General features: G+C 67.8%; 58 protein-coding genes and 3 tRNA genes (1 of these 61 cut by a window edge). 36 read left to right on the top strand and 25 right to left on the bottom strand.

Annotated features, from left to right (window positions below):
* Together CF15_RS01540 and CF15_RS01535 are read left to right on the top strand one after the other, a co-directional pair.
* Window positions 1-761 carry the 3' portion of a metallophosphoesterase gene (locus CF15_RS01540; protein ID WP_058370221.1) on the top strand. Its footprint begins 139 nt before the window's first position, so only the last 761 of its 900 coding nucleotides appear in the window; the start codon falls outside the window, past its left edge; the stop codon is at window positions 759-761.
* A gap of 65 nt (window positions 762-826) precedes the next feature.
* Window positions 827-1,921 (top strand): hypothetical protein, encoded by a 1,095-nt coding sequence (locus CF15_RS01535; RefSeq protein ID WP_058370220.1) that lies wholly within the window; start codon window positions 827-829, stop codon window positions 1,919-1,921.
* Here the strand turns inward: CF15_RS01535 and CF15_RS01530 are convergent.
* Window positions 1,918-3,036 carry an NAD(P)/FAD-dependent oxidoreductase gene (locus CF15_RS01530; RefSeq protein WP_058370219.1) on the bottom strand — a complete coding sequence of 373 codons (1,119 nt, stop codon included), beginning with the start codon at window positions 3,034-3,036 and terminating at the stop codon, window positions 1,918-1,920. The two genes, CF15_RS01535 and CF15_RS01530, sit on opposite strands and share 4 nt — an antisense overlap.
* Before the next feature lie 101 nt (window positions 3,037-3,137).
* Between CF15_RS01530 and CF15_RS09250 the strand changes: the two genes are divergently transcribed.
* From CF15_RS09250 to CF15_RS01510, 4 genes are all read left to right on the top strand, one after another.
* Complete coding sequence (locus CF15_RS09250) at window positions 3,138-3,992, top strand: DMT family transporter (protein WP_058370218.1); 855 nt, start codon at window positions 3,138-3,140, stop codon at window positions 3,990-3,992.
* A gap of 25 nt (window positions 3,993-4,017) precedes the next feature.
* A complete protein-coding gene (locus tag CF15_RS01520; protein WP_083494421.1) occupies window positions 4,018-5,397 on the top strand; it encodes a glycerate kinase type-2 family protein in 1,380 nt (459 codons plus the stop codon).
* Window positions 5,398-5,558: 161 nt separating this feature from the next.
* The gene (locus CF15_RS01515; protein WP_058370217.1) at window positions 5,559-6,257 is read left to right on the top strand and encodes a peroxiredoxin; all 699 of its coding nucleotides are present in this window, start codon (window positions 5,559-5,561) and stop codon (window positions 6,255-6,257) included.
* A gap of 199 nt (window positions 6,258-6,456) precedes the next feature.
* Entirely contained in the window at window positions 6,457-7,035 is a 579-nt protein-coding gene (locus CF15_RS01510; RefSeq protein WP_269082796.1) for an AAA family ATPase, read from the top strand.
* Here CF15_RS01510 and CF15_RS01505 read toward each other — a convergent pair.
* Entirely contained in the window at window positions 7,032-8,468 is a 1,437-nt protein-coding gene (locus CF15_RS01505) for an MFS transporter (protein WP_201783068.1), read from the bottom strand. The two genes, CF15_RS01510 and CF15_RS01505, sit on opposite strands and share 4 nt — an antisense overlap.
* Window positions 8,469-8,576: 108 nt before the next feature.
* Window positions 8,577-8,972: a hypothetical protein gene (locus CF15_RS08740; RefSeq protein WP_058370216.1), complete on the bottom strand. Its 396-nt coding sequence runs from the start codon at window positions 8,970-8,972 to the stop codon at window positions 8,577-8,579.
* A gap of 275 nt (window positions 8,973-9,247) precedes the next feature.
* Here CF15_RS08740 and CF15_RS01495 point away from each other — a divergent pair, with 275 nt between their 5' ends.
* Window positions 9,248-10,306, top strand: coding sequence for a hypothetical protein (locus tag CF15_RS01495; RefSeq protein ID WP_058370215.1), 1,059 nt, complete (start codon window positions 9,248-9,250; stop codon window positions 10,304-10,306).
* A gap of 238 nt (window positions 10,307-10,544) precedes the next feature.
* Here CF15_RS01495 and CF15_RS01490 read toward each other — a convergent pair whose 3' ends face one another.
* Together CF15_RS01490 and CF15_RS01485 are read right to left on the bottom strand one after the other, a co-directional pair.
* Window positions 10,545-11,402 (bottom strand): mechanosensitive ion channel family protein, encoded by an 858-nt coding sequence (locus tag CF15_RS01490; protein WP_058370214.1) that lies wholly within the window; start codon window positions 11,400-11,402, stop codon window positions 10,545-10,547.
* A gap of 16 nt (window positions 11,403-11,418) precedes the next feature.
* On the bottom strand, window positions 11,419-12,162 hold the full coding sequence (locus CF15_RS01485) for a DUF432 domain-containing protein (protein ID WP_058370213.1): 744 nt from the start codon (window positions 12,160-12,162) through the stop codon (window positions 11,419-11,421).
* Between the two features lie 132 nt (window positions 12,163-12,294).
* Here CF15_RS01485 and CF15_RS01480 point away from each other — a divergent pair, with 132 nt between their 5' ends.
* The 4 genes from CF15_RS01480 to CF15_RS01465 all read left to right on the top strand — a co-directional run bounded on the left by CF15_RS01480 (window position 12,295) and on the right by CF15_RS01465 (window position 16,310).
* On the top strand, window positions 12,295-12,873 hold the full coding sequence (locus CF15_RS01480; protein WP_058370212.1) for a hypothetical protein: 579 nt from the start codon (window positions 12,295-12,297) through the stop codon (window positions 12,871-12,873).
* Window positions 12,874-12,964: 91 nt separating this feature from the next.
* Window positions 12,965-13,810, top strand: a complete 846-nt coding sequence (locus tag CF15_RS01475) for a sulfide-dependent adenosine diphosphate thiazole synthase (protein ID WP_058370211.1) — start codon at window positions 12,965-12,967, stop codon at window positions 13,808-13,810.
* Window positions 13,803-15,182: a phosphomethylpyrimidine synthase ThiC gene (gene thiC / locus CF15_RS01470; RefSeq protein ID WP_058370210.1), complete on the top strand. Its 1,380-nt coding sequence runs from the start codon at window positions 13,803-13,805 to the stop codon at window positions 15,180-15,182. The genes CF15_RS01475 and thiC overlap by 8 nt, the downstream gene beginning before the upstream one ends.
* 60 nt (window positions 15,183-15,242) lie before the next feature.
* Entirely contained in the window at window positions 15,243-16,310 is a 1,068-nt protein-coding gene (locus tag CF15_RS01465) for a TRM11 family SAM-dependent methyltransferase (protein WP_058370209.1), read from the top strand.
* Here CF15_RS01465 and CF15_RS01460 read toward each other — a convergent pair.
* Both CF15_RS01460 and CF15_RS01455 read right to left on the bottom strand, forming a co-directional pair.
* Window positions 16,307-17,413, bottom strand: coding sequence for an ABC transporter ATP-binding protein (locus CF15_RS01460; RefSeq protein ID WP_058370208.1), 1,107 nt, complete (start codon window positions 17,411-17,413; stop codon window positions 16,307-16,309). The genes CF15_RS01465 and CF15_RS01460 overlap by 4 nt on opposite strands.
* 8 nt (window positions 17,414-17,421) lie before the next feature.
* Window positions 17,422-18,201, bottom strand: a complete 780-nt coding sequence (locus tag CF15_RS01455; RefSeq protein ID WP_058370207.1) for a molybdate ABC transporter permease subunit — start codon at window positions 18,199-18,201, stop codon at window positions 17,422-17,424.
* An 81-nt stretch (window positions 18,202-18,282) separates the two neighbouring features.
* On the opposite strand from CF15_RS01455, the gene CF15_RS01450 reads away from it, so the two are divergent.
* Window positions 18,283-18,750 (top strand): Tfx family DNA-binding protein, encoded by a 468-nt coding sequence (locus CF15_RS01450; RefSeq protein ID WP_058370206.1) that lies wholly within the window; start codon window positions 18,283-18,285, stop codon window positions 18,748-18,750.
* Here the strand turns inward: CF15_RS01450 and modA are convergent.
* Together modA and CF15_RS01440 are read right to left on the bottom strand one after the other, a co-directional pair.
* The gene (gene modA, locus CF15_RS01445) at window positions 18,747-19,628 is read right to left on the bottom strand and encodes a molybdate ABC transporter substrate-binding protein (RefSeq protein ID WP_058370205.1); all 882 of its coding nucleotides are present in this window, start codon (window positions 19,626-19,628) and stop codon (window positions 18,747-18,749) included. The two genes, CF15_RS01450 and modA, sit on opposite strands and share 4 nt — an antisense overlap.
* Window positions 19,629-19,712: 84 nt before the next feature.
* The gene (locus CF15_RS01440) at window positions 19,713-20,447 is read right to left on the bottom strand and encodes a nitroreductase family protein (RefSeq protein WP_058370204.1); all 735 of its coding nucleotides are present in this window, start codon (window positions 20,445-20,447) and stop codon (window positions 19,713-19,715) included.
* A 108-nt stretch (window positions 20,448-20,555) separates the two neighbouring features.
* Here CF15_RS01440 and CF15_RS01435 point away from each other — a divergent pair, with 108 nt between their 5' ends.
* The 4 genes from CF15_RS01435 to CF15_RS01420 all read left to right on the top strand — a co-directional run bounded on the left by CF15_RS01435 (window position 20,556) and on the right by CF15_RS01420 (window position 23,916).
* Entirely contained in the window at window positions 20,556-21,122 is a 567-nt protein-coding gene (locus CF15_RS01435) for an endonuclease dU (RefSeq protein ID WP_058370203.1), read from the top strand.
* A 130-nt stretch (window positions 21,123-21,252) separates the two neighbouring features.
* Window positions 21,253-22,452, top strand: a complete 1,200-nt coding sequence (locus tag CF15_RS01430) for an NAD(P)/FAD-dependent oxidoreductase (RefSeq protein ID WP_058370202.1) — start codon at window positions 21,253-21,255, stop codon at window positions 22,450-22,452.
* A 22-nt stretch (window positions 22,453-22,474) separates the two neighbouring features.
* Window positions 22,475-22,930, top strand: coding sequence for a helical membrane plugin domain-containing protein (locus CF15_RS01425; protein ID WP_058370201.1), 456 nt, complete (start codon window positions 22,475-22,477; stop codon window positions 22,928-22,930).
* A gap of 86 nt (window positions 22,931-23,016) precedes the next feature.
* Window positions 23,017-23,916 carry an MBL fold metallo-hydrolase gene (locus tag CF15_RS01420; protein WP_058370200.1) on the top strand — a complete coding sequence of 300 codons (900 nt, stop codon included), beginning with the start codon at window positions 23,017-23,019 and terminating at the stop codon, window positions 23,914-23,916.
* A gap of 53 nt (window positions 23,917-23,969) precedes the next feature.
* Here the strand turns inward: CF15_RS01420 and CF15_RS01415 are convergent.
* The 3 genes from CF15_RS01415 to CF15_RS01405 form a co-directional block, all read right to left on the bottom strand.
* Window positions 23,970-24,043 (bottom strand) — tRNA-Lys (locus tag CF15_RS01415).
* A gap of 11 nt (window positions 24,044-24,054) precedes the next feature.
* Window positions 24,055-25,350 carry a Cdc6/Cdc18 family protein gene (locus tag CF15_RS01410; protein ID WP_083494417.1) on the bottom strand — a complete coding sequence of 432 codons (1,296 nt, stop codon included), beginning with the start codon at window positions 25,348-25,350 and terminating at the stop codon, window positions 24,055-24,057.
* Window positions 25,351-25,533: 183 nt separating this feature from the next.
* Window positions 25,534-25,610 (bottom strand) — tRNA-Ala (locus CF15_RS01405).
* Between the two features lie 352 nt (window positions 25,611-25,962).
* Between CF15_RS01405 and CF15_RS01400 the strand changes: the two genes are divergently transcribed.
* Window positions 25,963-26,409: a transcription elongation factor gene (locus CF15_RS01400; protein WP_236698090.1), complete on the top strand. Its 447-nt coding sequence runs from the start codon at window positions 25,963-25,965 to the stop codon at window positions 26,407-26,409.
* Window positions 26,410-26,490: 81 nt separating this feature from the next.
* Here CF15_RS01400 and truD read toward each other — a convergent pair whose 3' ends face one another.
* Both truD and pth2 read right to left on the bottom strand, forming a co-directional pair.
* A complete protein-coding gene (gene truD / locus CF15_RS01395; RefSeq protein WP_083494416.1) occupies window positions 26,491-27,654 on the bottom strand; it encodes a tRNA pseudouridine(13) synthase TruD in 1,164 nt (387 codons plus the stop codon).
* Window positions 27,655-27,673: 19 nt separating this feature from the next.
* The gene (gene pth2, locus CF15_RS01390) at window positions 27,674-28,051 is read right to left on the bottom strand and encodes a peptidyl-tRNA hydrolase Pth2 (protein ID WP_083494583.1); all 378 of its coding nucleotides are present in this window, start codon (window positions 28,049-28,051) and stop codon (window positions 27,674-27,676) included.
* An 89-nt stretch (window positions 28,052-28,140) separates the two neighbouring features.
* Between pth2 and CF15_RS01385 the strand changes: the two genes are divergently transcribed.
* The 5 genes from CF15_RS01385 (at window position 28,141) to fen (ending at window position 32,572) form a co-directional block, all read left to right on the top strand.
* On the top strand, window positions 28,141-28,356 hold the full coding sequence (locus CF15_RS01385) for a zinc finger domain-containing protein (protein ID WP_083494415.1): 216 nt from the start codon (window positions 28,141-28,143) through the stop codon (window positions 28,354-28,356).
* A 59-nt stretch (window positions 28,357-28,415) separates the two neighbouring features.
* The gene (locus CF15_RS01380) at window positions 28,416-28,694 is read left to right on the top strand and encodes an elongation factor 1-beta (RefSeq protein WP_058370196.1); all 279 of its coding nucleotides are present in this window, start codon (window positions 28,416-28,418) and stop codon (window positions 28,692-28,694) included.
* Between the two features lie 222 nt (window positions 28,695-28,916).
* Window positions 28,917-31,127, top strand: a complete 2,211-nt coding sequence (locus tag CF15_RS01375) for a CDC48 family AAA ATPase (protein WP_058370195.1) — start codon at window positions 28,917-28,919, stop codon at window positions 31,125-31,127.
* Window positions 31,128-31,243: 116 nt separating this feature from the next.
* The gene (locus CF15_RS01370) at window positions 31,244-31,480 is read left to right on the top strand and encodes a hypothetical protein (RefSeq protein WP_058370194.1); all 237 of its coding nucleotides are present in this window, start codon (window positions 31,244-31,246) and stop codon (window positions 31,478-31,480) included.
* 39 nt (window positions 31,481-31,519) lie between these two features.
* Complete coding sequence (fen, locus tag CF15_RS01365) at window positions 31,520-32,572, top strand: flap endonuclease-1 (RefSeq protein WP_058370193.1); 1,053 nt, start codon at window positions 31,520-31,522, stop codon at window positions 32,570-32,572.
* Here the strand turns inward: fen and CF15_RS01360 are convergent.
* Window positions 32,569-33,267 carry a protein-L-isoaspartate O-methyltransferase gene (locus CF15_RS01360; protein WP_058370192.1) on the bottom strand — a complete coding sequence of 233 codons (699 nt, stop codon included), beginning with the start codon at window positions 33,265-33,267 and terminating at the stop codon, window positions 32,569-32,571. The genes fen and CF15_RS01360 overlap by 4 nt on opposite strands.
* Before the next feature lie 88 nt (window positions 33,268-33,355).
* Here CF15_RS01360 and CF15_RS08735 point away from each other — a divergent pair, with 88 nt between their 5' ends.
* Window positions 33,356-33,853 (top strand): DUF371 domain-containing protein, encoded by a 498-nt coding sequence (locus CF15_RS08735; RefSeq protein WP_168371200.1) that lies wholly within the window; start codon window positions 33,356-33,358, stop codon window positions 33,851-33,853.
* On the opposite strand, the gene CF15_RS01355 is transcribed toward CF15_RS08735, so the two are convergent.
* Entirely contained in the window at window positions 33,740-34,663 is a 924-nt protein-coding gene (locus tag CF15_RS01355) for a class I SAM-dependent methyltransferase (RefSeq protein WP_058370191.1), read from the bottom strand. The genes CF15_RS08735 and CF15_RS01355 overlap by 114 nt on opposite strands.
* Before the next feature lie 100 nt (window positions 34,664-34,763).
* Here CF15_RS01355 and CF15_RS01350 point away from each other — a divergent pair, with 100 nt between their 5' ends.
* The 4 genes from CF15_RS01350 to CF15_RS01335 are packed head-to-tail and all read left to right on the top strand — an operon-like array spanning window position 34,764 to window position 37,544.
* On the top strand, window positions 34,764-35,588 hold the full coding sequence (locus CF15_RS01350) for an NAD(+)/NADH kinase (protein ID WP_058370190.1): 825 nt from the start codon (window positions 34,764-34,766) through the stop codon (window positions 35,586-35,588).
* Window positions 35,567-36,082, top strand: a complete 516-nt coding sequence (locus tag CF15_RS01345; RefSeq protein WP_058370189.1) for an NOB1 family endonuclease — start codon at window positions 35,567-35,569, stop codon at window positions 36,080-36,082. Before CF15_RS01350 ends, CF15_RS01345 begins: the two co-directional genes overlap by 22 nt.
* Complete coding sequence (locus CF15_RS01340; RefSeq protein WP_058370188.1) at window positions 36,034-36,984, top strand: PUA domain-containing protein; 951 nt, start codon at window positions 36,034-36,036, stop codon at window positions 36,982-36,984. Before CF15_RS01345 ends, CF15_RS01340 begins: the two co-directional genes overlap by 49 nt.
* 2 nt (window positions 36,985-36,986) lie before the next feature.
* Window positions 36,987-37,544 (top strand): RsmB/NOP family class I SAM-dependent RNA methyltransferase, encoded by a 558-nt coding sequence (locus CF15_RS01335; protein WP_058370187.1) that lies wholly within the window; start codon window positions 36,987-36,989, stop codon window positions 37,542-37,544.
* Here the strand turns inward: CF15_RS01335 and CF15_RS01330 are convergent.
* Window positions 37,541-37,810 (bottom strand): hypothetical protein, encoded by a 270-nt coding sequence (locus tag CF15_RS01330; protein ID WP_058370186.1) that lies wholly within the window; start codon window positions 37,808-37,810, stop codon window positions 37,541-37,543. The two genes, CF15_RS01335 and CF15_RS01330, sit on opposite strands and share 4 nt — an antisense overlap.
* Before the next feature lie 808 nt (window positions 37,811-38,618).
* On the opposite strand from CF15_RS01330, the gene feoB reads away from it, so the two are divergent.
* Complete coding sequence (gene feoB / locus CF15_RS01325; protein ID WP_168371199.1) at window positions 38,619-40,781, top strand: ferrous iron transport protein B; 2,163 nt, start codon at window positions 38,619-38,621, stop codon at window positions 40,779-40,781.
* A gap of 292 nt (window positions 40,782-41,073) precedes the next feature.
* Here feoB and CF15_RS08730 read toward each other — a convergent pair whose 3' ends face one another.
* A complete protein-coding gene (locus CF15_RS08730) occupies window positions 41,074-41,214 on the bottom strand; it encodes a hypothetical protein (protein WP_168371198.1) in 141 nt (46 codons plus the stop codon).
* Between the two features lie 27 nt (window positions 41,215-41,241).
* Between CF15_RS08730 and CF15_RS01320 the strand changes: the two genes are divergently transcribed.
* On the top strand, window positions 41,242-41,865 hold the full coding sequence (locus CF15_RS01320; protein WP_168371197.1) for a hypothetical protein: 624 nt from the start codon (window positions 41,242-41,244) through the stop codon (window positions 41,863-41,865).
* Between the two features lie 52 nt (window positions 41,866-41,917).
* Here the strand turns inward: CF15_RS01320 and CF15_RS01315 are convergent.
* Window positions 41,918-41,995: transfer RNA gene (locus CF15_RS01315), tRNA-Arg, on the bottom strand.
* A 196-nt stretch (window positions 41,996-42,191) separates the two neighbouring features.
* Between CF15_RS01315 and CF15_RS01310 the strand changes: the two genes are divergently transcribed.
* The 3 genes from CF15_RS01310 to CF15_RS01300 are packed head-to-tail and all read left to right on the top strand — an operon-like array spanning window position 42,192 to window position 43,985.
* Window positions 42,192-43,079, top strand: a complete 888-nt coding sequence (locus CF15_RS01310) for a fumarate hydratase (RefSeq protein ID WP_420820190.1) — start codon at window positions 42,192-42,194, stop codon at window positions 43,077-43,079.
* 32 nt (window positions 43,080-43,111) lie between these two features.
* On the top strand, window positions 43,112-43,711 hold the full coding sequence (locus CF15_RS01305; protein WP_058370182.1) for a FumA C-terminus/TtdB family hydratase beta subunit: 600 nt from the start codon (window positions 43,112-43,114) through the stop codon (window positions 43,709-43,711).
* A gap of 7 nt (window positions 43,712-43,718) precedes the next feature.
* Window positions 43,719-43,985, top strand: a complete 267-nt coding sequence (locus CF15_RS01300; RefSeq protein WP_058370181.1) for a hypothetical protein — start codon at window positions 43,719-43,721, stop codon at window positions 43,983-43,985.
* Window positions 43,986-43,999: 14 nt separating this feature from the next.
* On the opposite strand, the gene CF15_RS01295 is transcribed toward CF15_RS01300, so the two are convergent.
* Window positions 44,000-44,899 carry a coenzyme F420-0:L-glutamate ligase gene (locus CF15_RS01295; protein WP_058370180.1) on the bottom strand — a complete coding sequence of 300 codons (900 nt, stop codon included), beginning with the start codon at window positions 44,897-44,899 and terminating at the stop codon, window positions 44,000-44,002.
* Window positions 44,900-45,065: 166 nt separating this feature from the next.
* On the opposite strand from CF15_RS01295, the gene CF15_RS01290 reads away from it, so the two are divergent.
* Window positions 45,066-46,445 carry an NAD(P)-dependent malic enzyme gene (locus CF15_RS01290; RefSeq protein ID WP_058370179.1) on the top strand — a complete coding sequence of 460 codons (1,380 nt, stop codon included), beginning with the start codon at window positions 45,066-45,068 and terminating at the stop codon, window positions 46,443-46,445.
* On the opposite strand, the gene CF15_RS01285 is transcribed toward CF15_RS01290, so the two are convergent.
* From CF15_RS01285 to ilvB, 5 genes are all read right to left on the bottom strand, one after another.
* A complete protein-coding gene (locus tag CF15_RS01285; RefSeq protein ID WP_201783067.1) occupies window positions 46,442-46,957 on the bottom strand; it encodes a LeuD/DmdB family oxidoreductase small subunit in 516 nt (171 codons plus the stop codon). The genes CF15_RS01290 and CF15_RS01285 overlap by 4 nt on opposite strands.
* Entirely contained in the window at window positions 46,933-48,600 is a 1,668-nt protein-coding gene (gene ilvD, locus CF15_RS01280) for a dihydroxy-acid dehydratase (RefSeq protein ID WP_476704362.1), read from the bottom strand. Before ilvD ends, CF15_RS01285 begins: the two co-directional genes overlap by 25 nt.
* Window positions 48,601-48,666: 66 nt before the next feature.
* On the bottom strand, window positions 48,667-49,665 hold the full coding sequence (gene ilvC, locus CF15_RS01275; protein ID WP_083494409.1) for a ketol-acid reductoisomerase: 999 nt from the start codon (window positions 49,663-49,665) through the stop codon (window positions 48,667-48,669).
* A gap of 153 nt (window positions 49,666-49,818) precedes the next feature.
* Entirely contained in the window at window positions 49,819-50,061 is a 243-nt protein-coding gene (locus CF15_RS01270; RefSeq protein ID WP_058370176.1) for an ACT domain-containing protein, read from the bottom strand.
* Between the two features lie 6 nt (window positions 50,062-50,067).
* Window positions 50,068-51,846: a biosynthetic-type acetolactate synthase large subunit gene (ilvB, locus tag CF15_RS01265; protein ID WP_083494408.1), complete on the bottom strand. Its 1,779-nt coding sequence runs from the start codon at window positions 51,844-51,846 to the stop codon at window positions 50,068-50,070.
* Window positions 51,847-52,148: 302 nt separating this feature from the next.
* On the opposite strand from ilvB, the gene CF15_RS01260 reads away from it, so the two are divergent.
* The 3 genes from CF15_RS01260 to CF15_RS01250 all read left to right on the top strand — a co-directional run bounded on the left by CF15_RS01260 (window position 52,149) and on the right by CF15_RS01250 (window position 55,709).
* Complete coding sequence (locus CF15_RS01260) at window positions 52,149-53,288, top strand: LeuA family protein (RefSeq protein WP_269082795.1); 1,140 nt, start codon at window positions 52,149-52,151, stop codon at window positions 53,286-53,288.
* Window positions 53,289-53,431: 143 nt separating this feature from the next.
* Window positions 53,432-54,424: an isocitrate/isopropylmalate dehydrogenase family protein gene (locus CF15_RS01255; RefSeq protein ID WP_058370175.1), complete on the top strand. Its 993-nt coding sequence runs from the start codon at window positions 53,432-53,434 to the stop codon at window positions 54,422-54,424.
* A 7-nt stretch (window positions 54,425-54,431) separates the two neighbouring features.
* Window positions 54,432-55,709, top strand: coding sequence for an aconitase/3-isopropylmalate dehydratase large subunit family protein (locus tag CF15_RS01250; RefSeq protein ID WP_236698087.1), 1,278 nt, complete (start codon window positions 54,432-54,434; stop codon window positions 55,707-55,709).
* Window positions 55,710-55,726 lie beyond the last annotated feature (17 nt).

The raw sequence follows: 55,726 nt of genomic DNA, 5'->3' as shown, positions 1-55,726 counted from the left end.
GGCTCGCGGACAAGCACGGGGCGGAGGCGGTCGTCTTCCTGGGGGACTACGTGGACCGCGGCCCCTGGAGCGTGGAGAACCTGGAGCTGCTCCTCGAGAGGATGCTGGCGGAGCCGGGGAGGCTGCTGCTGCTCCGCGGCAACCACGAGTCGCTGGAGATGAACAGGTACTACGGATTCCTTGAAGAGTACTACTCCAAGCTGGGCCCGGGCAGGCTGGCCCCCCTCCGCCGCCTCTACTCCTGCCTCCCCTACGCCGCCAGGTCCCGGGGCGTGCTCCTCCTCCACGGCGGGGTCCCCTGCCGCGAGTGCAGCGGGGGCCCCGAGGAGCCCGTGTCCCTGGAGGAACTGGCTGAGCGTCTCTCGAGGCTCCACTGCCGCCCCGAGCTGGACGAGTGGAGCGACAGCCTCGCCGCCCAGCTGCTCTGGAACGACCCCAGGGGAGACCTGGAGTGGTTCGCGCCGAGCATCCGGGGCCCCGGGGTCTACTACTACGGCCGGCTCGCCTGGACCAGCTTCCTCCGCGCCAATGGGCTGAGCCTCCTTGTCCGGGCCCACGAGGCTGTGGACGCTCACGCTGTGTGGACCCGGGAGGGGAGGCTGCTCAAAGGCGTGGGCCACGGGGAGCGTATGGGGATGAGGGAGCTGGAGGGCTCGGTGGTGACAGTGTTCTCGAGCCTCTACCACGGGGCCGGCGCCGGTGCACTCCTCATAGACCAGGAGGGGGAGTTCCTCGAATTCCTCCGCTACCCGGAGGGCTGAGGGTACCAGCCAGGGGAGCCGTTATCGCCGCGTCACCCGGCCTAGTCTTGTGACGGTGCCTTGTGATGCAGCCTCTCTACGAGGACGCGTGCCGCGGCCTCAGGCTCTGCCCGCGGCCCCTGCCCCCAAGGCTCTGGGGGGCGGAGCCCTCCACCCTCGCCAGGCTCGACCCGGCGCTGGCAGAGGGGCTGGCGGGCCCAGGGGCCGCGGGGGCCGTGGAGAGGCTCCGGGAGCTGCTCGGCGGGCTGCTCGGCAGGGGCTGCGCCTACTGCGGCGCCCCGGCGCTCAGGGTGGCGGGCTACTGGCGCATATGGCTCCTCGACGGCGGGGGCAGGGCCATCCTCGAGGACCTCCTGCCCCTCTGCGGCAACTTCCTCAAGGCCTACCGGGTTGAGAAGGCCCGGCAGAGCGGCGGGCTCGAGAAGGCTGTGGAGAGGCTGGCCGTGGTCAATGGGGTCGCGGTGGAGCATGCGAGGAGGGTTGTGGAGCGCGTGCTGGAGGAGTGGGGGAGGAGTCTCGCCGTCGAGCACTGGCGGGTCGAGCTGCCCGGGCTCCGGCGCCACGGGCTCCAGCGCGGCGAGGCTGAGGCCCTCGAGAGGCTCGCCAACCTGCTCACCAACCTCCCATACCTGGTGGAGAGGAGCCAGCTCCTAGTGGTGAGCGCTAGCGTCGAGGAGCAGAGGACCAGGGCCGCGGAGACGCTGGAGAGGCTCTGCAGCGGCGGCCTCGACCCGGGCCGCGTCGCCGAGGAGGCGCGGGCCCGCGGCCTGGCCCCAGAGGCCCGGAGCCTCGCTGTGCACGCGGCCAGCCTCCGCCTCAGGGCCTGCAGCCTGCCGGTCCACAAGGCGCTGGAGCTGCTTGAGGGCGCCTGGGTGCTAGTGGTGCCCCGCAGCCGCAGGCCGGGGCTCGTGGAGGGGCTGGCCGAGGCCGCTGGGCGGGGGGAGAGGTGGCTGCTGAGGATGGAGACTAGCCTTGAGCCTAGGGACCCCGCCCAGGTAGCGGTCTACACCGCCGACGCCTTCGACGCCGGGGCGGCGGCCGAGGCGGCGAGGGCGGTGGCGGGGCTTCTCGGCGGCCGCGTGGAGATGGTCTACCGTCCCGCCGCCCCCGGCGGCCGTAGGCTCACGGGTCTGATACTCTACCGGTACACCGGCGGCTAGGGCTTGCCGGCGAGGAGCTCCTGGTAGAGGCGCCTCACCCTCTCGTGGTACCAGTGCGCCAGGTTGCTGCGGAGCGCCAGCCTCTTGCCCAGCACCAGTATGCCCTCCTCGGGGCCCAGCGTTATCCCGGCGAGGGGCCTGTAGCTGGTTATGAGCGGATGGTAGGGCTTCTCCCCGGCCCCCTGCATCCTCGCGGCTATATTATTCACCGCCCTCGCCGCGCTCCTCAGAGCCTCCCTGGCCATCTTGAGGGCCACGCACTGGCCCCTCCTGAACTCTGTGGCGTCGCCTGCGGCGTAGACGCGGCCGCCTAGGCCGGGGACGCGGAGGTACTCGTCCACCCGGAGGAACCCTCCCCTCGCCAGGGCCTCCCTGGGCGCCTCTATCCCGGGGCCCCTGAGCCCTGCGGACCAGATAACGACGTCGCCCTCCACCCTGCTCCCGTCCTTCAGCTCGACGCCGCCCTCGTACACCCTGGTCACAGGCTGCCCCATCCTGAACCCGGCGCCCATCTCCTCCAGCAGCCTCCTGGCCAGCCTGGAGGCCTTCTCATTGCCCAGCAGCTGGAGGGGCTCCTGCAGCATATCCACAAGGGTCACGCGCAGCTCCCTCCCCAGCCTCCTGGCGAGCCAGAGCGCCTCCGCCGCCACCTCGACCCCGACGAACCCGGCGCCCACCACTACCATGCTCTGGATTCTCCCCTCCTCTATCATGCCGCCGAGCCTCCAGGCCTCCTCGGCCCCGTAGACGGTGAGGCTGAGCTCCTCGGCCCCGGGGACCCCGTAGAAAGCGGGCCGGGCGCCAGCAGCTATCACCGCGTAGTCGAAGTCGATGGTCTCGCCGTCCTCGAGGCGGATCCTCCCCTCCTCGACAGCCGTGGCCCGCTTGGCCACCAGCGACACGCCGAGCCTACCCGCGTAGGCCTCGACGCTCCACTCCACGTCCTCGGGCCGGTAGCGGCGGCTCACCAGCGCGGGCACCAGGGGCAGGAAGACCATGCTGGGCCTGGAGGTGACCCAGACGCACTCCCCCCTTTCGCAGAGCCCGAGTCCAGTCAGCCTCCTCACCGCCTCGACGCCGGCGAAGCCGCTGCCGACCACGACTATCCTGGCCACCCGGGGGGCACCCCTGGCGGAGCGGCAGAGGCCGCTGCCAAGCCAAAAGAGTGCTACCGTCATCCCGCCGCCCCCAGGGGAGGCGCAGAGGGCAGCGGGCCTTGAGGGGGAGGGGCTACTGGAGGAGCGTGGCCGAAGCGGCCGCGGCGGCCGTCCTATGGGGCAGCATAGGCGTGGCCTACAGGCTAGGCGTCCAGGCAGGCGCCGACGGGGCCTGGCTCATCCTCGGCAGGCCCCTGCTGGCGGCGCTCGCCAGCCCGGTGGCCGCGCTGCTGGGGGCCGGGAGGCCGGGGAAGTGGAGTATAGCGGTGGGGCTCCTCGGGCTCGCGCCGCTCTACGCCACCTACTTCCTCGCCGTCTCCAGGATAGGCGCCGCGCTGGCCAGCATACTACTCTACACGGCTCCCGCCTGGGTGGCGCTCGCCTCGGGGCCCCTGCTCGGGGAACCCCCTGGGGGCCAGGGGCTCGCCTCCATGGCCCTGGGGCTGGCCGGCGCCGTCCTGGCCGTGGGGCCCGGGGGAGGCAGCTTCGACGCCGCCGGGGTGCTGCTGGGCCTCGCCTCCGGGGTCAGCTACGCCGCCTACATCCTCCTCTCCCGCTACGCCCAGCTGCGGGGAGCCGGGGTTGCCGGGGTGGCCGTCCACAGCCTCCCCTTCGCAGCACTCGGCGTCACGGCGGTGGCGAGGCCCCGGGGGCCGCCGGGCCTCGTAGACCTGGCCTACGCCTCCTACCTGGCCTGCGCCGGCACGCTAGTCCCCTACACGCTCAGCAGCCGCGCCCTGCGCAGGCTCGAGGCCCACCGGGTGGCCGTGGTCAGCCTTGTAGAGCCGGTCACTGCTGTTGTGCTAGCCTGGCTCCTCCTGGGCGAGAGGCTCTCCCCGCTCCAGGCCCTGGGCGCCGCCATGGTGCTGGCCTCCTCGTTGCTCGCCACGGGAGGGGTAAGAGCTGGGGGCTAGGAGCCTAGCCCGGGGGGCTCGGGCATTGGGGTTCATCCGCAACCGTGGAGAGCTGGAGAGGAGCGGCCTCCACCGCGACCTCCTGGACGCCCTCGAGGCGGCCCTCGACGCCGTGGAGCCCCGGAGGCTGATGCGCCGGCGGCTCCGCCGCAGCGGCGGCTGCGTCGAGATCCAGGGGGCGGGGAGGCTCTGCCCCCGGGCTGGCGTCTACCTAGCCGGCTTCGGGAAGGCGGCCAGGGGCATGGCCGAGGGCGTGGTTGAGGCGCTGGACGGGCTCGTGGAGGCAGGGGTGGTGGTGGCGCCGCGGGGCCACGGGGGCCGGGTTGGCCCGGTGGAGGTGCTCGAGGGCGACCACCCCGTGCCCGGCGAGGCTACGCTGCGCTCCAGCAGGAGGCTCCTCGAGTTCCTCGCCTCGGTGCCCGGGGACGCGCTCCTCCTGGTGCTGGTCTCGGGCGGGGGCAGCTCCCTCTTCGAGGTCCCCGCCGACGGGGTGAGCCTCGAGGACGAGGCCGTGGTTGTGGAGAGGCTCCTCCGCCGCGGCGCCGACATCTACGAGCTGAACGCGGTGAGGAAGCACCTCTCCGCGGTGAAGGGCGGGCAGCTGCTACGCTATACCAGGGCCGGCAGGGTGGTCTCGCTCATAGTCAGCGACGTGGTCGGGGACAGGCTTGACACGGTGGCCTCGGGGCCCACGGTGCCCGACGAGACCAGCTTCAGCGACGCCTACAGGGTACTCCGCCGCTACGGTGTGTGGGAGGAGGCGCCGGAGGCGGTGAGGAGCTGGATAGAGGCCGGGCTGCGCGGCCTGGCCCCGGAGACGCCTAAGCCCGGTGACCCGCTGTTCGAGAAGGCAACGAGCCTCCTCGTGGCCTCCAACCGCGACGCCCTCCGGGCGGCGGCCGGGCTGCTGAGGGCTAGGGGCTACAACACGGTGATCCTCACCGATAGGCTGAGGGGCGAGGCCAGGGAGGCGGCTAAGCCCCTGGCCGGGGTGGTCGAGTCCACGGCCGCCGGGGGCCCCTCGCCGGCCGCGCCCCCGGCCGCGCTGCTAGCCGGCGGCGAGACAACGGTCACAGTGAGGGGCGGCGGGACTGGAGGCAGGAACCAGGAGCTGTGCCTCTCCCTTGCCATGGAGCTGCACCGGGGGAGGAGCGTAGCCCGCTACGCGGCCGCCTGCATGGGCACCGACGGGGTGGATGGCAACAGCCCCGCCGCGGGCGCGCTGGTGGACGAGGAGACGCTGCCCCGGGCCCTCTCCATGGGCCTGGACCCCTGGAGGGCGCTGGAGGGGAACGACAGCTACGGCTTCTTCAGCCAGTCCGGGGGAGTGATAGACACGGGCGGCTTCACCGGCACCAATGTGAACGATGTCTTCATAGCGCTTGTGCCGCTGCAGCCGCCCTAGCAGCTGCCGTCAGCTGAATCAACACAAGTCTATAGGGGCGATGGGGAGCCGGTTTAAGAAGATATGCCGTAATGCCTCAGCGCCGGTAGGCATTTATACTCGAAATGGTTTCTAAGAGGAATCAGCCTGGAGAGAAGAGCGGGAAGAGAGGTGCGAGAAGCATGCCCGGAACCATACCTCTAATCGGCGAGCGCTTCCCCGAGATGGAGGTCAACACCGACCGCGGCAGGATAAAGCTGCCCGATTACTTCAAGGGCAAGTGGTTCGTCCTCTTCAGCCACCCGGCCGACTTCACGCCGGTGTGCACTACCGAGTTCGTAGCCTTCGCCAAGAGGTACGAGGATTTCAAGAAGATAAACACTGAGCTGATAGGCCTCAGCGTCGACAACACATTCAGCCACATAAAGTGGAAGGAGTGGATCAAGGAGAAGCTGGGCGTCGAGATACCCTTCCCGATAATCGCCGACCCCATGGGCGAGGTAGCCAAGAAGCTCGGCATGATACACGCTGAGAGCGGCGTAGTCACCGTCCGCGCCGTCTTCATAGTGGACGACAAGGGCGTCATAAGGGCCATACTCTACTACCCACTGGACGTCGGCAGGAACATCGACGAGATACTGAGGCTGGTGCTGGCGCTCCAGCTGAACAGCAAGTACGGCCGCGCCCTGCCAGCCAACTGGCCGAACAACGAGCTCATAGGCGACAACCTGATAGTGCCGCCTGCATCCACCGAGCAGGAGGCGAAGGAGAGGGTGCAGAAGTTCAAGTGCTTCGACTGGTGGTTCTGCTACGAGGACAAGGCCAGCGCCGAGGAGAAGGAGCAGGCCAGGAAGTTCCTCAAGCGCGTCGCCAACTGCTAGCCTCGGCGGGGCCTACAGGCACCCCATACCTCCTACCGTGATTTTTACGGCCCCAGGGGCTCCCTCTCCTGCACGTACCTCTACTCGTTCCAGCCCATCCTAACGCCCTCCCGCCTCCTGACCCGGCTCCCGGGGGCTGCCTAGCCTTCTTTAGCCTCTAGCTCCTAGGGCCCCGGCACCCCTTACCCAGGGGGCTGGTGTGGCCGCCGGGCGGCTGATCATCCTCGTCGCGGGGATGCCGGGGAGCGGTAAGAGTCTCTTCTCCAGCGTCGCCCGGGAGATGGGGCTCCCGGTCTACGTGATGGGGGATGTGGTCCGGGAGGAGGCCCGGCGCCGGGGGCTGGAGCCAACCCCCTCCAACCTGAACATGGTTGCCCGCCTCCTCCGCAAGGAGGAGGGGCCCGCTGCCGTGGCGCTGAGGGTTGCGGGGAGGCTGGAGCGGGGCTCCTCGCCCGTCGTGGTGGTCGATGGCGTCCGGAGCCTGGTGGAGGTGGAGGTTTTCCAGAGGCTGGGCAGGGTTATCACGGTGGCTGTCCACGCGTCGCCGAGGACCCGGTTCGAGAGGCTCCGGAGGAGGGGTAGGCCGGGCGACCCCGGCAGCTGGGAGGAGTTCCGGGAGCGCGATATGACCGAGCTGAGCTTCAGCCTAGGGAGCGTGATAGCACTGGCCGACTATATGCTTGTGAACGAGGGCCCGGTGGAGGAGTTCCTGAAGGCCGCCCGGGGGCTCCTCGAGCGCCTCCTGGCCGAGGCGCCGCGGGAGCCTCCGGGCGGTTAGCCCTGCACCCTCACCCTCACCACCTCGCGGACCCGTAGGCTGGCCGCCGCTAGGGCCGCGTAGAGGGCCGCGGCGGCTAGGAAGAGCACCGTGTAGGCCTGGGGCAGGGGCACCTCGACCTCCGAGCCGTGGAGCAGTATCCTGGCCGAGTAGAGGCTCATCACGCTGCCCGCCACCGCGGGGCCCCACGCCGAGCCTAGGCTGCGGAAGAGCGTGTTGAGCCCGGTGGCCACGCCCATCGCCCCCCTGTCCACCGTGAATACCAGGATGTTTATCAGGGAGACGTTCAACAGGCTCATTCCCACTCCCGTCAGGGTGGTGAAGCCCACTATCCACCAGAGGCCCGCGCCCGTGGGGTTGTAGGCGAGGGCTGCGAGGCTCACCATGGAGATGAGGGCCCCGAGGCCCGCCACGGGCTTGGCCCCCGCCGCCACTATGGCGCGGCCCGCGAGGGGGCTCGTCACTATGCTTGCAAGGGCCACCGGGGCCATGAGGCTCCCTGCCTCGAAGGTCGTCCTGCCGTAGCCGTAGGGCGGGGGCATCTGGAGCAGGTAGGAGAGCGCCTGGCTCCTCATCTGGGCTGTGAAGCCTACGAGGAAGACGCCCATGTAGACGGCTACCACGTTTGCCTCCCGGAACAGCTCCAGCGGCACGAGGGGGTGCTCGGCGCGGCGCTCGTGGAGGATCAGCGCCGCAAGCACCGCTGCCGAGGCGGCGAAGAGGCCTAGCGTGTGGGGGGAGGCCCAGCCGGAGTAGGGCGCCATGGTCACTGCCGTCAGGCTGGCTGCAGCAGCCACCGCTAGCAGGACGGCGCCCACCACGTCCAGGCGGCCGGGGCTGCGGTACCTGCTCTCCCGGAGCATCCTGGCCGAGAGGGCTAGGAACGCCGCGGCGGGCACCGCCGCGGTGCGGTAGGTCCACTGCCAGCCCAGGCGCTGGTCTACGTAGCCGCCGAGGGGGAGGGCTATGGCCACGCCCACACCGAACATCGAGCTTATCAGCCCCTGGACCTGGGGCACCATTCGGGGCGGGAACTCCTCGCGGACCATGGTGAAGCCTAGGGGGAATATCGCCATCCCCACCCCCTGGAGGGCCCGGGCGGCTAGGAGGGCTGGGAAGCTCGGCGCGAACCCGGTGAGAGCCACCCCCGCGGTGTAGATGGCCAGTGCGGCCAGGAAGACTCTCTTCTTCCCGTGGATGTCACCGAGCCTCCCCATGACCGCTACGCTGGAGGCGGCGCTGAGGAGGTAGATGCTGAGCACCCAGCTAACACTGCTGGGGCTCACGTGGTACTGCTCCTGCACCGCGGGAAGGGCTGGGATGAGGGCCGCCTCGGTGTACATTACCAGCAGCGGGAGCGTGACGAGCAGGGCGGCCGCCTTCTTGGCGTAGGCTAGGTCGTAGCCCTCCTCCAGGACGCCCGGCCCCGCCAACGCCGTCTCGAGCGCCGAGGCATCGGACCCCGAGGTAATAGGTGTTTCCGCGGAGGGAGATCCCGGGAACCCGGGACAAAAGATAAAACCAGTGTGCAGCTGGCGCGCCTATGCCGGGGCGTGCACCGCCTCCCCGCCCCCGGCGGGCTGCGGCAGCGCCGCCCCCTCCAGGCCCAGGGCCTCGGCCACCACGGCAGCCCTGGAGTATACGAGCATCCTAGCCCCCAGCTCCAGCCTCTCGGGGTCCACGTGGAGCAGGCCATCGACGTCCACCTGGACCACGCCGGCCTCACGGTAGAGGCGCAGCTCCGCCACCACGTCGCGGAGGGTGTAGCCGGGCGGCTGGAGCCCCGCCTCCTCGAGGCGCCGCAGGTCGTCGAGCAGCCGGTGGAGCCCGGCCGGCCCAGCGGCGAGCCTCGCGAGTATGTTGAGCCCCAGCTCCTCCGTGGCCTCCTCGGCGCCCAGGCCCTCCAGCAGCAGCCACGGTGGCCCGGACAGCGGCATCCTTGGCGTCACCTCCCCCGGGTATGGGATACTGCATTGACGGCGGGGGTTCTGGATGGCGGGCTAGTAGCTCCCGGGTATAGCGGCCGGGGGGCGTGGGAGGCTATCCGGCCCCGGCCTCCCCGGCCACCGGGAGGGGCGGTGAGGATCCAGGGATTATGCCTACCTCCCGGGGGTGACGAGTCCAGCCGAGCACCGAGCCCTCCTCCGCCTGGCCTCCCGGGTCCAGCTATAGGGGGCCGCGGGCTAGACACTACACCTCCCCGGGGGTTTTCGTGACCGCGGACCAGCAGGGGCCTAAGCCGAGGAGCCTGGTAAAGTACCCGGTTGCTGTTATAGCCGACTGGGACGCCGACGGCGCCACCGCCGCCGCGATGATATACTATGCGCAGCACTACCGGAAGGTCTACCCGCTCCAGGGCCGTCACGAGGTCGCGCTGGAGCCGGCTGGGCCGAGGGGCTTCCCCACCGCGCTGGAGAACGTGACGGCCAGCGGCAACTGCCCCGACGCCCTGGCGGTGCTAGATATACCGCTCACCGAGAAGCTCTACGAGACGCTGGAGGGCTTCGCCAGGAGCTGCTCCTCCACAAGGCTGATATACATTGACCACCACTTCTCCACCCTCTACATGTCCAAGAGGCTCTACAAGCTGAGCGAGGAGGTCTACCTAGGCCACAGGCCCACCGCGGTGCTGACCTACCAGCTCCTCCGAAGCCTTGGGGTGAAGCACCTCACCCCCAGGCTGGAGGCCTTCATGAGGGCCGTGGGCGTGCTGGAGAGGAGCAGGAGGCCCCTGACAGATGCCGAGAAGAGGGTGGTGAGGCTAGCCGCCAGCATCTCCAAGGCCTCCACGGTGCTCCGCGACAAGGAGGTGTGGAGGAAGCTTGTCCGCTGGCTGGCCAGCCCGCTGCCCCAGGACACGCCGGTGGACATGAACCTGGTGGAGCGGGTGATACGGGTAGCGGAGGAGAGCGACCGGAGGATGGAGGACCTGGCGAAGGACCTGGCCTTCTCGGCCAGGCGGGTCGGCTACGTGAGGCTCGTGGACGCCCGCCGCCGCTGGAGCGGGAGGGGCGCGAGCGCGCTGGCCTCGAAGCTCTACAAGATACTCCGCCAGCCCGTCGCGCTGCTCGTGGAGAGGGATGACGGCGCGCTACTCCTCATAATCCGCAGCAGGGGCCGCGGCGCATACAGGATGGCCGTAGGGCTCCTCCGTGACGGGGTAGCGGAGAACATTGGAGGCCACAGCGGCATCGCGGTGATAAAGCTGAGGGACGGCGTGGACCTCGCCGAGCTCGAGGACAGGCTCCGGAGGCTCAGCCTAAAGCTCTAGGCCTCCCGGGGGGCAGGGAGCCCTGGGGGATGAGGTGCCCTGGGGATGCACCTCCACAGAGCCCCCCGGGAGCCCGGGGCTGTGGAGACCGGACACCTCGCCGACCCCGCCGCCCTTAGCTCGCGTACCGTGGCACACGCCTCTTGATGCCGGGCATCCTAGGCCTCGTGGCCAGGGGCTGGAGGAGAGGGCTGCCGGTGGAAAAGACGAGGCGAGGCTGGCCCTCGGCTACTCCAGGCTAGCCCTTGGGCTCCGTGGCTCCCTCAAGCCTGACGCTGAGCGGGACTAGGTCCTTGACGTGCAGGTCTAGCTGCGGGAACGGTATCTCCACACCGGCCTCGTCGAGCCTCTTCTTCAGCGACGTCTGCAGCTGCACCTTGGTGCTGAACCAGACCTGGGGCGGGGCCCAGCAGCGGGCCGTTATCACTATGGCGGAGTCTGCGTAGTTGGATACGAACACCTCCGGTGCGGGGTTGACGAGGCAGTATGGGTGCTCGTCCATCAGCTCCCTTATAACACTCATTGCCTTGTCCAGGTCGCTGCCGTAGCTGATGCCTATGCTTATCTCTACCCTCCTAGCCCTGGTGCGCTGGTAGTTGGTTATCAGCTCGTTGAATACTGTCGAGTTCGGTATTCTCACTATATAGCCGTCCCATGTCCTCACTCTGGTGGAGAGGATGTTTATATCGACTACAACGCCGCTCACATCCTTCACGGTTACAGGATCGCCTATCCGTAGCGGCTGCTCTATGAGCAGGAAGATGCCGCTAACCAGGTTCGACACCGCCTGCTGGGAGGCCAGACCAACCACGAGGCCTGCGAAGCCGCCCGCCACCAGTAGGCCGGAGAGGCTCACCCCGAGGGGGGCGAGGGCGGCCACCACCCCGGTGACTATAATGCCGTAGAACGCTATGTTCTCCAGCGGCTTGTAGACATAGCTCGGCAGCTTGTGCTGGAGACTCCTCCTCATAACCTGCCTTATGAACAGCGCTATCAGTATAGTGGCGACCAGTATTGCCAGCGCCACAAGCATGTCGCCAAGCCTTACACCTGATAGGTTTAGGGAGGGTGCGGAGCCCGAGGCCACGGCGACCACCCGCAGTCAATACCCCTCAGATGGTCACCACGAAGACCTGTGGCAGTATGCCCCTCTGGCGGCTGCGCTGGACCCCCCGCGCCCCCTCCACCGGGGGCCTCTGGTCAACCCTCGAGGATACCCTTGAAGCGCCCACCTCGGCCCTCACCAGGGGGTAGTAGACCCTGCCGTCCTTCACGTAGAGGGGTATGTCCGCCACGTGGAAGCCCACCCCGGGCACCCTGCCGGGCGCCCCCCTGAACTCTATGGCTGCGAGGGCCTCCTCCATGCCGGCCTGCAGCTCCCTGGGGTCGGTGGAGGCTCTGGAGCGGTGGTAGCGGCACACAGTGCCCTCGACGACGTCGCCTACCAGCGTGTACTTGACGCGGAGGGGCGAGAGGTAGCCGAGCAGGACACCGTTAGCGTAGATAGCTAGCTCATAGGGCACTGTGGCCCAGAAGACGGCGTGCTCGCCGGGGGTTACCAGCTGCTCCTCGAACTCCAGGTAGAGGCAGTTAGTCATCTGGGAGGGCACGTGGACCGGAGGCACGGGCTCCAGGCGGGCCGCCGCGCCACGGGGCAGCCTGGCTCTTATGCAGTTGTAGCCGTCGCAGGCTTCGAGGAGCCCGTTCGTGCCGAGCTTCGCCTCCAGCCTGCCGAGGCTCAGCTCCCCGCCGGGCTCCAGTGTCAGCCGGGGCTGCTCCCCGCCGGCGGGCGGAGGGCCTCCCTCATGATGGCCTCCGCCGGTCCCCGACATCCTCCACATGCCCGAGAACAGCATTATCCCTGGCTTCACCCCATTCCTAGCTAGCTGCTCTCCGGCCCTCGGCTACGCCGAGCCAGTGCTATGAGCAGTTAAATACATTACTATATTTTCGGCGGATCCCGTACTGCAGCTGGACAGGGCAGAGCCATGGCTGTCGGGAAGGGCGTTGAGGGGTCGAGAGGGGCTAGGGGACGCGGCCAAGGGCCCGCCTTTGGGCTCCGCGACGCCGGGCTCATAGGCGTTGTCGGCGCCGCCGGCCTCGTGGCGGGTGCCGCGGGGAACGCGCTGACGGGCTCCGCGATGGGCGCGGCGACGGTTGGCTGGCTCTTCACCAGCCTGGCCGGGGACTCCCTGGCCCACCGGCTGGGGAGGCGCCGGGTCTTCCACCTGCTAGTGGTCTCGGGCATCGTGTGGGTGGCCGCTATGGGGTTCCTCCGGGCGGCTGCCGGGGGCCAGGGCGCCGCGGCAGCAGCTGCGGCCGCGGCCTTGGCTGCTACAGCCGGGCTGCTCCGCTCCAAGGTGGCAGGGGCCTCGGGCGAGATTGTGGGGGTGTTCGCATCCATAGCCCGCTGGGCCTGGGTCTTCACAGCCGTTGCGGGGCCCGCCCTGCTGCTCGCCTACGGGCTCTCGCCGAGCCGCGTCCTGCTGGAGGAGGCGGCGCTGGCTCTCAGCGTGGGGCCGCTGGCGGAGGAGCTGTTCTGGGCGGCGGCTGGGCGCAGCGGCTAGGGCCCATGGCGCTCATGACCGCTCAGAACCCGGTTATAGGAATGCTTAATAACACCGTTTTTAGATGCTGGGCTAACGGTGCCACCGGGCCTTGGAGGAGTTCTACCCCCGGGAGATCGAGAAGCTCTACAGCGAGGCGGCGCTCGCCCGCCTAGCGCTCCAGGCGGCCCTCGAGAAGCTCTCGAGGGCTGTCGAGGCCGATGTGGCGATAGCCGGCGGCGGGCCGGCGGGGCTCACCCTCGCCTGGCTCCTGGCCGAGCAGGGGCTCCGCGTCACCCTCGTTGAGCGGAGGCTGGGCACTGGCGGCGGCATGCGGGGCGGCTCAATGCTGCTCCCGGTGGGCCTCGTCGAGGAGGGGCTGGCGGCGGAGGTGCTCCGGAAAGCCGGCGTGAGGCTGAGCCTGGCCGCGGATGGCATCTACACGTTCGACCCTATGGAGGCGGCGGCCAGGCTCACCGTCCGCGCCCTGGAAGCCGGTGCGGTCATACTCCCGGGCGTGGAGGTGGAGGACCTCATAGTGAAGGGTGACGGTGGCTCGGCCCGGGTAGCGGGGCTCGTGGTCAACTGGGCCCCGGTGTCGGAGGCCGGCTGGCACGTAGACCCCCTCTTCATAGAGGCTAGGGCCGTAGTGGACGCCACCGGCCACGACGCGGCCCTCGCCCGGCTGCTGGAGAGGAGGCTCCCCGGGAGCATCAGGGTGCCCGGCATGTCGAGCCTCGACGTCTGGACTGGTGAGCGCCAGGTGGTCGAGCGCACGGGCGAGGTGTTCCCCGGCCTCTACGCCGCCGGCATGTCGGTGGCCGAGATATACAACACGAGGCGCATGGGCCCCGTTTTCGGGGGCATGATAGCCTCCGCGGCCAAGCTGGCCCGGATTCTCTCCGAGAAGCTCACGGGCAGGAGCATAGGCCTCCCCGAGGTGAAGGCTCATGGCTAAGACTATAATGATGTCCGCGAGGAGCGGCTCCACACCCGAGGAGATCGAGAAGCTGGCCAAGCTCGAGGGCCTCCCGGTGGAGAAGCTCAGGACGAGGATCGCCGAGGGTAGGATAGCGATACTCCGGAACGTCAGGCGCCTGGACCGGGTGAAGATTGTGGGCGTGGGGGAGGGCCTCTTCACCAAGGTTAACGTCAACCTGGGCACTAGCGGCACGGTAGTGGACGTGGATATGGAGCTGGAGAAGGCCAGGATAGCGCGGCGCTACGGGAGCGACACCGTGATGGACCTGAGCATGGGCGGGTCCCTGGACGAGATAAGGAGGAAGATAATGAGGGAGGCCGAGCCCCTCCCCCTGGGCACTGTGCCGACCTACCAGGCGTGGGTCGAGGGCATCCGCAAGTACGGCGGCCTCACCATGCCCAGCGACTGGTTCCTCGGGATAGTGGAGAGGCAGCTGCGGGACGGGGTAGACTACATGACCATACACGCTGCGCTGACCAGGGAGCTGGCGCTGAAGGCTGTCCGGAGCAGCAGGGTCATACCGATAACGAGCAGGGGCGGGGCGCTGCTGGCTGCATGGATGCTGGAGAACGGGGAGGAGAACCCCTATAGGAAGCACTGGGACTACCTCCTGGAGCTCTTCGCCGAGTACGACGCGGTGATAAGTGTCGGTGACAGCCTCAGGCCGGGCGCGCTGGCGGACCAGCACGACGAGTTCCAGGTGGGGGAGCTGATCGAGGCCGCCAGGCTGGTGAGGAGCGCCAGGGAGGCGGGGGTGCAGACTATAGTCGAGGGCCCGGGGCACATGACGCTCGACCAGATACCGGCCAACGTGAGGCTGATGAAGGCGCTGACCGGGGGCGCGCCCTACTACGTGCTCGGCCCCCTGGTCACCGATATAGCTATGGGCTATGACCACATAGCCTTCGCTATAGGCGGTGCGGTCGCCGCCGCCAGCGGCGCTGACTACCTATGCTACGTGACGCCCGCCGAGCACCTCAGCCTGCCCAACCCCGAGCAGGTGAAGGAGGGCCTCATAGCGGCCAAGATAGCCGCCCACGCGGCGGACCTGGCCAAGTACGGGGCCCGGGCTGCGAGGCGGGACGCGGAGCTGAGCCTGCTCCGCGCCCGGCTCGACTGGGAGAGGATGTGGAGCTACGCGCTGGACCCGGAGCACGCGAAGAAGATATACAGCCAGTTCCCCTCGGCCACCAGGGCCTGCAACATGTGCGGCCAGTACTGCGCCTGCCTAGTGCTGGGCAAGTTCGCCCGGGGCAGGAGGGAGCCAAGCGCCGAGGAGCTCCTCCGCCGCTTCAACGACGGCGGCAGCGAGGCCATGGAGGCGCTGGAGAGGCTCCCCGCCCCCTAGCCCCCGTAATTTTACCCCGCGCCCCCGGGCCCCGGGGACCCGGGGGGTCACGAGGCCGCTGTGCCGCGGCTCCTCTACTACGCGCTGCTCAGCGGGCTACATGCCAGCCTCCCCCAGGCCGAGCTGAGGGGCATACTGGAGGCGCTGGGCCACCGGTACCGGGTTGTGGAGGAGCTGGACCAGCTGGTGGTTTTCGAGTGCAGCTGCGGCAGCAGCCGGGGGGTGGCGTGGAGGGCCGGGCTGGTGCACGAGACCGGCAGGGTGCTGGCCGTCTCTGAGGCCAGGCTGGGCGACGTGCTCGACGCGGCGGCCTACATAGACTGGTGCAGCCTCGCGGGCCCCGGGGACCGGGTGCGGTTCGAGCTCCACCGGGTCCGGGGCTATGCCCGGGCCAGCCTCCCCGACGACGCGGCGAGGAGGCTCGCGGCCGAGGCCGCGCCCCTGCTCCGGCGCTGCGGCGCCGAGGCCGGGGCGAGGAGCCCCACTAGGACGGTGAGGCTGCTGGTCACGGAGGGCGTCGCCGTGCTCGGGCTCAGGGAGGACGAGCAGCCCAAGAGGATGCTGGAGGGCCACCGGCCCCAGAGGAGGCCCTTCTTCCACCCCGGCAGCCTCGACCCCAGGCTGGCCAGGCTCTTCGTCAACCTCGCCCGCGCCGCGCCGCCCGGGCCCTACCTCGACCCCTTCTGCGGCACGGGCGGCTTCGCCCTGGAGGCCCAGGAGATGGGGATAGAGACGCTCTGCGGCGAGCTCTCCGGGAGGCTGGCGGAGGGGGCATGGGTGAACCTGCGCGCCTACCCGCTGGACGCGCTCTCAACCCCGGCCCAGTGGGACGCGGCGAGGCTCCCCCTGAGGAGCGGGAGCGTGCAGAGCATAGGCACCGACCCCCCTTACGGCAGGAGCGTCTCGCTCCACGGTAGGCCGCTCGGGGAGCTGCTTGAGGGCTTCCTGGCCGAGGCCTCCAGGGTGCTGCGGCCCGGGGGCTTCCTCGCCTACGCCACCCCCCACTGGGCTGAGGAGAGGGCGGTCGAGGCGACCGAGGCCAGCGGGCTCAGGCTGGTGGAGAGGCACTACATGAGGGTCCACGGCAGCCTCACACGGGTCATAGTGGTGGCGCGGAAGCCCGGCTAGAGGGTCCTCACGTCTACCAGCCCCGGGGGTATGTGGACGTAGACCTGGTCCCCGGGGCCCGGCAGGCGGCCGAGGAGGGCCAGGAGGGGCCCCCGGGCCTGCTCGCTCCTCAGCACGAGGCCCCCGACCTCTAGTAGGAGGCGCACACCATGCCGGGTCACAACGGCCTCGGCGACCCGGGCCCGGTAGGTGTTGGTCCTAGCCACGGGCCTGGCGGAGACAACCAGGTCGTCGGGCCTCAGGGCGACCAGCACCCTGGAGCCCGGCTCCAGCCCATCCACGGCTGCCTCCAGCAGCCCGAGGCCGGGAGCCTCTAGGGAAGCCCGGCCCCCCTCCGCCCGGAGCACCCGGGCCTCGAGCACCATGTAGCCTAGGAACTCCGCCACCCCGTGCCTCAGCGGCCTCAAGGCCAGATCCCCGGGGCTAGCCTCGGCTACCACGCGGCCCGAGTCGAGGACAGCTATCCTATCCCCCAGGGCCCAGGCGTCGGAGAAGCTGTGGGTCACGATCACTGCTGGAACATTCAGCCTCCGGAGGAGGCTGCGCAGCTCGGAGCGTAGTCTCTCCCTGCTAGGCGCGTCTAGAGCGCTGAAGGGCTCGTCGAGGAGGAGTAGCCTGGGCTCTACTGCGAGGGCTCTGGCGAGCGCCACGCGCTGCCTCTCGCCGCCGCTCAGCTCCGCGGGCCTGCGGTCAAGGAGATGCTCTATCCCGAGGACCCCGGCGACCCCCCGCACCCTCCTGTCCACATCCTCCCCGGGGCAGCGGCGGGCCCGGAGGCCGAAGGCAATGTTCTCGTAGACAGTCATGTGGGGGAAAAGCCCATAATCCTGAGGAACATAGGCGACGCCTCGCCTCTCTGGGGGCGTATTCACCCTCGGGGGAGCGCTGGAGTAGACGGTCTCCCCGGAGACCACTATCCTCCCACGGCTCGGCTTGACAAGCCCCGCCACGGTCTCTAGCAGCGTGGTCTTCCCAGCCCCGTTGGGCCCGAGCACGACGAGTATTGAGGGCTCCTCCAGCTCCAGGCTCACACCCCGGAGCACGAGGCGGCTCTTACGCTTCACCCAGAGATCCTCCACCCGGAGGGCCGGGGCGGGCGCCATCCCTAGGTCTACACCTCCTCGAGCACTAGCATAGTTGCCACCGATGCGCCTGCCACGAGGACCGAGACCGCCATGAGAGCCACCGCTAGGTCCAGCTCCCCGCCGCTTATGGAGAGGTAGATCGCTATCGGCAGGGTCTCTGTCCGGAGCCTCGTGGCCCCCGCGAGCGTGACGGAGGCGCCGAACTCGCCGAGGGCCCTGGTGAAGGAGAGCAGGAGGGCTGAGAGCACCCCGCGGCGCGCCAGGGGGAGGGATACATGGATGAGCGTCTGGAGCCTCGTATACCCCAGTGTCCGTGCCACCGCCTCGTACCTGGGGTCCACCGAGGCGAAACTGCTCTTGAGGACTCTCAGGGCTATGGGGTAGACCACGAAGAACTGTGCTACCACGAGCCCTCTGGGGGTGAAGACCACCCGTAGGAGGCGGTCTAGCAGGCTTCCCGGCCCCGTGTTGGTGAAGAATATGAGGAGTGCTGCGCCCACGGCCACCGGCGGCATGCCGAAGGGGATCAGGAGCAGTGTCTCTAGAGCCTTGCCCCCGGGCAGGAGGCCGCGCGCCATAGCGTAGGCTACCGGTATGCCGAGCAGGACGGCTAGTATCGCCACGGCGAGGGCGGTGGAGACACTGAGCCATATAGCGTAGAGGGCCTCCTTCGACGCCAGGGCAGCTGCGACAGCGGATGGGCTGCTCCAGGCGAAGACGGAGACTAGCACGGCAAGGGTGGCCGCCGCCAGCAGCACCGCGGGGGCGCTGAGGACTAGCCCGCCGAGCCTCACCCTCCGGGCCACCTCCCCGCCACGGCTGGAGCCTCGGGGCCGGACTAAGCACCTTAAAGGCGCCAGGAGGCCTTGCAGGGAACCGGGCCCTCCATGGCCGGGCGGTTTGGCCTCCTCACCCACAAGCAGGCCAGGGTACTGGCCCTACGGGAGGGAAGGGGGCTTGGCTTCTCGGAGATAGCGAGGCTGCTAGGCACGACGAGGCAGGATGCTGCAGCCACCTACCGGAGAGCGTTGGCGAACGTGGAGGCCGCCAGGGAGACTCTGAGGGTCTACCGGCTAGCGACCGGCATAGTGGTCGAGGCTGTAAAGGGGATACCCCTTGACAGCCTCGTGGAGAAGCTGCTGAGGGAGGCGGACTCGCGGGGGGTGAAGCTGCGCTGGGCCAGGGCGGAGCTACGCATCCTCCTCCACGGCCTTCTCCGCGACTACCTCGAGGGCTCAAGGCTCTCCAGGCCCCTGGCGCTCGTAGCAGGGAAGGATGGAAGCATCGAGGCGTACCCCCTCGAGGAGGCTAGGCGCGTGCTCAAAGCCCTAGATGCCGGCGGCTCCAGCCCCTAGCCGCCCGAGTGCTGCAGCCTCTCCTCAACCTCCTCGATGCTCGGTATACTAGCGCCCGGCGCCACCTTCCAAACCTCCTGAGGGCTCGTGAAGTAGTGGTATTTACTCCACACCTTCCTAGCGTAGTCAGACCCGGTGACGAACTCTATGAACCTCCTGGCCGCCTCAGGGTTCCTGCTAGTTTTCAGCACTCCTATCGCTATGTAGCTGGCCTCCGGCACCTGGCCAGGCTTCAGCCACACGACCTCCACCCTGCCAGGGTACCAGTAGCCTGCAACATGCCAGCCTATCGCCGCGTCTACAGCCCCGGTAGCCACGAGGGCTACTAGCTTCGCGAAGTTCTCAGCGTAGACGACTATATTTCTCCTAGCCTGAGGCCAGAGCCCGTTATGCTTGAGCACCTCCACCGCATACTGACCCACCACAACATGGCTGGGATCTCCTATAGCCACGCGGATACCGGGCTTCAGCAGGTCCGCGAGCCCCCGGACCCCGGCCGGGTTGCCCTGAGGCACCAGTATTACGGGGACCAGGTAGGCTACGGGTCTGACGCTGTCAGGGCGGACGAGGCCATCGAGCACAGCCATAGCCATGTAGAGGGGCGAGGCCGAGGCGTAGACGTCGCCCCGCCGCGACATCCTTATCATGGCGTAGAGCCTGCCCGAGGACCCGTAGATCGCGTTCACCTTTATCCCTGTCTCGTGTTCGAACTCCTTTATTATCTCCTCCCAGGGCTTCTCGGCGGCCGCGCAGAGGTAGACGGTGATCTCCCCCCTCCCGCCTGGACTGAGGACTCTAGAGCCGCCGTAAACGTGGAGCGTTGCCACCAATGCGGCTGCTGCGAGGGCGGCGAGCAGTGCTGGCAGCCGCCTGGCCAAGTAAACTCCACCAGATTCACAATACAGTATCACGCAAATAAAAGCGTTACCAACCTAAGTAAATATCGCAATATTTACATGTAATTAATAATGCTTACTGGAGCTCCCCGGTACCCTATACCCCCGCTGCTTCAGGCAGCGGAGGACCGCGCCGCCCACCTCCTCGTAGTAGCCGCCCGGGGCGAGCACGTACCTGAACAGCTTGACCCCGCGGCCCCGGTAGATGCCCGCAACATTCTCGACGGCGTCGGGGGCTGAGGGGTAGCGGTTGACGGCGGCAAACACCTCCATAGGGTGCCGGGGCCTCGGCTCCGGCCGCTCCGCGGGCTTGCCGATGCAAAGCCCCACCACGGGGACAACGTAGCGGGGCAGGTTTAGTATCTCCGCGACCCTGCAGGGGTCGGCGTAGAGCGCGACGAAGACTATCCCGTAGCCCAGCGTCTCAGCCGCCAGCGCCGCCCAGCCGGAGGCTATGCCGGCGTCGAGCACGCCCACGATGAAGTGCCCGAGGCCTGGCTCGGCAGGCTCCACGCCCACGCTCCGGGACGCCTCGATGAGCTTACGGTAGTCCACGCTGAACACTAGGAAGACGGGCGCCTGGGCCACGTGCTCCTGGCCGCCAACAGCCTCCGACAGCCTCCTCTTAAGCTCGGGATCAGTGACGGCGGTCACTACGATCGGCTGGAGGTTCCACGAGCTGGGCGCCCGGCGGGCGGCCTCGAGGATCCGCTCCAGGTCCCCCTGATCCAGGGGCTCGGGCAGGAACTTCCTGACACTGGCGTGGCTGCCTATAACGTCCAGGCAGCTCCTGCACTGCACGGCTGGGGTCCTCCGGGGCCCGGGGGAGGAGGTCTTAGTGGTCTAAACGTCTCCGCCGCGCCTGCCCACAGCCGCAGCCCTGAGGAGGGGGGAGTCCTGGGCGGCTGCGTGGCCGGGCTCGATGACGGGTTCTTCCAGCGGGGGTGGCGCCGCACCCTCCTCGCGCTCGCTGTCCACTGCAGGAGGGAGGGTAGCCTCTGCCCCTGCCGGGTCCTCCTGGACACTGTCGAGGTCGACGGGCTTGACGCGACCTGGAAGGCTGCCCGGCTAGTCCGCCGGGCCCTCGGGGAGGGGTTCCGGCTCGAGGCGGTGCTGACCGACACGGTGGTGTTCGCGGGCTTCAACATCCTCGACCCGGAGAGGCTGTACCGTGAGACCGGGGTCCCTGCCGTGGCCGTCTACATGTACCCGCCTCGCCGCGAGGCGGTGGAGAGGGCGCTCCGCCTCCACTTCCCGGATTGGAGGGAGAGGCTAGCCGTGCTGGAGGAGGCCTGGTCCAGGCTACGCTCCGCCGAGTGCAGGAGGGGGCGCCTCCTCCTAGCAGCTTACGGCATGGAGCCGAGGGATGCGTGGAGGCTGGCGTGCAGCCTCCAGCTCTACACGAGGCACCCGGAGCCCCTCTTCACAGCCCACCAGGCAGCCTCCATGCTGTCAAGGACCCTGGGCCCCCTCTAGCAGCGGGCGCCAGAGGCGCTCATGACAGCCGATAATCCTTTAGATTCAGCATTACACTACTACTATATCGAATGTTGCACTCATGCAAAGCATTTTTACCTTATGCTTAGCACCCGTTTACGAGGAACTGTTGACCGAGAGCAGGGTTGATAACGTGGCCAAGCGGATTCTCGTCTTGGGAGGAGGAACAGGGGGCTATGTTGCTGCGCGCAAGCTTGCTGAGGCTGCGAGGAAGCAGGGCCTAGACCTTGAAGTCACTGTTGTGGCTGATGAGCCTTGGCACGACTTCCGCCCCCTCTATGGAGATGTTGCTCTCGGCGCTGCTGTGCCGGATGAGGTTCGCGCCTCTATTGTTGATGCTGGTAGGAGGTTTGGCTTCAGGGTGCTGGTTGACCGGGTTACCCGGATTGATGCCGGCGAGAGGGCTGTTGAGACTGAGAAGGGTGGGAGGCTGGGCTACGACTACCTCGTCGTGAGCCTCGGGGTCCGCTACGGCTGGGAGGCCTACCCAGGCCTAGACCGCTACGGGTACCACAACTACACGCTCGAGGGGGCCACCGAGCTAGGTAAGGCACTAGCCAGGTTCAAGGGCGGGAGGATAGTCCTACTAGTACCCGAGACGCCTCACCGCTGCGGCATGTACCCCTACGAGGCGGTAACGCAGCTTGCAGAGACTATGAAGAACCGCGGCATAAAGGCCGAGGTGGTGCTGCTCACACGGGAAAGGACGGGGAAGCCGCTGGCCGCGCTTGGCACAGACGTGTCCAGGGTGTGGTGGGAGAAGATACAGGCTGCTGGCGTGGAGATGGTGCAGCATGACGGTAATGTCGAGGTTGATGGTGAGAGGGGTGTTGTTCGTGCGGGGAATGTTGAGGAGAGGTATGATTTGTTGATTAAGGTGCCTCCTAGTAGGCTTCCGGAGCCCCTGGCCAGGAGTGAGGGCTTCCAGCTCAAGCAGGATCCGAGGTGGGCGCCGGTGAGGCCCAGGAACTTCCGCCACCCAGACTACGACGACGTATTCATGGTGGGAGAGCACTCCATGCCGCCCGCGGGGCTGCCGACTGCGGGTATCCCAGTGCACTTTGCAGCCGACTACGCAGCCGACCAGATAATCAGCGAGATAACCGGCGGCTACCCGGTGGCAGGGTACGCAAAGACCATGACCTGCGTCGGCTACTGGGGCACCTCGGGCTACGCGGGCACATGCGAGATCCGGTACGACGAGAAGGAACAGCGCAACAAGCTCTACTGCTACACCATAATGACCTCCCCCATTATAAGGCTTATGAAGGAGGCTTTCTACAAGTCATGGATAGCCGCAATGAAGTAGCACTATGCGAGGGTGAGCCAGGATGACCGCCCAGGTCCAGGAGGCTGAGGGAGAGGAGAAGCTCAACCTCGACGAGGAGAGCATGAAGGCCCTGGAGGAGCTCGTAGAGGTCGCTGTATACCTCAAGAGGAGCGGCATACTCGACATGCTGAGAATTATAGCGGAGAAGGGCATGGACCTGCTCGCCATGATCAGCAACGACCCCGCCATATACAGGGCAATGGCCGTTGTTGACGCCGCCTCCAGGGGGATGCTCCGCCTCCACCCGGAGGAGGTAATCTCGGCGAAGATGAACCTCGAGAAGATCAGCGAGTGCACGCTGCGCTCGCTAGCCTCCGCCGACCCCGCCAAGGCCAAGCCAGTAGGCCTCTTCGGCCTGCTAGGAGCCCTAAGCGACAAGAACGTGCAGAAAGGCCTCGGCCTATTGATAGAGGTCGCCAGGAACCTGGGCGCCTGCACCTCCCGGGGAGAGGGCTGAACGCCCTACGCAAGGCGTGAACCTCCTTCTTTTAGCCTCCAGAGGCCCGCCGCCTCACCTCCCTCTATACCCGGTGCGCGTGCGGGATGCAGAGCCTCCGCAGGATAGGTGGGAGGGCGTACCTCCTCCCGGGGAGCCCCAACACGGTGATAGTAGCCGGCTCCTCCGGCGCCGTGGTTGTCGACCCCGGCATCGGCGAGGGCCGTGGCACGGCGATCCAGGAGGCCCTCCGGGGGCTGGGCCTCGGGCTAGAGGCTGTGGTGCTGACCCACGGGCACAGCGACCACCTGGCGGCGGCGCCGGGGCTCGGGGGCCCGGTGTATGCGGCGAGGCTCTGCAGGGGCCTCGTCGAGTCCAGCGTACTCCGCCGCCTCGTAGTCTACGGCGGCCTTGTCACGGAGAGGCTCGCCGCCATGCCCATGGTGGAGCTGCGGGTGGACCGGGAGGTTGAACCCGGGGAGGGGCTGCCGGAGGGGCTTCGCTCCATCCCGCTGCCGGGGCACACGCCGGGCCACATGGGGGTGGTGGATGAGGAGTCTCGGGTGGTGGCCGCCGGCGACGCTGTGCTGGGGGAGAGGGTGCTGGCGAGGTTCGGCGTGCCCTTTGCAGCCGACCTGGAGGGCTGGGTCCGGAGCCTGGAGAGGCTGCGGGAGCTGGCGGAGGAGGGCTACACGATAGTCCCCGGCCACGGCCCGGTGGCCCGGGGGCGCCGCGCCGCCGCCATGGTGGAGGCTAATATCGCCGCGGTGGAGAAGCTGCGGGGCTGGGTGCTCGAGAGGCTGCGGGAGAAGCCCCTGACCCTCGAGAAGCTCACCTACATGGCCACGGTTTCGCTGGGGTCGGCGGAGCCGACGCCGAGGCAGCTCATGCTGAACCGTACCGCGCTGGCATCGCTGCTCGCCTGGCTGGAGAGGGAGGGCCTCGTGGAGCCGGAGACGGGCGAGGAGGGGGTTGTCTGGAGGGCGCGGGGCCAGCAGCCTAGGTGAGGGAGGGCCGGGCCGTGGGCCCGATAGTGGACACCTGCCTGTTGGAGGCGTAGCGGGCCGGCCGGGATTCGAACCCGGGACCAACGGGTTAAAAGCCCGCCGCTCTGCCAGGCTGAGCTACCGGCCCTCCATGGAGACTCACCGGCCGCCACGCCGGGCCTTATTAGGGTTAGGGGCTAGGGTTCCAGGGGTTCGCCCTCCCCCTCCCCCAGCGCCTCCCCCGGGGACGGCCACCTGGCCTAGGAGGCGGCGGAGCCGGGGGTCTCTGGAGAGGGCCTCCACGATGGTCTCGGGGTCGGCTGCGAGGCTTATCATCCTGGTTTTCCCGTAGCGGCCGCGGTTCACAACCCTCGCCGAGAGTACGCCGAGCATGTCCAGCTCGTTCACTATGTCGCTCACCCTGCGCTGCGTCACGCTCTCCACCCCTAGGGCGCTGGCCAGTTCCCGGTAGACGCTGTAGAGCTCGCCCGTGGTGGTGTAGCTCCTGCCCGCCGCGGCTATCACCGCGGCTAGGACGAGGCGGGCGTGGAGCGGGAGAGTTGAGACCACCTCGTAGACCCGGTCCCTCTCCAGCTGTCCCCAGGCCTTCTTGACATGCTCCACCGTTACCCTGGGAGCGTTCTCCCTCTCCGCCACCTCGCCCGCCACGCGGAGAAGGTCGAGGGCGTGGCGGGCGTCGCCGTGCTCCCTCGCCGCGAGGGCCGCACAGTAGCTTATGACCGACTCGTCGACGGCGCCTGGCTGGAAGGCCTCCCGGGCCCGCTCCCAGAGGATGTCGCGGAGCTGCTCAGCGTTGTAGGGAGGGAAGACAACCTCCTCCTCTCCGAGGCTGCTGCGGACCCGGGCGTCAAGCATCTCGACAAACTTCACGTCGTTCGTAATCCCCACTATGGATACCTTCGCCGCGTCCCGGGGCAGCTCGTAGCCTATGCGTGTAAGCTTGTAGAGCAGGTCATCCCCCTTCCTCCGGACAAGCCAGTCCACCTCATCAAGCACCACTATCAGGACGCCGCTGGCCCTGGAGAGGGCGCGGACGAGCCGGGTGTAGACCTCGGCGGTGGAGAGCCCGGTGAAGGGGACCCGGAGCCCTATACTGGATGCTATGTCTACGAGCACCTTGTAGGGCGTATCCCGCTGCCTAGTATTAACGTAGGCGTACCTCACGTCCACCCCCAGCTGCCTCGCCTTCGCCTCCAGCCGGCGGAGCACGTAGAGGGTTACAGCCGTCTTACCCGTGCCCGTCAACCCGTAGATGAAGAGGTTGTTGGGCCTACTGTTCCTCAGCGCCTGGGCGAGGACGCTAGCTACCCTCCGTATCTCGTTCTCCCTGTGAGGCAACCTGTCCGGGATATAGTCGGGGTTCAGTATGTCCCTGTTGCGGAATATCCTGGACTCCACCACTCGATCAAAGATCTCGTCCAATATGTCCTCCACTAGAGCCCCCACATCTAGTGCTTCGGCTGGAGCGCTTTGGCCGGGTTAAAGCCCCGAGGGCCCGGTAGGAGGCTCCCGGAGCCGCCAAGCGGGGTGGTACAGGGGAGGAGCCGGGGTGCTACCGGCTGCCGGGGAACCCGGAGGGGCTGGAGAACGCGGGGCTCCGGGAGAGGCTGGTGGGGGTGGTGGACCGGCCGGGATTTGAACCCGGGACCTCTCGGATGCCAACCGAGCGCTCTTCCAGGCTGAGCTACCGGCCCACCCTCCTGCCAGGGGAGGGTCTCAGCCATGCCGACCCCGGGAGGCCGGGACATTTTATAAGCCTTGTGGCGGGCCCGGGCCTGGGCCGGATAGGATTAATTATAGGGAGCCCAGGGCACCGGGCCACCATGGACTATGCGGGTCCTGGAGGCTGGGGCGCTGAAGGCCCCGGCCAGAAGCCCCATGCACGCCAGCCGGGAGACCCACTGACAGGCATCAGTCCGCCCATGACGATCATGGCAGCCGTGCGGAGGGAGGTGGTGTACCTCGGTTCAGATACCCCTTGACTACGTCTGCGTTAAGAGCGGCGTTCTCTGCCCCAGGTGCCAGGGCCTCATCGACAGCGGCGTTGTGGATGAGCGTGAAGTAGATATAATGAAGGCTCTTATAGAGCTTGAGGAGGACGAGGGCATGCGGATACTGAAGAAAGCCACCTACTACAAGGCCTACTTCATAGACGACGACATGGTTATAATAGTGATGGACCTCGGTGTCGGCACGAGCGTGCCCGTGTTCACGAAGTACGCCAGGGAGCTTGAGCAGCGGCTGAGGGAAAGGCTCGGGAAGAGGGTCAAGATCATACCGAAGGCCAGCGACGTGAGGGGCCTCGCCACCCACTTGCTCTACCCGGTAAGGATACTGGGCGTCAACACGCTCTGGCTGCCCGATGGCAGCATAGAGTACGTCGTGAGGATACCGAGGAGGGATGAGAGGAGGCTGGGTAAAGCCAAGGAGATGTACGAGAGGATACTCAGCGAGCTGCTAGGCAAGAAGACCAGGATAAAGTCGGGCTACTAGGCCGGCCGGGCTCTTTCTTCACCCCTGGAGGGGCGGGCAGCCTCCTCCCCCGCTGCGCCCCTGGGCGTCCTTCCGCCCACCCTACACGCAGCCCGGGGGCTCGGCCAGCTCACGGAGGAGGAGGGTGGCATACATACCCCTCTCGAGGCTGAATCTCACCGCCAGCCTGCAGCCGGGCAGCCGCGCCGCGGCCAGCCCCTGGGGAGTCGTGTAGACGGGGCGCCAGTAGGGCCGGAGCCTGGGGAGCCCCGGAGGCGGCTTGGCCAGGTCCTCGGGGCTCAAGCCGATCGAGCCGATGGCCTCCTCGAGGAGCTCCCGGGCAGCCCCGCCAGTGCCGAGCCGGTAGCCTATCCCGGGCACCGGGGCGTAGGGCCTCCCGCCGAGAAGCCTCTCCCCGGGCAGCTTCTCCCCGAGGCTGTGGCCCATGGATATGCGGAGGCTTAGATAGCGGTTGAAGATGTAGGCCTGGAGCGCGGCCAGCTGCAGCTCTAGAACCTGCCGGGGGACCAGGTGCCGGAGCCACCCAGGGCCCTTGGCCCCGGCGGCCCGGGCCTCGTAGAGCCTGGATCCGCTGCAGCCGGGGGCGCGCCAGAGGCTGCGCCTGCACCTCCTCGCCGCGGGCGACTCGTCGGGGTAGGGGCTGGCGAGCAGCTCTCGGGCGTAGGCGGCTTGGTCGCCGCGCAGGAGGGCTAGGCCCTGGAGGTGGGTGTCCGGCCTCCTGGTGCCGAAGCGCTGGTAGCCGTAGTACGCCGGGAGCCTCGCGGCCCGGAGGCTCTCCAGGGCCTCCTCCAGCTCCCTGCAGGAGCCGAGAGGCTCAAGGACTATGGTGAACCTGTTGCCCCTCAGCACCCCGCGGCGGGGGCAGCGGCTGGCCCTCCCGAGGAGCCGGGCCCAGAGCCTGCCGGGCACCGTGACGAGCACCGGGGGGTCGCGGGGGCAGGGGAGGCAGGCGTACTGGAGCGTAGTCGCCTCCGTGTCCTTGAGCCCGGCTATCATCGCCGCCTCCGCCGGCGCGCCTATGAGCCTCGCCAGGAGCCTCGCGGCCGCGCCGCTGGGGAGCCCCCTCTTGGCGAGGAGGTAGACGCAGTAGCGGCCCCGGGGCTCTAGGGCCAGCTCCGGCTCCTCCGCCACGATGAAGCTCCTCTCGCGGGGTTTCGCCACGCAGGCCAGGGGCTCGCCGCAGCGTACCCGGTACTCGAGGCCTAGGAGGAGGTCTAGCGGGTTCCTGCTCCTGCAGAGCCCTATAGCCCACCGCCCCCGGCGGCTAGAGGAGCTTGAGCCTCCCCGTAACCCTGTCCACCAGCTGGCTGGGGGCTGGCCCCACGGCGGCTGCTGTCCTGGTGCCCGGGGGGAGCTCGGTGCGGCCGGCGTCCGCCACGAGGGAGGCTGGGAGGCCTAGGCGCCGGGCCTCCTGGTGGACCCAGAGCAGCTCCTGCTCGCTCGAGACCTTCACCACCACCTTCTTCTGGCCCTGTATCCTCCACTCGCGGAGCCAGCGGCTCCACTCCGGGTTGCCGCTATCTATTATGAGCAGCACCGCCTCCACCGCGGCGTGGGCCACCTGGGCGGCCAGCTTCCCCCTGCTCATCCTTATATCAGTCCTCACGGCTATGACCTGCTTGTACTCCTGCCCAGGCCCCATCATACCGGCTGCCATCCCCAGGGCGCCGGGCGCGGCGCAAGACAGTAATTAACTGGCCGCAGCCACGGGGCCGGGGCGGGGTCGAGGCCGTGTCGCTGAGCCTTGAGGTGCCGCGGAAGCCCAGCATAGTAGAGGCCACCAAGGTACCCGTGTGCACCAGCTGCAACAGGCCAATATCGCCCTGGGAGAAGGGAGTGGCGTTCCTCTGCCCCAACTGCGGCGAGGTAGTGATCTGGCGCTGCTCCCGCTGCAGGAAGATGGGTGTCCCTTACCGCTGCCCGAAGTGCGGGTTCGAGGGCCCCTAGGGCACGGCAGCATTCTAGCCCCGGGATTGGCGTGGACGGTCCTGCAGGGGTGTGGCAGCATGGCGAAGGTACTGGTAGTAGCGTCGGTATATCCGTCTAGCACGGACATAGACCTGGAGCAGCTCGTAAAGAGGATAGAGGAGAAGCTGCCACGAGACTACGAGGTGACCCGCTACGACAAGGTCCCGATAGCATTCGGGCTCAACGCCCTCAAGCTATACATACTGATACCGGAGGAGAGCGAGGGAGGCACCTCTAAGCTCGAGGAGCTCCTGCGCGGCGTCGAGGGCGTCGAGGAGATAGAGGTAGAGACTGTCCACAGGGTCTCCAGCTACTAGCCGCCCACGCCACCGGGATGTTTTGAGGCCCCGGGGGGCCGGGCCTCGGCGCCACCCGTTCCAGGGCTGGCCTGCTAGACGCCTCTTCCTCGCGCGGCGGGGTATGATATATACCAGGCTCCAGGGCTCAGCACGGTTAATGAGGGGCGCAGTGTAACCATACCCTTACTCACCAGGGTGCGCCCCCAGGCCGGAGGGAAGACGGTGTAAAAGGGGTAAGCCATGGTGCTGACGGGTTCTCGGCGTAAGAAGGAGGTAGTGCTAAGGGTTGTTGAAGCCAAGCAACGCGACGTCGGCAAGGGGAAGGTGAGGATAGATATAGACATACTCAGGATGATAGGCGTCGAGCCGGGCGACATAATAGAGATAGAGGGGAGGAAGAGGACGGCTGCCATAGCGTGGCCGGGCTACCCGGAGGACAGGGGCCAGGACATCATAAGGATGGATGGGCTTCTCCGCAAGAACGCCGGCGTGAGCATAGGCGATAAGGTGATAGTCCGTAAGGCCGACGTGCAGCCCGCCTCTCTGGTTAAGCTCGCTCCGGCGAACTTCTCGATAACCATTGACAGCGGGTTCGTGAACTACGTGAAGAAGAAGCTGCTCGAGTACCCTGTGGTCGAGGGCGACACGGTGCTGATACCGGTGCTGAACCAGTCAATCCCCTTCGTGGTCATACACACCAAGCCCCAGGGCGTGGTCGTGATCAACCATGACACGAACATAATACTGCTGGAGAAGCCGGTAGAGCAGGGCAAGATACCGAGGGTCACCTACGAGGACATCGGCGGCATGAAGGACATCATCCAGAGGGTCCGGGAGCTGGTTGAGCTGCCCCTCAAGCACCCGGAGATATTCAAGAGGCTTGGCATAGAGCCGCCTAAGGGTGTGCTGCTCTACGGACCGCCGGGGGTAGGCAAGACGCTGCTAGCTAAGGCTATAGCTAACGAGACCAACGCCTACTTCATAGCCATCAACGGGCCGGAGATAATGAGCAAGTACTATGGCGAGAGCGAGCAGAGGCTCCGCGAGATCTTCGAGGAGGCTAAGAAGCATGCGCCGAGCATCATATTCATAGACGAGATAGACGCGATAGCGCCGAAGAGGGACGAGGTCGTAGGGGAGGTCGAGCGCCGCGTGGTGGCGCAGCTACTGGCCCTCATGGATGGGCTGGAGAGCCGCGGGGACGTGATAGTGATAGCTGCCACCAACAGGCCTAACGCGCTGGACCCAGCCCTCCGCCGCCCGGGCCGCTTCGACCGCGAGATAGAGATACCGCTGCCGGACAAACAGGGTAGGCTTGAGATACTCCAGATACACACTAGGAGCATGCCGCTGGCCGAGGACGTGGACCTGGAGAGAATTGCCGAGATGACCCGCGGCTACAGCGGCGCGGACCTAGCGGCGCTGGTAAGGGAGGCTGCGATGCACGCGCTGCGCCGCTACCTTCCGAGGATAGACCTCAGCCAGGACAGGATACCCCCGGAGATCCTGGAGGAGATGGAGATACGGATGGAGGACTTCATGGCCGCTATGAGGGAGATAGTGCCGAGCGGGCTGAGGGAGATCTACATCGAGGTTCCGGAGGTCCACTGGGGGGATATCGGTGGGCTTGAGGATGTTAAGCAGCAGCTCCGCGAGGCTGTGGAGTGGCCGCTCAAGTACCCCGACGTCTTCCGGCGCATGGGGATAACGCCGCCTAAGGGTGTGCTGCTCTTCGGCCCGCCCGGCACCGGTAAGACGCTACTAGCTAAGGCGGCCGCGACGGAGAGCGGTGCGAACTTCATCGCCGTGAGGGGCCCAGAGGTGCTCAGCAAATGGGTGGGCGAGAGCGAGAAGATGATAAGGGAGATATTCCGGAAGGCTAGGCAGCATAGCCCTGCGATAATCTTCTTCGACGAGATAGACGCGATAGCCCAGACGAGGGGCGCCTTCGACACCAGCGGAGTAACATACAGGATTGTGAACCAGCTGCTCGCCGAGCTGGATGGCATAGTGCCGCTCAGCAACGTGGTTGTGATAGCCGCCACGAACAGGCCGGATATACTCGACCCGGCCCTCCTGCGGCCCGGCAGGTTCGATAAGGTGATCTACGTGCCGCCGCCGGACCGGAAGGCCAGGCTCGAGATACTCAGGATACACACCAGGAAAATGCCACTAGCAGAAGACGTAGACCTAGAGCTGCTGGCGATCAGGACCGAGGGCTACAGCGGCGCAGACCTAGCGGCGCTGGTAAGGGAGGCTGCAATGCTAGCGCTCCGCGAGGATATAAACGCTACCAGAGTGCGTATGAGGCACTTCATGAGGGCGCTCGAGATAGTGAGGCCCTCGATAACCCAGGACATGGTGAAGTTCTATGAGGAGTGGTATCAGCAGGCCCGCCAGCAGCTGCCGGGGAGCAAACTGCTGCAGGCAAAGTCTACACTGTTCACTTAGACACGCCGACTACCCCCTACCGCGTTTCCCCTCCCCGCCCCTGCTCCTACACACCCCGCCCCCGGCCCCCGGGGCAGGGCCTGCATTGAGGTAGGCTAGGGAGGTGTCTAGCCGGCATGACCGCCTCGGATACCTGGAGGAGCCTACCCCTCCACTACGCCATAATAGAGGAGCTTGAGCGGAAAGGCGGGAGCGCCAAGGACGTGGACCTCTACAAGGCTCTTAGGGATAAAATGGATATCACGTTCGCCGAGCTCCTCCACGCGCTGATGAAGCTGGAGATGCAGGGTATAGTCTACGTCTCTGTGCTGAAGGAGAACCTCAGGAACGTGGAGCTGCTTAGGAAACCTTAACGGGGCCTCAAGCCTATCCCCCGGGGTATAGGGGGAGCCGTGGGCGTCAACCTCCGCGAGATCATACCCAAGGAGGCTGTAACGGAAATAGAGCTCGACTCGCTGCGCTACAAGGTTGTAGCCATAGACGCCTACAACGCGCTCTACCAGTTCCTCACCGCGATAAGGCAGCCGGACGGCACGCCGCTCATGGACTCGCGTGGCAGGGTCACCAGCCATCTCAGCGGCCTCTTCTACCGCACCATAAACCTGGCCGAGCACGGGGTAAAGGTGGTCTACGTCTTCGACGGGAAGCCGCCGGAGATGAAGTATCTCGAGATAGAGAGGAGGAAGCGTGTCAAGGCGGAGGCTGTGCGGAAGTACGAGGAGGCAGTGAAGAGGGGCGACCAGGAGGCGGCGAGGCGCTACGCCCAGGCAGCGGCGAGACTCACCGACGAGATGGTGGAGGACGCTAAGAAGCTGCTGGAGGCCATGGGGATACCCTACGTGCAGGCGCCGGCGGAGGGGGAGGCGCAGGCCGCCTACATGGCCCGGAAGGGCGACGCCTGGGCCGCGGCGAGCCAGGACTACGACTCCCTGCTCTTCGGGGCCCCGAGGCTTGCCCGGAACCTCGCTATAACGGGTAAGAGGAAGCTGCCCAGGAAGAACGTCTACGTAGAGGTTAAGCCGGAGCTGGTGGAGCTCGAGAAGCTGCTCAAGGCACTGGGCATTACGAGGGAGCAGTTGATAGCCCTAGGCATACTCATAGGCACCGACTACAACCCGGACGGCGTCCGGGGGATCGGGCCCAAGACGGCGCTGAAGATGGTGCAGACCCACCGGGACCCCGTGAAGCTCCTCCAGGGGCTCCCGCGCCACGAGTTCCCGGTCGACCCACTGAAGATCTACGAGTACTTCCTGAACCCCCCAGTGACCAGCGACTATAAGCTCGAGTGGAGGGAGCCCGACGAGAAGAGGGTCCTCGAGATACTCGTGGAGGAGCACGACTTCAACCCGGAGCGTGTTAAGAACGCGCTGGAGAGGCTGCGGAGGGCGTACCGCGAGCACTTCCAGGGCCGCCAGATGGGTCTGGATGCGTGGCTGCGCCGCTAGACCCAAGACTCGTGCTCCCGCCACCCGTGCTCCCCGACGAGGGGCACGAATATGCACGGTGTAACTGGGCGTTTTTTCAGCCTGCCATCAGGCAGCTTCTCGACTACATAGAGGTACTGCATGTACCTATCCCCTATGGGTATGACTATTTTCCCGCCTGGCCGTAGCTGCTCCGGCAGGGGCCTGGGCACCTCGGGGGCCGCGGCCGTCACGATTATCCTGTCGTAGGGCGCAGCTGAGGGGTAGCCCTTGCTCCCGTCCCCCACTATCACTGCGACGCGGTCGCTGTAACCCGCCCTCTCCAGGTTGAAGCGGGCGCGCTCCGCGAGCTCTGGGATCCTCTCCACCGTGTAGACGTGGCCCCACTTCTCCCTCGGCGTGCCGCTGGGCGCGACCACCTCCGCTATCACAGCCGCGTGGTAGCCGGAGCCCGTTCCCACCTCAAGCACCTTCATTCCCGGCTCGAGCTCCGCCAGCTCCGTCATCATGGCGACCATGTGGGGCGCGCTTATAGTCTGCCCATGGCCTATGGGGAGCGGGGTGTCCTCGTAAGCCAGGTGCCTTAGGTCCTCGGGGAGGAAGAGCTCCCGGGGCACCCGGAGCATAGCCCTCTTGACGTGCTCGGAGCGTATATAGCCCTCGTGGACGAGCCTCTCCACAAGCCTCTGGCGCGCCTCCTCTAGCTCCCGCTGCATTCCCCGGCCACTCTCCAGGCTTGACGGGCGCGCCTGCCCTATCTAAGCCCCCTGGCCCCCAGGAGGTGCCTGGAGGCCCGGGAAGAGGTTGGCAGGGGCGTGCATCAGGCTGCTGCGGTGCAGGGGCCATCCCAACGTGCAGCTGGCCCACCCCTCTACGCTCGAGCTGGAGAGGGAGCCGAGGCTCACACCCCGGGGCGACTGCGTGGCCTGCGTCTCCTGTCAGGGCAGCATCGCTGGATGCAGCTCCGGGAAGGGGCTGGCCGCCCTCTACATAGCTGCCCTCTCCCTCCATCCCCCCGGCGCGGCGGGTGCCGTGGTTGAGGGGCTCTCGCCGGCGGCTGAGCCGGGGAGGCTGATAGCGAGGAGGAGCTGCCACCGCCGCGACAGCGTGGTGATCGCTGCCGATAAGGCGGCGCGCGACCTGCCCGAGGGCCTCCGGAGGCTGCTGGCGAGCAGCTATACGAGGTGCCTAGCCCTCTACGTCGTCTTCACCCCGGACGGGGACGTCGACACGGTATATGAACTTGCGGGGTGCGTAGTCGAGGACCCTGGTGGCGGAGACCCCGCCCGGAACCCTGGCTAGCGCCTCCTCGCTGCTAGAGGCCAATGTGTAGACGTGGAGTATGCAGCCCCTGGGGCTGCAGAGCCTCCTCGCCACAGGGATGAACTCCACCGCGGAGTGGGGCAGGTTCATTATTATCCTCGTGAATATGGGCTTCAGCAGCTCCGGCAGGAGGCGGGCGTCGCTCCTCAGCACGACTATCGGCGTCCTGAGCCTACCCTTGTTCATCTCGATGGCGCGGGCCAGGCCCGAGACCGCCCAGGGGTTGGCGTCGTTGGCTACTATCAGCCTTCCCCTGCCCAGCGCCGAGGCGACGAGGCTGAAGCCTCCAACACCGCTGAACATGTCGAGCACCACCTCGTCCCTGCCTATCATCTCGGCGACGCGGCGGTGCTCGGCCGCGAGCCTCGGGTTGATGTAGACCCTGCCGAGGGGCACTGGTATGCGGAGGCCGTGCTCGACGTGCATGGTCTCCTCCACCCTCTCGCCGGCGAGGTGGATGAGCCTCTGGGCCCGGTACTCCCCCACCGTGGCCTCCTTGCCGTAGACCGCCACTATCCCCGGCACCGTGCGGAGCAGCTCCTCCGCCACCTGCCTCTCCCTGCCCCGTAGTCTCTCGTCCAGCGAGACCACCGCCACCCTGCCCACCAGCACGTATGAGACCGGCGGCCGGCGCTCCTCGAGCATGGTGCAGCTGGTCTCCACCACCTCCACGAGCCCGGCGCAGGCTGCGAGCAACTCCTCCCTAGCGCTCCTCAGCTCCTCCCCCGCCGCCTCCGCCGCGAATACTGGGGCGGGGCCGCGGGTGCAGCATTGTTTAACCGGCCGCATCCGCCGCGTTGATAGCCGGCGGCTGTGCAGCAGCCCGCGCGCTGCCTCGCCGCATTGCCGCCCGGTGACGAGGCATAGGCAGCGGGCCGGTGACCCCTCCATGCCCCGGCGCGTCGCCATATACGCCAGGCCCGACCGCGTGGAGGCGCTGGAGCTGGCTAGAGAGGCTTACCGCCGCCTCCTGAAGCTGGGCGCGGAGCCGGCCTACGACATCTCCATAGCTGGGCCGCTGGGAGGCCCAGGGGTGGACCTACGCTTCGACGACGTGGAGGGCGTGGTGGTGATAGGCGGGGATGGGACGCTGCTCCGCCTCCTCCAGCTCCTCGGCGCCAGGAACCCGGTGCTCCACCTAGTCCGGCTGGGGCGGCGGGCCTTCCTCTTCGACGAGGGGCCGAGGGCGTCTATGGAGAGGCTAGCGGACTTCGTGGAGGGCCGGTTCCGGGTGGAGGAGCACCCCAGGCTCATCGTCCGCGCCAGAGGCGGCGTATCCTACGCGCTCAACGAGGCCGCCGTGCTGGCGCTTGGCTCCAAGGTGGCCGGGCTCCGGGTGGAGCTGGGCGGCGAGACGGCCTACGAGGACCTCGAGGGCGACGGGCTGATAATCGCCACCCCGACCGGGAGCACCGCCTACTGCTACAGCGCCGGGGGCCCCGTGCTCCACCCAGGGCTCGACGCCGTGGCGGTGGTGCCGGTCAACCCTCTGGACAGGAGGATAGGGAGCATAGTCGCCCCCGGCGGGGAGCCGGTGCGCCTGGTTGTGGAGCGGACCACGAGGCCGGTTAAGCTGATTATAGACGGGGTCCGGGAGAGCCTCCTCGCCAGGGGCGCGGTGATCGAGGCCGTGCTCCGCGGCCCCCCGGCGCGCATAGCGAGGTACCGTGGAGGGGGGAAGCTGAGGCTGCCATGGAGAAGGCCTACGTGCTAGACACGACGGCGTTCATAGCCAGGTGGCCCCTCTACGCCCCGGGGAGCGGGAGGCTCTACACCACCAGCCTCGTGGTGGAGGAGGTGCGGGACAGCTGGAGCAGGGAGGGCCTGGAGCTGGCCCTGGGGCTCGGCAGGGTGGAGGTAAGGGACCCGAGGCCGGCGGCTCTAAGGCGGGTCCTCCGCGAGGCCGCCCGGGCCGGGCTCCACTCCTCGCTCAGCCGGACGGACACTAGCGTGGCCGCGCTGGCGCTGGAGCTGGCTGAGGAGGGGCTGCCCGTGGTGGTCGTGACAGACGACTACGCCGTCCAGAACCTCGCGGCCATCCTGGGGCTCGAGTACATGCCGCTCCGCACCCGGGGGATAGAGAGGGTCGAGGACTACATCGTCGCCTGCCCCGCCTGCGGCTACGTCTCCCGGAGGCCAGGGGAGAGGGTCTGCCCGGTATGCGGCACCCCGCTCCGGAGGGTGAGGAGAAGGGGGAGGAGGAGGTAGAGGCCCGGGTGCACCGCGACGGAGGCCCCTGGGAGTGGTACGACGAGGGCCTCCTCGGGGAGCTTGAGAGGGTCTATGGCCGCCACGGGCTCCCCAGGCTCCTCGAGGCCCTCGCCGCGCCGCCGTCCCGCTACTACTTCCGGGTCAACACCCTCCGCGCCGACCCCGGGGAGCTGCTCGACGAGATGAGGAAGGAGGGCTACCCGGTGCACCGCGACGAGCTGCTGGAGGAGGCGCTCTGGATACCCGTCGAGGGGCCAGCGAGGCTCCGGGACCCGGGCTGCAGGGTGGTGGTGGACAAGAGGGCTGCCGAGAGCGTTATGCTCGGCGCCCACGTGTACGCCCCCGGCGTGGTCCGGCTCGAGGACTGCGCCCGGCCGGGCAGGGAGGTGCTGGTTGTAGCGGAGAACGGCGCCGCCGTAGCCCTGGGGGTGGTGGCCCAGGAGGCTCCGGCCGCTCTCCGGGCGCGGCGGGGCCTGGTGGTGGAGAACGTCCAGCCCCTCTACCGGGTGCCCAGCCTCAGGGAGACCCGGTGGTGGAGGAGCGGCGCGATATACGAGCAGAGCATCTCCTCCATGATGGCCGCCCACGTCCTATCCCCGGAGCCCGGCTCCCTGGTCGTAGACATGTGCGCGGCGCCGGGAGGGAAGACCGGCCACGTCTACGAGCTGGCCGGGGGCAGGGTGCGGGTGGTGGCTGTCGACCACTCCAGGGGCAAGGTGGAGAGGCTCAGGGAGGAGGTGAGGAGGCTGGGGCACCGGGTGGAGGTGCTGCGCGCCGACTCCAGGAGGCTTGACAGGATACTGGGCGCCGGGGTGGCGGACTATGTTATCCTCGACCCTCCCTGCAGCAGCCTCGGCGTGATACCCAAGTATCCCCGGAGCCCGGCTCCCTGGTCGTAGACATGTGCGCGGCGCCGGGAGGGAAGACCGGCCACGTCTACGAGCTGGCCGGGGGCAGGGTGCGGGTGGTGGCTGTCGACCACTCCAGGGGCAAGGTGGAGAGGCTCAGGGAGGAGGTGAGGAGGCTGGGGCACCGGGTGGAGGTGCTGCGCGCCGACTCCAGGAGGCTTGACAGGATACTGGGCGCCGGGGTGGCGGACTATGTTATCCTCGACCCTCCCTGCAGCAGCCTCGGCGTGATACCCAAGGTCTGGGACCGGAAGACGCTGCGCGACGTGGAGGCCGCCGCCCGGTACCAGAGGCGGTTCCTCCGCGCCGCCCAGCGGCTCCTCCGGCCCGGCGGGGTGCTGGTCTACTCCACCTGCACCATGACGCTCCGCGAGAACGAGGAGAATATGCGCTACGCCGTGGAGGAGCTGGGCCTCCGCCTCGAGGAGGCCTGGCCCAGGCGCTTCAGCCGGGGCATAGGCTTCTACGGCGAGCACGCCATAAGGGTGCACCCGAGCATCCACCGGGCGACCGGGTACTTCATAGCGAGGCTCCGGAAGCCCGGAGGCTAGCCCTCCAGGAGCCCGGCCAGCCTCTCCACGAGCCCGCTCGCGTGTACCAGTGTCTTGGACACGCAGCGGGCCCACCTGGCCTCCTCCCGGAGGCCCCGGCACGGCTTAACCTCTATGCAGGCCTTCCTCGGGCCCCTGCCCTCCACGAGCGCGTCTATGCAGAGCAGCGCCTTCCCCGGGTCGAAGCTGTAGCCCTGGACCTCCACCCTCCGGCCGAGCGCGTCACTGAGCAGGTAGGATAACTCGAAGCCCAGGTCCACCACCATAGCCTCCTCGGGCCCCTGCCCTCCACGAGCGCGTCTATGCAGAGCAGCGCCTTCCCCGGGTCGAAGCTGTAGCCCTGGACCTCCACCCTCCGGCCGAGCGCGTCACTGAGCAGGTAGGATAACTCGAAGCCCAGGTCCACCACCATAGCCGGGCCACCCCGGGGGCCGGGAGGGCGGCGCGGCCTATAACGCGGCCCTCGGGCATTCCCTGTAAGCCCTGCCGGCCTCCTCTAGGGGTAGGCGCGGGGTAGGAGGATGACTCCACAAGGCCCCGGCCACGGCCTTGCCACCGCCTCGCCCCCGCTCTCGGCGCACGTTCCAAGGTCTATGGCTGTCCCCCCCCCCGCAGCGAGGGCGCGGGCCCCCGGGGGGCCACCCCGGGGGCCGGGAGGGCGGCGCGGCCTATAACGCGGCCCTCGGGCATTCCCTGTAAGCCCTGCCGGCCTCCTCTAGGGGTAGGCGCGGGGTAGGAGGATGACTCCACAAGGCCCCGGCCACGGCCTTGCCACCGCCTCGCCCCCGCTCTCGGCGCACGTTCCAAGGTCTATGGCTGTCCCCCCCCCCGCAGCGAGGGCGCGGGCCCCCGGGTTACCTGGAGCAGCCCCAGGCATTGACGATAAGCAGGGGTGCCGCCGGGACGGGGGTGCCCTGTCAAGCGCAGCCCCCCGATGGCTCGAGTACCGCGCCGGCCACGGTGCAAGGCTGGCGGTACCCGTATCTGCATTCATTCCGACACAAATTCCACTTGCATTTTAACAGGGCTTAAAGAGGTGGCGCCCCCCTCTGGGTTCTGGAGGTGGTGGCTGGAGTGCCGGCCGCCGGGGGGAGACGGGGCTGCGACGTGGTAGCAGCCCTCGTGGGCGCGCCCAACAGCGGGAAGACCACGCTGTTCAACAGGCTTACCGGCTCCAGCGAGCTGGTGGCCAACTGGCCGGGGGCCACCGTCGAGATGAAGGTAGCCCACATAAGGCTCGGGGACCGCGTGGTCTGCGTCGTGGACCTCCCCGGGGTCTATAGCACCAGCGGCACCGGGGCAGAGGAGGAGGTCACGAGGAACTTCCTCCTGGAGAACCGGCCTGACGTGATAATAACCCTAGCCGACGGCGCCGCGCTGGAGAGGGGGCTCGCTCTCCCCCTAGAGCTGCTGGAGGCATTCGACAACGTGGTGGTTGTGATAACTAAGGCTGACATGCTGGGCGAGCGCGGCATAGAGGTGGACGTGGAGGGCCTGGAGAGGGAGCTCGGAGTCCCAGTGGTACTGGTGAGCGCACTGAAGGACTTGGGTATCGATAAGCTGCTGGAGGTGGTTATCCGGAAGCCCGTCCGCCGCGGGAAGGGGCCGCTGCTGGACATGCTGCTCGGGGACCTGAAGCCCTACGTGGAGAGACTAGCCGGCCTCATAACAGGCTCGGATGAAGGGGTGCTGGAGCCTGCGCGTGCGCGCTGGCTGGCCGTGAAGCTCCTGGAGGGGCATGACTGGGTCCCGCGCTACCTCGAGAAGCTGCTAGGGCCGGAGAGGGCCAGGAGGGTGGCCGAGGAGGCTGAGAGGATCCGGGAGGAGCTGCGGGGGAGAGGCATAGACCTGGCCATAGAGCTTGTCAAGAGGAGGTATGACTACGCCTCCAGGCTCTACGAGAGGTACGTGGCCCACAGGCCCAGGGCCCGGGAGGAGGGCCAGGCGGCGCTGGGGCTGTCGAGGCTCGACCTGGTGTTCCTCCACCCGGTGCTGGGCCCCCTGGTCAGCCTCGGGACACTCTTCCTCATCTTCCTCGCCACCTTCTCCGTGGCGAGCGGGTGGCCTCTCGATGATATATTGAGGCACCTGGGCTACACGGGAGCCGCCGACTTGGTTGATGAGTATAGCCTGCAGAACCTGGTAGCCGTTGTTATGGACTGGCTGGCGGAGCAGGTGGAGGGCGCTATACCCAACCCGGTGCTGGCCCGGATGCTGGGCGAGGGCCTGCTCTCCTCCGGCTACGGCCTGGGCCTGGTGCTCACCTTCATCCCCTTGGTAGCCGTGATAATGGCCTTTATAGGCGCCCTCGAGGACTCCGGCCTGCTGCCCAGGTTAGCCGTGGGGGTTGATAGGCTCTTCCGCCTATTCGGGGTCAGCGGAAAGGCCGTCTTCCCCGCCATGCTCAGCCTGGGCTGCAACGTGCCCGGCGTCATCTCGGCGAGGATAATGGACTCCCCTACGGAGAGAAGGGCGGTCGCGTTCGCCCTGCCCCTGGTGCCGTGCAGCGCCAGACTCACAGTGCTCCTAGCACTGGCGACCGTCTACTTCCACAGCGCGGTGGAGAGGGCGCTGGCTGTGTTCACCGTCTACCTGATATCGATAATCCTCTTCCTGGTGACGCTTAAGCTGTTCACCAGGCTTAAGGGCGGGAAGGCCAGCGAGATAGCGATAGAGCTGCCTCCCACGAAGAGGCCGAGTGGGAGGGTGGTGTGGTGGTTCACCTGGGACAAGCTCCGCCACTTCCTCGTGAGGGCCGGCACGGTGATAGTGGCGGTGAGCATAGTGCTCTGGTTGCTCGCGAACTATGGGCCACAGGGCTACCTCGGCGAGGCCGGCGGCGCAGCCGAGAGCTACGGGGCAAGCATAGGCAGGGCGATGGCGCCGTACGTGCAGCTCATGCTGGGCGTGGACTACGAGAGGGCCTGGAGGATAGGCTTCGGGCTCCTCGGCGGCTTCATAGCCAAGGAGGTGTTCCTCGACTCCCTGGCGGCGGTGGCGCCCGTCCAGGGGCAGGCCGCGGGCGAGTACGCTACGCTGAAGGCCTACGCCCTCCAGCCGTGGCAGGTGCTGGCGCTCATGCTCGCCACGACCCTATACATACCCTGCGTCGCCACCCTCGGCACGATCTACGGGGAGACTAGGAGCTGGAGGCTAACCCTAGCGGCGCTGGGCTACGACCTAGCCCTCGCCACCGCGGCCGCCTTCGCGGTGAGAGCGCTGGCCACGATCCTCTAGGGCGCCGGCGCCCCAGGGCCCCGGGCCTAGGGCGGGGGAAGCCGGTGGACCCGTGTCCTCCCGACATCTTTGACCACGTCCTCGAGGCTGTAGGCCCCCCCCTCCCAGGGCTCGCCGGCCAGCTCGCGGGCGTAGACCACGGGCACCGGGCGTAGCCCCTCCGGGCAAGGGGGAGGTGCTCGAGCTTAGCCTCGAGCCTTGTCATGGTCCCCGCGAGGTCCCTGGGGCCTAGCCTGCTCCACTCGGCCTCGAGCCCGTAGACCTTTTCCTCGGTCACGACGACCGCGTCTATCTAGACCCCGCGGTGCCACCAGGGCCCTGCAGCCCTAACCTCCTCGCCCCTGGACTGGAGCAGGCGGAGGAAGTGGCGGAGGCTCTCCTCCCAGGCCTCCGCCACGCTGCGCTCCAGCTCGCCCACGGTTGTCTCGAGCACCTGCTCGCGAGGTACTACAACCGCTCCGTGCTGTCCAGGGGAAGCTTCTGGCTAGGCTTCAGCCACGAGAACGGCACGCTCGTGCTCCGTGTCGAAGCGATCCCCATCCGGGCGCCGAGGGTGAACGTGAGCCTCGCCGGCGGCACGCTGGCCGTGAGGCTCGGCATCAACGGGACCGGTATAGACCCCTACCGGGATGTCGGGCTGCCCCTCTACACCCCGCATGGGAGCAGCGCGTGCGCCGGCATCACGCCGCCCGGCTGGCGCTACAAGGGTATCCCCTATATCGAGGCAGGCCGCTGGGCCCTGGAGGGAGGCAGCCTGGTGATAGAGGTAGACGTGGAGAAGCTCGCCGGGCTCACCGCCAGGGCCTGCGGGGCAGCAAGGAGGCATACCTCGTGGTATGGGCTTGGAGACTACCCCGCCTACGCCTACAGGCTCCGGGAGGAGGCTCGGGGCCGCCCGCCACCCCTCATGGCTAGCAGGGTGGCCGCGGCAGCCGCGAGGAGGCCAGGACCCTCAACCCGGGCTACCACGCCCCTACCCTACCCCGCACGGTGCCGGACCCCTTGTCCACAAAAGGGCCCGGCTCTCTGCCATCGACTGGGGGTGATGCCCTCCGCCGGCGGGGATGGGCGCAGCAATCCATAGCCGGCTTGGGGGAGGGGCCTGCCGCAGCGCATGGAGTTGGAGGAGTTGAGGGTGGCGGGCCCGGGGGGATTTGAACCCCCGACCACCGGCTTAGGAGGCCGGCGCTCTATCCTAGCTGAGCTACGGGCCCATACACCCCTCCAGGGCCCGCCTCCAATAGGCCACGAGGAACCCTGGGTCCTAGGTTATATTCCTTGTGCCCTCCTGGGCCCGCTGAGCCTCCCGTCCAGCCCCGGGGCCCCGGGATGGGCAGCGGCATCCCTTCCCTTAACCCTCCCCCCGGGGCCACTACTACCCTGCGCTGGCTGGCTAACCTCCTGGGTGCTGTGGGCTTGGGGCTTGAGGACCGGCTCCGCGGGTTCCTGGTTGAGCTTATCCGCCTGGCTACCACCCGGCTCCCCCGCGACGTGTACGAGGCGCTGGAGAGGGCGCTGGAGGCTGAGGATAACCCGCTGGCGAGGATGCAGCTGGAGGCCATACTGGAGAACTCTAGGCTCGCCGCCCGGCTGGGGAGGCCGATCTGCCAGGACACCGGGGCCCCGTTCTTCTACCTCCGCGTCGGCGACGGGTTCCCGCTGCGGAGCAGGCTCTACGATGTGGCCCGGGAGGCGGTGAGGGAGGCCACGAGGACGGTGCCCCTGAGGCCTAACGCCGTGGACCCGCTGAGGGGGAGGAACAGCGGCGACAACACCGGACGCTATACGCCGTGGGTGGAGGTGGAGCTTGTCCCCGGCGAGAGCCTCGAGGCGGTCTACGCGCCGAAGGGCGGGGGGAGCGAGGCCCCGACGGGGCTCTATATGGCCCTCCCCCTGGAGGGCGTGGGGGCGGTGCACCGGGCGGTGCTAGAGACCGTGGCGGGGGCGGGGCCGAGGGCCTGCCCGCCCTTCGTGGTGGGCGTGGGCGTAGCCGCTACGGGCGACCAGGCGCTCGCGCTCGCCAAGCGCGCCCTGCTCCTCCGGAGGCTCGGGGAGAGGCACCCCGACCCCGAGGCGGCTGAGCTAGAGGAGAAGCTGCTCCGGGAGGTCAACGAGCTCGGCCTGGGGGCCCACGGGTTCGGGGGCCGGGTGACGGCGCTGGACCTCCACCTGGAGTACGGCCACCGGCACCCCGCTACCTACGCTGTCGGGGTCGTGCTCAGCTGCTGGGCGCTCCGCCGCGCCTCCGGGGTTTTCATGCCGGACGGCTCCTGGAGGATAACATCAAGCCACATCTAGCCAGGCCCCCCTGCCCCGTGAGGTGTGCCGCAGTGCCTCGGGTCTACCGGCTGGAGACCCCGCTCGGCGAGGAGGAGGTGCGGAGGCTCCGGGCGGGGGACGTGGTCTACCTCTCCGGCCTCGTTTTCACCGCCAGGGATGAGGCGCACCGCAGGATCGTGGAGACGCTGCGGAGGGGCGGAGGCCTCCCCTTCCCAACCCGGGGGCTCGCCGTCTACCACTGCGGCCCCGTGGCCCGGAGGAGGGACGGGGGCTGGGAGATAGTCGCGGCCGGCCCCACCACGAGCGCCAGGATGGAGCCCCTCGAGCCCGAGTTCATCAGGCTCACGGGGGTCAGGATGGTGATAGGGAAGGGTGGAATGGGGAGGGGCACCGCCGAGGCCTGCCGCCGCTACGGCGCCGTCTACGCGGTCTTCACCGGGGGCGCGGCCGTGCTCGCGGCCAGGGCCGTGGAGAGGGTGGAGGCGGTCTACTGGCTGGAGGAGCTGGGCATGGCCGAGGCGGTCTGGCTCCTCCGCGTCCGCGACTTCGGCCCCCTCACCCTGGTGATAGACTCGCACGGCAACAACCTCTACGACCAGGTCATGGAGGATGTGCGGAAGAGGCTCCACCAGCTCCTAGAGGGAGGGTGAGCGGGCCATGGCCGAGACGCTGGAGCACGACGTCCTCGTCACAGGCTCGGGGCCTGCCGGGCTCCGCACCGCCCTCGAGATCAAGAGGAGCAGCGGCGGCGACGCTGTGGCTCCTCATGAGCTGGGCCTTGCTCACCACCGCCACGTCTACGCGGTCGCCGCCGGAGAAGCCTCTCCGCAGGATCGAGGCCCGCTACCCCACCGAGAACCTGGTGGGGCGCCAACCCCGAGGAGGAGGCCCGTCCCCCTCGACGCGGAGCCCGAGAAGCTCTAGGGGCCAGGGGCACCCTAGGCTCCCCGGAGGAGGCGCAGGAGGCTGCGGAGCCCGAGCACCCTCGCGGTATGCCAGAGCGTGGCCCTGACAGCGGCCGCGGCACGGGTCTTCCCCAGTGCATCCCTCACGCCGGCGGTGGACCATTCGTAGCGTAGCCCCCTTAGGATGACAGCGGGTATGCCCTCGGCGTGCTGGCCCGCCAGGAGACTGGCCGAGGCGCAGACAGCGTTAGCGAGGTTATCCGCGCCCCCGAACTTCGGCTTACCATACCTATCGGGGTCGCCAAACCTCCTCATGAGAACCGGGAAGCCGTAGGCGCCCCGGGCTATGTCGAGAGCACCGCCGGGCATGACCTCTGTGTCGCAGATAACCACCGCCACCGGGCCGCCGGCCGCTCTACTCAGCTGCTCCGACAGCCTCCTAGCATGGCCGTCGAGGTCGCGGGGCGGTACGCTGTAGACGCCCGGGGGGTGGTTTGACCCGTCTATCCCCGAGTCGGTCCAGAGCATCCCATCCCTCTTGGTGAGGAAGATTGTAGGGAACTGGTCCAGCGCCCTGAACAGCTTCTCCCTGCTCCTCGCCAGGGTCTCCCAGGCGACCACGCCCTCCTCTACCAGCCTCTTGAACGGGATGGCTGCTAGCACCTCGCCGCTCTCCCTTAGCAGGATCTCGACGTATCTCGGGTCGAGACCGGCCCTCTCGGCTATCCTGCGCGCCCTAGGGCTCGGCTCCACCTTGTCGAGGCGGTAGAGGAGGCCAAGGCTCTTCGACAACACCTTACTCGCCACAGCCACCACGTCGCCTGCCCTGAGGCCGCCGCACTCGCGCTCGGCCGCCCCGGCTATGAGGGCTGCCAGGTCGTCGCCCGGCTCAACCTCGGGGAGGGGAAGCCCGCAGAGAACGGCCCGCGGCAAGCCGTGCTCCACCCCGGGGCTAGGGCCGGGAGCGCGGCCTATACCGCTCTCCCCTCACGGCCTCAGGGCTCTGCACGAGTCCCCCGGGGGCGAGGCCCGGCGGCCGGGGGCAACTCCTAATTACAGCCCCCCGGCCGCACCGCTGACTATGCTCTGGTAGCTCGTCTTGAGCGGGGAGAGGGTAGACTGGTACACTATATCCCGCAGGCTGCATAGGCTCTACGAGGGGAAGATAGAGGTCATACCCAAGGTGCCGGCCGAGAGGCAGGAGGACTACGCCATCTGGTACACCCCCGGTGTGGCCGGCCCTGCGCGGGAGGACGCCGAGGACCCGGAGCAGACCTTCCACAACACCTGGCGCTGGAACACGGTGGCTGTTGTGAGCGATGGCACCAGGGTGCTGGGCCTCGGCAGCATCGGGCCCGAGGGAGCGCTCCCCGTCATGGAGGGGAAGGCTCTCCTCTTCAAGGCGCTCGGGGGAGTCGACGCCATCCCCCTAGTCCACCGGGCCAGGGATCCTGGGAAGTTCCTCGAGCTGCTCGAGCTCGTCGAGCCGAGCTTCGGCGGGGTGAACCTCGAGGATATCGAGAGCCCCAAGTGCTTCTACATCCTGGAGGAGGCGAGGAGGAGGCTGGACATCCCCGTCTGGCACGACGACCAGCAGGGCACCGCCACAGTCACGCTCGCGGGGCTGATAAACGCGGCCAAGCTGACGGGGCGGAGCCTCAGGGAGATGAGGATAGTCCTGGTCGGCGTTGGCGCCGCCAACGTGGCCCTCTACCGGCTGCTGAGAGCCTACGGGGTGCCCGCAGGCAACATAGTTGCAGTCGACTCGCGGGGGGTGCTCCACCCGGAGAGGAGTGATATCGAGGAGCTGAGGAAGAAGAACCCGTGGAAGTACAGGATAGCCATCGAGACCGGCGGCGGGTGGCGCGGGCTCCGCGGGGGAGGGATACCCGAGGCCCTCGAGGGCGCCGACGCCGTGGTCGCTGCCTCCAGGCCCGGCCCCGGGGTGCTGAAACCGGAGTGGATAAGGAGGATGAACCGGGACCCCATAGTCTTCGCCGAGGCCAACCCAGTGCCGGAGATCTGGCCCTGGGAGGCCAAGAGCGCTGGAGCGAGGGTGGTAGCCACGGGGAGGAGCGACCTGCCCAACCAGGTTAACAACAGCCTAGCCTTCCCCTCGATCTTCCGGGGGGTGCTGGACGTCAGGGCCCGCACGATAACGGATGAGATGGCTATCGCGGCGGCGGAGGAGCTGGCAAGGTTCGCCGAGGAGCGGGGGCTCCGCGAGGACTACATAATACCGAGCATGGAGGAGTGGGAGGTCTTCCCGAGAGTGGCGGCCGCCGCGGCGGCGAAGGCGGTGGAGCAGGGGGTTGCGAGGCTACGGCTGAGCTACGAGGAGGAGCTGGAGAGGGCCAGCAGCATAATTAAGGCGACGCTGGAGAAGATGAGGCTGCTCCGCGAGGCTGGGCTGATCAGGCCGCTGCCGGAGGACGTGGAGAGGGCTATAAGAGGGCTTGGAAGGAGGGAGCGGGGCTAGCCGCTGCCGGCCGCCAGGCGGCGCAGCTCCTCCCTCAGCCCGCCCGCGGCGAGCAGCCTGCGGAGCATGGGGGGCAGCGGCCTGGCCCTGGCGGCTAGGCGGCCGTCCACCCTTATCTCGCCGGTCTCCAGGTCTATCTCGACCAGCGAGCCGTCCCGCGTCGAGCCGCGGAGGCTCGCCTCCACCACGGGGAGCCCGTTGTTCAGCGCGTTCCGGTAGAATATCCTGTGGAAGCTCTCGGCCACCACCGCCGCCACCCCGGCCGCCTTGAGCGCGAGCACCGCGTGCTCCCTGCTGCTCCCGTAGCCGAAGCCCCGGCCCGCCACGATCACCACCGGCTTCTCGAGCCCGTCGAGCCTAGCCCGGATGCCAGGGGCGTCCTCGAACACGTGGCGGGCAAGCTCCCGGGGGTCAGTGGAGTGCAGGTAGCGGGCCGGTATGATCGTGTCGGTGTCCACGTTGTCCCCCACTACAAGCGCACGCCCCCTCACCAGGCCTGCCTCCTGGGGCAACGCCTCGCTCCACCTCGGTCAGCGCTGCAGGCCATGAGACTGTAGGCGTGGAGCACGCTCCCCCTCTCCGCCAGCCTCCGGTGCCTCTCCGCCACGCTCTCTGGCACGCGCCACCGCTTCCTCCTCTCCTCCAGCTCCTCCTGGTCGACGAGGAGGTCTATCCTCCCCCTCTCCAGGTCTATGACTATCCTGTCGCCGTCGCTCACCAGGGCTATCGGGCCCCCCGCCATGGCCTCGGGGGACACGTGGCCGACCGCGAGGCCCCTCGTGGCGCCGCTGAACCTCCCGTCGGTCACCAGCGCGACCCTGTCGCCCAGCCCCATACCGTATATCATCGAGGTCAGCTGCAACATCTCCCTCATCCCGGGGCCGCCCGCCGGGCCCTCGTAGCGGACCACCACCACGTCGCCCTCGCGTATCTCGCCCCTCTCCAGCGCCTCCACCGCCTCCTCCTCGGCCTCGTAGACCCTGGCCGGGCCCTCGAACCTGGTCCTCGATATCCGGACCGCCTTGATCACCGCGCCGCCGGGGGCCAGGCTGCCGCGCAGGATGCGGAGCGGGCTGCGGGGCTGCAGCGGCTGCTCAGCCCTCCTCACCACCGGGGCCCCCGGCGCCGGGGGCAGGCGCTCGAGCACCCTGCTCCAGGGCTCCCCGGTGGCGGCTGGCATGGACGCATCGAAGGCCCCTGCCTTAGCCAGCTCCCTGACTATCGCGGGGACGCCGCCGGCCTGGTAGAGGTGCTCCATGTAGTAGCGGCCGCCGGGCTCGAGGTCGGCGAGCCAGGGCGTCTTGGAGAGCAGCTCCTCCACCTCCCCCATGTCTAGATCCACGCCCGCCTCCGCCGCCACGGCCGCGAGGTGGAGGAGCGTGTTGGTCGAACCCCCCGCCGCAGCGTCAACCGCGAGCGCGTTTAGGATGGAGCGCTTGCCGAGGAACATGGAGGCCTTCCAGCCCTTGAGGGCTGCCCTGACCGCCAGCCTCCCCGTCTCCCTGGCAACGTGGATCCTCCTGGAGTAGACTGCCGGGATCGCGGCCGCGCCGGGGAGTATGAAGCCCATGGCCTCCGCCGCCACCGCCATGGTGTTGGCGGTGTACATGGCGGCGCAGCTGCCGGGTGTGGGCAGCGCCCTCATCTCTATCTCGCGGAGCTGCTCCCCCGTTATCTTGCCGGCGAGGTAGGCGCCGACGGCCTCGAACACGTGGCCCAGGGCTATGCAGCAGCCCCCGCCGGCCCCCCGGCCCGAGAGCATGGGGCCGCCGTTAACGATGTACACCGGTATCTTGTCCCTCAGCCTGGCCGCCGCTATCAGGGCGCCGGGGAGCATCTTGTCGCAGGCCGTGACCACCACCACGCCATCGAGCCGGTGGGCCTCCGCGAAGATCTCCACCGCGTCCGCAACGTTCTCCCTGGCCACGAGGCTGTACCTCATCCCCTCGTGGCCCATCGCTATCCCGTCGTCCACCGAGACCGCGCCGGCGTGCACCGGCACGCCGCCGGCCTCCCGTATCCCCTCAGTCACCGCTGCTACCAGCTTGTCCAGCATCACGTGCCCCGGCACTATCGTGGAGAAAGTGTTCACAACCCCTATCAGGGGCTTGCCGGTGTCGTAGACGTCGCTCTCGTCCAGCCCCGCCGCCAGCATCAGGCTGCGGTGGGGCGCCCGGCGCGGCCCCTCCCGGATCTCCCTGCTGCGCAGCGCCGGCACGGCCTAGTCGCCCTCCTCGCCGAAGAGGAGGCGGCGCATCTCCCTGCCAACCCTCTCTATCTCGTGGCCGCGTATCTCGTCGAGCAGGCTCTGGAGCCTAGGCATGCCCCTCCGGTACTCCTCCACCCACTCCCTGGCGAACTCGCCGCTCCTCACCCTCTCGGCAGCCCTCTTCATGTTCTCCTTGACCCTCTCGTCTATCACCCTGGGGCCCACGGTGAGGCCGCCGTACCTCGCTGTGACGGAGACACGCTCGAGCATGCCGGTTATCCCGTACCTCCATATCAAGTCCATGATGAGCTTGGCCTCGTTGAGGACCTCGAAGTAGGCCACCTCCGGCTGGTAGCCGAGCTCCACAAGGGTCTCGAACCCCCTCTTGATCAGCTCCATCAGCCCGCCGACCAGCACGGTCTGCTCGCCTATAAGGTCCGTCTCGGTCTCCTCCCTGAAGGTTGTCTCTATAACCCCGGCCCTGGTGGCGCCTATCCCCTTCGCTATCGCGAGCGCCGTGTCCCTAGCGTGGCCCGTGTAGTCCTGGTAGACAGCGAGCAGCGCGGGGACCCCGCGGCCCGCCAGGAACTCCTCGCGGACCTTCGCGCCGGGGCCCTTCGGCGCAACCATTACCACGTCGACGTACTCTGGGGGCTTTATGAGGCCGAAGTGCACGGTGAACCCGTGGGCGAAGTCCACTGTCATGCCCTCGCGCAGGTGGGGCGCCACCTGCTTCTCCCACACCTCCGGCTGCACCATGTCGGGTATCAGCATCATTACAACATCGGCCCGCTTAACCGCCTCGTCCACCCTGTAGACCTTGAAGCCCTCCTTCTCGGCCCTCTCCCAGCTCTTCCCGGGCCGGAGCCCTATTATCACGTCGAGCCCGCTGTCGCGGAGGTTGAGGGCCTGGGCTCTGCCCTGGCTTCCGTAGCCCAGCACGGCTATCGTCTTGTCCTTCAGGGGGTCTAGGCTCGCGTCCCGCTCGGTGTATATCCGGGCCATGCCCATCCACCTTCCCCTACTGGGCTCGTCGAGTGCCTCCCGACACGCCGATACTACACATGGAAGGCTCATCCATATAGCCTGGGGTGTTGTGGGGCCTCCCGCCCCGCGGGGGGAGGGGCAAAACAGCGGCTAACCTGGGAAGCCGGTCCAGGGGGTCTAGGCCACCCTCTTGTAGACCACCGAGTAGACCTCCGGCATCTTCTCGATCTTCGCCGCCAGCCAGCGCACCTCGCTCTCCCTCCCCGAGGCGTCTATCCGGAGCCTCACCACCCTCCCGTCGAAGCTGGCGCTGAGCCCATGGTACTCCAGCTTAGCCCTCCTAGCCATATTCGCCAGCCTCATCACGGCATCCATGCCGTTGAACGCCGAGACCTCTATCACGTACCGCCCCGCCTCCATCAGGGCTCACCCACTCCTGGCGGTCTTGGCTGCTATCGCCGAGGCCACCTTCTCCCACTCCTTCTCGTCGTAGACGAGGCTTACATCCTCCATGCCCGGCGGCAGTATGGCCTCGGTGAGCCAGTCGCCGGGCTTCACCCAGGGCAGCACTATATCCTCCTCCCGGTCGATATCAACTATAGCTATCAGCGGCTCGTTGTTCCTGGCGGCACGGCGGACGGCGGCCTCGAGCTCCTCGAGGCTCGCCGGCCGGACAGCATCTATGCCATACGCCTCGGCTATCTTCTCGAAGCAGGGCCACCTGCTGTACTCCGTGGCTACTATCCTCCGGTCGTACATGTAGATCTGCCACTGCTTCACCAGCATGAGGGCCCGGTTGTCGAACACAGTCACTATTATCGGGAGGTCGTAGTCCCTCACCAGGGCCAGGTTGTTCATGGTCATCTGGAAGCTCCCGTCGCCGTCGATGCAGAGCACCGTGCGGTCCCGGGCCGCTATCTTGGCCCCGAGCGCCGCTGGGACGCAGAACCCCATAGTGCCCAGGCCGGCGCTCGTAATCCATGTACCGGGCACGTAGACGTCCCAGTGCTGCTCGGCCCACATCTGGTGGCTGCCGACCCCGGTCACCGTTATAGCGTTCCGGGGCACGGCCTGCCTCAGCGTCTTCAGCACCTTCCAGGGCGGGAACTTCCTGAACCTGGCCGCGAGCTTCTCCATGGCCTCCTCGTAGCGGCGGCGGATCCAGTTGAGCCACTCTAGGAACCTCGTGTCGCGGAGCGGCGCTGCCCTGATCTCCCTCAGCAGGGCTCGGAGGGCCTGCCTCGCGTCCGCCACCACGCTGACTGCGGGGGGCACGTTCTTCCCGTGCTCGCTCGGGTCCGCGTCTATATGGATTATCTTCTTCTCCAGCAGCTCGGGGCCGAACCTCCCCACCGTGCGGTCCGAGAACCTGGTGCCCACGGCGAGCACCACGTCGGCGTTGGCGAGGGCCGCGTCAGCCTCGGCACGGCCGTGCATCCCCGCTGGCCCCATCACCAGCGGGTGGTCGGCGGGCACCGCGTTCTTGCCCGGCAGCGTCGTCACTATCGGGGCCTGGAGCCTCTCAGCGAGCTCCAGCACCTCGGCGGTGGCGCCGGACCAGTAGACGCCGTTGCCAACGAGTATCACGGGGCGGGCCGCCATTAGGAGCAGCCGGGCCGCCCTAGCCACCGCCTCGGGATCGGGCGGCGGGGGACGGTACTTGGCGAAGTTCAGCGGCAGGTAGTCAGGCTCGTCGGCCGGCTCGTGGCTGCTCAGCTGCACGTCCCTCGGGAAGTCGACCAGGGTAGGGCCGGGCCGCCCCTCGATGGCGAGGCGGTAGGCGGTCCTCACCGCGGGGCCCGCTTCCCCGGGGCTCCTAACCTGGTAGACGAACTTGGTGATTGGCGCGGTGACGCCGACTATATCAGTCTCCTGGAACGCGTCGCGGCCGAAGACGCTTGTCGGCACCTGCCCCGTTATCGCGAGCACCGGCGCGGAGTCGAAGTAGGCGTTGGCTATCCCGGTCACTATGTTGGTCGCGCCGGGACCGCTGGTCACCGACACGACGCCCGGCCTGCGGGCCACCCTGCCGTAGGCGTCGGCCGCGTGGGCGGCGCCCTGCTCGTGCCTGAACATGTAGATCTCGATACCCTCGAGGGCCAGGGCGTCGAAGAACCCCATTATACTGCCGCCGGTTACGCCGAATACCTCCCTAACCCCGAGCTCCCTAAGGACCCGGGCCACGTGGTCCACTACACGGCTCATACGAGTTCCATTTCCGGCTGCACCCCCTACCAAATGTTTGACATCCGGACCACCTCCTGCTACGCCGGGACGTTTGACATCCAGACCACCTCCTGCGCCTAGCGGAGCCCAGAAGGGCTGAGGCAGGTAGACTTGCGCCCACCAGGCTCCCCCTATTAAAACTTTGCCCAGGCACTTTATCATGTAGAAAAGACTTTAAAACAGCCTAGGCGTGGCCGGCTAGGCCCACGCGGCCCGGGGCCCGTTCAGGGCCTGGGGCCGCGCGGCGAGGAGGTGCAGCCGAAAGTGGAACTCGCGTAAGGGTGTTCGATACAACCCTCCGCGACGGAGACCAGATGCCCGGAGTCGAGCTGGACCTGAAGGACAAGATCGAGATACTGAGGGCGCTAGACGAGCTGGGCGTCGACATCATAGAGGCAGGGTTCCCCGCCTCCTCCGAGATAGACCGGAGGGCTGTACAGGCTGCTGTGCGCGAGGCCACGCGCGCCAGGATAGCTGCCCTGGCCAGGGCCAGCCCAAGGGACGTTGACGAGGCCGCGGCGGCGGAGGCCCATATAATCCACGTGTTCATAGCCACCAGCGATGTGCACATGAAGTACAAGCTGAGGATGACAAGAGAGCAGGTGATTAAGCGCGCCGTTGAGGCCGTCGAGAGGGCCCGTAGCTATGGCGCCATGGTCCTCTTCTCCGCCGAGGACGCTACCAGGAGCGACCCCGGCTTCCTCGTGCAGGTCTACAGGGCGGTGGTGGAGGCGGGCGCCAGGTACATCAACATACCCGACACCGTGGGCACCGCAACCCCGTGGTACATGGAGTGGCTGGTCAGCCTGGTCCGCGGCAGCCTACCCCCGGGCGTGTGGATAGACGTGCACTGCCACGACGACTTCGGACTGGCTACCGCTAACACGCTGGCAGGCCTCCGGGCCGGGGCCGACGGGGTCCAGGTGACCGTGAACGGCTTCGGCGAGAGGGGCGGCAACGCGGCGCTGGAGGAGGTTGTGGCCGCCCTCCACTTCCTGATGGGCAGGAGGACCGGGGTGAGGCTGGAGCTGCTGACTCCCGTCTCGAGGCTTGTAGCCAGGAAGTTCGGCGTCGAGGTCCCGCCCAACAAGGCTATCGTCGGCAGGAACGCGTTCGCCCACGAGGCGGGTATACACGTCCACGGCGTGCTCCGGAACCCCGCCACCTATGAGCCGATAGAGCCTGAGGCGGTGGGCAACAAGAGGAGGATAGTGCTGGGCCGCCACAGCGGCAGGGCGGCGGTGGAGTGGGCGCTGAGTAGGATGGGCTTCACCCCGGAACCCGGCCTGGTGAAGCACATACTGAACAAGCTGAAGGAGGCGGCTCCAAGGATGAAGAAGGTCGACGAGGACACTCTTGCAGGCTGGGTGGCCGAGTACATGGCCGAGAGGGGGCGCGTGGCGGTCCCCGGGCAGGTGTAGCCCCCGCCCCCTCGCGGCCCGCGACACCCCTCTCTTTCACCATCACCGAGGGTTCACCGGTGTAGCCCCCTAGAGGCACATGATGCATATACGTGGAGCCCTGGTGGTGTGGGAGTAGGCTCGCGCTCCGGTGGTGCCGTGTCTTGGCTCCCCCACGGGTGCTCGTGATACCCGGCGACGGGATAGGCCCGGAGATAACCCGGGCTACCATGCATGTGCTTGAGAGGGTTATGGACCGCTACGGTGTGGAGCTTGAGATGCGCTACGCCGAGGCAGGCGACACAGCTGCGGAGAAGTATGGTGAGCCGCTCCCCAGGGAGACCCTCGCCCTCGCCAAGAACTGGGCCGATGTCGTGCTGAAGGGCCCCGTCGGCGAGACCGCGGGGATAGTGGTTGTGGGGCTCCGTAGAGAGCTGGGGGTCTACGCGAACATTAGGCCGGCCCGCAGCCTCCCGGGCGTGGCTAGCGTGGCCCCGATAGACCTGGTTATAGTGAGGGAGAACCTCGAGGACGTCTACGCGGGGATAGAGTTCAGCGTGCCCGGAGCCGCCTTCGCGGTCAAGGTGGTCACGGAGGCTGAGACGAGGAGGGTTGCCAGGATCGCTGCACGCTACGCCAGGGCCCGCTCGGGCAGGGTGACGATAGTCCATAAGGCTAACGTGCTCCGGGTCGCCGACGGCCTCTTCCGCAGCGTTGCCCGCAAGGTGCTGGAGGAGGAGGGCGTGGAGGTCGACGAGATGTACGTCGACGCGGCCGCCATGGAGATGGTGCGTAACCCCACTAGGTTCGACGTGGTGCTCACCATGAACCAGTACGGGGATATACTCAGCGACCTGGCCGCCCAGGTGGCGGGGGGCATAGGGCTGGCCCCCTCCGCCAACCTGGGCGACGAGAAGGCTCTCTTCGAGCCCGTCCACGGCGCCGCCTGGGACATAGCCGGGAAGGGCATAGCGAACCCAACAGCCATGATCCTCTCGGCGGCCATGATGCTCCGGCACCTCGGCTACCAGGAGGCGGCGCTCGCCGTGGAGAGGGCCGTGGAGCAGGCCCTCGAGGAGGGCTACTCGACCCCCGACCTAGGCGGCAGCCTCACCACGATGGAGTACGCGAAGGCTGTCACAGAGTTCCTAGGGTAGGCCCGCGTTGCCGAGCCTCGCCCAGCGCATCATAGAGGCCCACGCGGTGGAGAGGCCCCGGGGCGGCCTGGGGCCCGGCGACATAGTGGTGGTGGAGCCCGACGCCGTGCTGATGAACGACGTGACCGGGCTGCTGGCGCTCAGGGTGCTCAGGGAGACCGGGGCTGAGAAGCTCCTAGACTGTAGGAGGCAGCAGCCGAGGGTAGTGCTTGCCTTCGACCACTACAGCCCCGCCCCGACCGCCGCCGCGGCGACGGGGCATAGTATGCTGAGGGAGCTGGCCAGGAGCAGGGGCTGCCGCCTCTGGGACGTGGGCTACGGGATAATGCACCAGGCGGCGGTGGAGGAGCTCGTTGAGCCGGGCTGGCTTGTGCTCGGCGCCGACAGCCACACGATAACCTACGGGGCTCTCTCCGTGTTCTCCACGGGGATAGGAAGCACCGAGGCGGCCTACGCCGCTGTAACCGGGAGGCTCTGGCTGAGGGTACCCGAGCCCGTCTACATAGAGCTGACCGGCTCCCTGGGGGAGGGGGTTACGGGGAAGGACCTGGCGCTCCGGCTCCTAGGCTTCTTCGGCGGCGACGGCCTCCTCTACCGGAGCGTCGAGTTCCACGGCCCGGGGCTCGCCCGCCTCGGGGTGAGCGACAGGCTCACCGTGTCGAACATGATGGTGGAGGCCGGGGCTAAGACGGCCCTCTTCCCCTTCGACGGGGTGGCGGCTGAGTGGTACCGGGCGACGAGGGGGAGGGAGCCGCCGCCCGGAGCCGGGGAGCTGAGGGTGGAGCCAGGGCCCGGGGAGGAGAGCGTCGAGATCAACCTGGGCGAGACCGTGCCCATGGTCGCTAAGCCCCCGGCGCCCTACAACGTGGCCCCCGTGGAGGAGGTGGAGGGCACCGAGGTGGACCAGGTGTTCATAGGTAGCTGCACCAACGGCCGCCTCGAGGACCTGGAGGCTGCAGCCAGGATACTGAAGGGCCGGAGGGCCAGGGCCAGGCTGATAGTGACGCCGGCGAGCAGGAGGATCTACGACATGGCGCTCCGCAGCGGCCTGCTCCAGGTCCTCCACGAGGCGGGGGCTGTGATCACCCCGCCGGGCTGCGGCGCCTGCTTCGGAGCCCACATGGGGGTTGCAGGCGAGGGCGAAGTGGTGGTATCGACGAGCAACAGGAACTTCCCAGGCCGCATGGGGCCGCCCAGCGCGAGGGTATACCTGGCCAGCCCCTACACGGCGGCCGCGGCGGCTGCGACGGGGAGGATAACTGACCCCCGCGAGCTGCTCCGCTAGCCGCCCCCAGCCCCGAG

This window comes from Pyrodictium occultum, assembly GCF_001462395.1.
Lineage (GTDB): Archaea > Thermoproteota > Thermoprotei_A > Sulfolobales > Pyrodictiaceae > Pyrodictium > Pyrodictium occultum.
Note: the sequence above shows the minus strand (reverse complement) of the source record. Positions and strands in the feature narration are given on the sequence as shown.

Coding starts and splice junctions, on each gene's coding strand:
- CF15_RS08740 (WP_058370216.1), bottom strand. CDS start 8,972: ATGCCGCTGTCCGGGCCACCGTGGCTGCTGCTGGAGGGCCTGGGCGCC.
- CF15_RS01355 (WP_058370191.1), bottom strand. CDS start 34,663: ATGCGGCCGGTTAAACAATGCTGCACCCGCGGCCCCGCCCCAGTATTC.
- CF15_RS01300 (WP_058370181.1), top strand. CDS start 43,719: ATGGCCGAGACGCTGGAGCACGACGTCCTCGTCACAGGCTCGGGGCCT.
- CF15_RS01535 (WP_058370220.1), top strand. CDS start 827: ATGCAGCCTCTCTACGAGGACGCGTGCCGCGGCCTCAGGCTCTGCCCG.
- CF15_RS01335 (WP_058370187.1), top strand. CDS start 36,987: ATGTGCGCGGCGCCGGGAGGGAAGACCGGCCACGTCTACGAGCTGGCC.
- CF15_RS01350 (WP_058370190.1), top strand. CDS start 34,764: ATGCCCCGGCGCGTCGCCATATACGCCAGGCCCGACCGCGTGGAGGCG.
- CF15_RS01460 (WP_058370208.1), bottom strand. CDS start 17,413: ATGGCGCCCGCCCCGGCCCTCCGGGTGGAGGATCTCTGGGTGAAGCGT.
- CF15_RS01450 (WP_058370206.1), top strand. CDS start 18,283: ATGGCCGGGCGGTTTGGCCTCCTCACCCACAAGCAGGCCAGGGTACTG.
- CF15_RS01420 (WP_058370200.1), top strand. CDS start 23,017: ATGCAGAGCCTCCGCAGGATAGGTGGGAGGGCGTACCTCCTCCCGGGG.
- ilvB (WP_083494408.1), bottom strand. CDS start 51,846: ATGAGCCGTGTAGTGGACCACGTGGCCCGGGTCCTTAGGGAGCTCGGG.
- CF15_RS01375 (WP_058370195.1), top strand. CDS start 28,917: ATGGTGCTGACGGGTTCTCGGCGTAAGAAGGAGGTAGTGCTAAGGGTT.
- CF15_RS01270 (WP_058370176.1), bottom strand. CDS start 50,061: ATGGAGGCGGGGCGGTACGTGATAGAGGTCTCGGCGTTCAACGGCATG.
- CF15_RS01515 (WP_058370217.1), top strand. CDS start 5,559: ATGCCCGGAACCATACCTCTAATCGGCGAGCGCTTCCCCGAGATGGAG.
- CF15_RS01345 (WP_058370189.1), top strand. CDS start 35,567: ATGGAGAAGGCCTACGTGCTAGACACGACGGCGTTCATAGCCAGGTGG.
- CF15_RS01485 (WP_058370213.1), bottom strand. CDS start 12,162: ATGCTGTTCTCGGGCATGTGGAGGATGTCGGGGACCGGCGGAGGCCAT.
- ilvD (WP_476704362.1), bottom strand. CDS start 48,600: ATGCTGGCGGCGGGGCTGGACGAGAGCGACGTCTACGACACCGGCAAG.
- CF15_RS01425 (WP_058370201.1), top strand. CDS start 22,475: ATGACCGCCCAGGTCCAGGAGGCTGAGGGAGAGGAGAAGCTCAACCTC.
- CF15_RS01480 (WP_058370212.1), top strand. CDS start 12,295: ATGGCTGTCGGGAAGGGCGTTGAGGGGTCGAGAGGGGCTAGGGGACGC.
- pth2 (WP_083494583.1), bottom strand. CDS start 28,051: ATGGGGCCTGGGCAGGAGTACAAGCAGGTCATAGCCGTGAGGACTGAT.
- ilvC (WP_083494409.1), bottom strand. CDS start 49,665: ATGGGCATGGCCCGGATATACACCGAGCGGGACGCGAGCCTAGACCCC.
- thiC (WP_058370210.1), top strand. CDS start 13,803: ATGGCTAAGACTATAATGATGTCCGCGAGGAGCGGCTCCACACCCGAG.
- CF15_RS01380 (WP_058370196.1), top strand. CDS start 28,416: ATGGCGAAGGTACTGGTAGTAGCGTCGGTATATCCGTCTAGCACGGAC.
- CF15_RS01360 (WP_058370192.1), bottom strand. CDS start 33,267: ATGCAGCGGGAGCTAGAGGAGGCGCGCCAGAGGCTTGTGGAGAGGCTC.
- CF15_RS01330 (WP_058370186.1), bottom strand. CDS start 37,810: ATGGTGGTGGACCTGGGCTTCGAGTTATCCTACCTGCTCAGTGACGCG.
- CF15_RS01370 (WP_058370194.1), top strand. CDS start 31,244: ATGACCGCCTCGGATACCTGGAGGAGCCTACCCCTCCACTACGCCATA.
- CF15_RS01340 (WP_058370188.1), top strand. CDS start 36,034: ATGCGGCACCCCGCTCCGGAGGGTGAGGAGAAGGGGGAGGAGGAGGTA.